50 protein-coding genes, 1 tRNA gene and 2 pseudogenes (2 of these 53 running past the window's edge) are annotated in these 57,671 nt (G+C 41.5%); 20 read left to right on the top strand and 33 right to left on the bottom strand.

The features are described from left to right. On the top strand, window positions 1-1,171 hold the 3' portion of the coding sequence (mfd, locus tag ACYZ0U_RS01010) for a transcription-repair coupling factor (RefSeq protein WP_461448890.1). The gene continues 2,183 nt to the left of window position 1, outside the view; 1,171 of the gene's 3,354 nt are visible here — the last part of the coding sequence; its start codon lies beyond the left edge, outside the window; the stop codon is at window positions 1,169-1,171. A 49-nt stretch (window positions 1,172-1,220) separates the two neighbouring features. Here mfd and hpt read toward each other — a convergent pair whose 3' ends face one another. Next, on the bottom strand, window positions 1,221-1,751 hold the full coding sequence (gene hpt / locus ACYZ0U_RS01005) for a hypoxanthine phosphoribosyltransferase (protein ID WP_461448888.1): 531 nt from the start codon (window positions 1,749-1,751) through the stop codon (window positions 1,221-1,223). 76 nt (window positions 1,752-1,827) lie between these two features. Here hpt and ACYZ0U_RS01000 point away from each other — a divergent pair, with 76 nt between their 5' ends. Together ACYZ0U_RS01000 and def are read left to right on the top strand one after the other, a co-directional pair. Continuing rightward, window positions 1,828-3,057, top strand: a complete 1,230-nt coding sequence (locus ACYZ0U_RS01000; RefSeq protein ID WP_461449984.1) for a M16 family metallopeptidase — start codon at window positions 1,828-1,830, stop codon at window positions 3,055-3,057. A gap of 18 nt (window positions 3,058-3,075) precedes the next feature. Further along, on the top strand, window positions 3,076-3,648 hold the full coding sequence (gene def, locus ACYZ0U_RS00995; protein WP_461448886.1) for a peptide deformylase: 573 nt from the start codon (window positions 3,076-3,078) through the stop codon (window positions 3,646-3,648). Here the strand turns inward: def and ACYZ0U_RS00990 are convergent. The 3 genes from ACYZ0U_RS00990 to ACYZ0U_RS00980 all read right to left on the bottom strand — a co-directional run bounded on the left by ACYZ0U_RS00990 (window position 3,645) and on the right by ACYZ0U_RS00980 (window position 5,802). Further along, window positions 3,645-4,298, bottom strand: coding sequence for a peptidase associated/transthyretin-like domain-containing protein (locus ACYZ0U_RS00990; protein ID WP_461448884.1), 654 nt, complete (start codon window positions 4,296-4,298; stop codon window positions 3,645-3,647). The genes def and ACYZ0U_RS00990 overlap by 4 nt on opposite strands. A 108-nt stretch (window positions 4,299-4,406) precedes the next feature. After that, entirely contained in the window at window positions 4,407-4,685 is a 279-nt protein-coding gene (locus ACYZ0U_RS00985; protein WP_461448882.1) for a NifU family protein, read from the bottom strand. Between the two features lie 25 nt (window positions 4,686-4,710). Continuing rightward, complete coding sequence (locus tag ACYZ0U_RS00980; protein WP_461448880.1) at window positions 4,711-5,802, bottom strand: Mrp/NBP35 family ATP-binding protein; 1,092 nt, start codon at window positions 5,800-5,802, stop codon at window positions 4,711-4,713. A 125-nt stretch (window positions 5,803-5,927) separates the two neighbouring features. Between ACYZ0U_RS00980 and ACYZ0U_RS00975 the strand changes: the two are divergent. After that, window positions 5,928-6,710: pseudogene (locus tag ACYZ0U_RS00975) on the top strand (class I SAM-dependent methyltransferase). 5 nt (window positions 6,711-6,715) lie between these two features. On the opposite strand, the gene ACYZ0U_RS00970 reads toward ACYZ0U_RS00975, so the two are convergent. After that, window positions 6,716-7,219: a GNAT family N-acetyltransferase gene (locus tag ACYZ0U_RS00970; protein ID WP_461448878.1), complete on the bottom strand. Its 504-nt coding sequence runs from the start codon at window positions 7,217-7,219 to the stop codon at window positions 6,716-6,718. A gap of 129 nt (window positions 7,220-7,348) precedes the next feature. On the opposite strand from ACYZ0U_RS00970, the gene hisS reads away from it, so the two are divergent. Next, entirely contained in the window at window positions 7,349-8,719 is a 1,371-nt protein-coding gene (gene hisS / locus ACYZ0U_RS00965; protein WP_461448876.1) for a histidine--tRNA ligase, read from the top strand. A 141-nt stretch (window positions 8,720-8,860) separates the two neighbouring features. On the opposite strand, the gene bshA is transcribed toward hisS, so the two are convergent. From bshA to ACYZ0U_RS00950, 3 genes are all read right to left on the bottom strand, one after another. Then, the gene (gene bshA, locus ACYZ0U_RS00960; protein WP_461448874.1) at window positions 8,861-10,006 is read right to left on the bottom strand and encodes an N-acetyl-alpha-D-glucosaminyl L-malate synthase BshA; all 1,146 of its coding nucleotides are present in this window, start codon (window positions 10,004-10,006) and stop codon (window positions 8,861-8,863) included. A gap of 86 nt (window positions 10,007-10,092) precedes the next feature. Further along, on the bottom strand, window positions 10,093-11,907 hold the full coding sequence (locus ACYZ0U_RS00955; protein WP_461448872.1) for a serine hydrolase domain-containing protein: 1,815 nt from the start codon (window positions 11,905-11,907) through the stop codon (window positions 10,093-10,095). Next, window positions 11,894-13,528, bottom strand: a complete 1,635-nt coding sequence (locus ACYZ0U_RS00950; RefSeq protein WP_461448870.1) for an amidohydrolase — start codon at window positions 13,526-13,528, stop codon at window positions 11,894-11,896. Before ACYZ0U_RS00950 ends, ACYZ0U_RS00955 begins: the two co-directional genes overlap by 14 nt. Window positions 13,529-13,678: 150 nt before the next feature. Here ACYZ0U_RS00950 and mutL point away from each other — a divergent pair, with 150 nt between their 5' ends. The 6 genes from mutL to ACYZ0U_RS00920 all read left to right on the top strand — a co-directional run bounded on the left by mutL (window position 13,679) and on the right by ACYZ0U_RS00920 (window position 20,797). After that, entirely contained in the window at window positions 13,679-15,538 is a 1,860-nt protein-coding gene (gene mutL, locus ACYZ0U_RS00945) for a DNA mismatch repair endonuclease MutL (protein WP_461448868.1), read from the top strand. Window positions 15,539-15,569: 31 nt separating this feature from the next. Continuing rightward, the gene (locus ACYZ0U_RS00940; RefSeq protein ID WP_461448866.1) at window positions 15,570-16,271 is read left to right on the top strand and encodes a rhomboid family intramembrane serine protease; all 702 of its coding nucleotides are present in this window, start codon (window positions 15,570-15,572) and stop codon (window positions 16,269-16,271) included. A gap of 18 nt (window positions 16,272-16,289) precedes the next feature. Next, on the top strand, window positions 16,290-17,168 hold the full coding sequence (locus ACYZ0U_RS00935; protein WP_461448864.1) for a rhomboid family intramembrane serine protease: 879 nt from the start codon (window positions 16,290-16,292) through the stop codon (window positions 17,166-17,168). Then, a complete protein-coding gene (locus tag ACYZ0U_RS00930; protein WP_461448862.1) occupies window positions 17,158-18,270 on the top strand; it encodes an endonuclease/exonuclease/phosphatase family protein in 1,113 nt (370 codons plus the stop codon). The genes ACYZ0U_RS00935 and ACYZ0U_RS00930 overlap by 11 nt, the downstream gene beginning before the upstream one ends. Window positions 18,271-18,387: 117 nt before the next feature. After that, window positions 18,388-19,848: a cysteine--tRNA ligase gene (cysS, locus tag ACYZ0U_RS00925; protein ID WP_461448860.1), complete on the top strand. Its 1,461-nt coding sequence runs from the start codon at window positions 18,388-18,390 to the stop codon at window positions 19,846-19,848. 76 nt (window positions 19,849-19,924) lie between these two features. Further along, the gene (locus tag ACYZ0U_RS00920) at window positions 19,925-20,797 is read left to right on the top strand and encodes a nuclear transport factor 2 family protein (protein ID WP_461448858.1); all 873 of its coding nucleotides are present in this window, start codon (window positions 19,925-19,927) and stop codon (window positions 20,795-20,797) included. A 61-nt stretch (window positions 20,798-20,858) separates the two neighbouring features. Here ACYZ0U_RS00920 and ACYZ0U_RS00915 read toward each other — a convergent pair whose 3' ends face one another. From ACYZ0U_RS00915 to ACYZ0U_RS00895, 5 genes are all read right to left on the bottom strand, one after another. Then, window positions 20,859-21,092, bottom strand: a complete 234-nt coding sequence (locus ACYZ0U_RS00915; RefSeq protein WP_461448856.1) for a hypothetical protein — start codon at window positions 21,090-21,092, stop codon at window positions 20,859-20,861. Between the two features lie 44 nt (window positions 21,093-21,136). Continuing rightward, window positions 21,137-21,949, bottom strand: a complete 813-nt coding sequence (locus ACYZ0U_RS00910) for a hypothetical protein (protein WP_461448854.1) — start codon at window positions 21,947-21,949, stop codon at window positions 21,137-21,139. Continuing rightward, complete coding sequence (locus tag ACYZ0U_RS00905) at window positions 21,931-22,218, bottom strand: hypothetical protein (RefSeq protein ID WP_461448852.1); 288 nt, start codon at window positions 22,216-22,218, stop codon at window positions 21,931-21,933. Before ACYZ0U_RS00905 ends, ACYZ0U_RS00910 begins: the two co-directional genes overlap by 19 nt. A 70-nt stretch (window positions 22,219-22,288) precedes the next feature. Continuing rightward, the gene (locus tag ACYZ0U_RS00900) at window positions 22,289-23,251 is read right to left on the bottom strand and encodes an AAA family ATPase (protein WP_461448850.1); all 963 of its coding nucleotides are present in this window, start codon (window positions 23,249-23,251) and stop codon (window positions 22,289-22,291) included. A gap of 2 nt (window positions 23,252-23,253) precedes the next feature. After that, window positions 23,254-24,675 (bottom strand): peptidylprolyl isomerase, encoded by a 1,422-nt coding sequence (locus ACYZ0U_RS00895; protein ID WP_461448848.1) that lies wholly within the window; start codon window positions 24,673-24,675, stop codon window positions 23,254-23,256. A gap of 167 nt (window positions 24,676-24,842) precedes the next feature. On the opposite strand from ACYZ0U_RS00895, the gene ACYZ0U_RS00890 reads away from it, so the two are divergent. Together ACYZ0U_RS00890 and ACYZ0U_RS00885 are read left to right on the top strand one after the other, a co-directional pair. After that, window positions 24,843-25,382, top strand: a complete 540-nt coding sequence (locus tag ACYZ0U_RS00890; RefSeq protein WP_461448846.1) for a hypothetical protein — start codon at window positions 24,843-24,845, stop codon at window positions 25,380-25,382. A 29-nt stretch (window positions 25,383-25,411) separates the two neighbouring features. Then, window positions 25,412-25,990: a non-canonical purine NTP diphosphatase gene (locus ACYZ0U_RS00885; RefSeq protein WP_461448844.1), complete on the top strand. Its 579-nt coding sequence runs from the start codon at window positions 25,412-25,414 to the stop codon at window positions 25,988-25,990. Here ACYZ0U_RS00885 and ACYZ0U_RS00880 read toward each other — a convergent pair. The 6 genes from ACYZ0U_RS00880 to tilS form a co-directional block, all read right to left on the bottom strand. Continuing rightward, the gene (locus ACYZ0U_RS00880) at window positions 25,987-27,294 is read right to left on the bottom strand and encodes a carbohydrate porin (RefSeq protein WP_461448842.1); all 1,308 of its coding nucleotides are present in this window, start codon (window positions 27,292-27,294) and stop codon (window positions 25,987-25,989) included. The two genes, ACYZ0U_RS00885 and ACYZ0U_RS00880, sit on opposite strands and share 4 nt — an antisense overlap. A 135-nt stretch (window positions 27,295-27,429) precedes the next feature. Then, on the bottom strand, window positions 27,430-27,840 hold the full coding sequence (locus ACYZ0U_RS00875; RefSeq protein ID WP_461448840.1) for a Fur family transcriptional regulator: 411 nt from the start codon (window positions 27,838-27,840) through the stop codon (window positions 27,430-27,432). Between the two features lie 80 nt (window positions 27,841-27,920). Next, on the bottom strand, window positions 27,921-28,565 hold the full coding sequence (locus tag ACYZ0U_RS00870) for an HD domain-containing protein (RefSeq protein WP_461448838.1): 645 nt from the start codon (window positions 28,563-28,565) through the stop codon (window positions 27,921-27,923). 37 nt (window positions 28,566-28,602) lie between these two features. After that, the gene (locus ACYZ0U_RS00865) at window positions 28,603-28,860 is read right to left on the bottom strand and encodes a helix-turn-helix domain-containing protein (protein ID WP_461448836.1); all 258 of its coding nucleotides are present in this window, start codon (window positions 28,858-28,860) and stop codon (window positions 28,603-28,605) included. Between the two features lie 87 nt (window positions 28,861-28,947). After that, window positions 28,948-29,430 carry a hypothetical protein gene (locus tag ACYZ0U_RS00860; RefSeq protein WP_461448834.1) on the bottom strand — a complete coding sequence of 161 codons (483 nt, stop codon included), beginning with the start codon at window positions 29,428-29,430 and terminating at the stop codon, window positions 28,948-28,950. Beyond that, entirely contained in the window at window positions 29,427-30,758 is a 1,332-nt protein-coding gene (gene tilS / locus ACYZ0U_RS00855) for a tRNA lysidine(34) synthetase TilS (protein ID WP_461448832.1), read from the bottom strand. Before tilS ends, ACYZ0U_RS00860 begins: the two co-directional genes overlap by 4 nt. Window positions 30,759-30,809: 51 nt before the next feature. Between tilS and ACYZ0U_RS00850 the strand changes: the two genes are divergently transcribed. Beyond that, window positions 30,810-33,269, top strand: coding sequence for an OstA-like protein (locus tag ACYZ0U_RS00850; protein WP_461448829.1), 2,460 nt, complete (start codon window positions 30,810-30,812; stop codon window positions 33,267-33,269). Window positions 33,270-33,326: 57 nt separating this feature from the next. On the opposite strand, the gene ACYZ0U_RS00845 is transcribed toward ACYZ0U_RS00850, so the two are convergent. The 3 genes from ACYZ0U_RS00845 to ACYZ0U_RS00835 all read right to left on the bottom strand — a co-directional run bounded on the left by ACYZ0U_RS00845 (window position 33,327) and on the right by ACYZ0U_RS00835 (window position 36,610). Then, entirely contained in the window at window positions 33,327-33,818 is a 492-nt protein-coding gene (locus ACYZ0U_RS00845) for a cytidine deaminase family protein (RefSeq protein WP_461448827.1), read from the bottom strand. A gap of 64 nt (window positions 33,819-33,882) precedes the next feature. Further along, window positions 33,883-35,775 carry a DNA topoisomerase IV subunit B gene (locus ACYZ0U_RS00840; protein ID WP_461448825.1) on the bottom strand — a complete coding sequence of 631 codons (1,893 nt, stop codon included), beginning with the start codon at window positions 35,773-35,775 and terminating at the stop codon, window positions 33,883-33,885. A gap of 202 nt (window positions 35,776-35,977) precedes the next feature. Continuing rightward, window positions 35,978-36,610 carry a hypothetical protein gene (locus tag ACYZ0U_RS00835; RefSeq protein WP_461448823.1) on the bottom strand — a complete coding sequence of 211 codons (633 nt, stop codon included), beginning with the start codon at window positions 36,608-36,610 and terminating at the stop codon, window positions 35,978-35,980. Window positions 36,611-36,796: 186 nt separating this feature from the next. Between ACYZ0U_RS00835 and ACYZ0U_RS00830 the strand changes: the two genes are divergently transcribed. Beyond that, window positions 36,797-38,428, top strand: a complete 1,632-nt coding sequence (locus tag ACYZ0U_RS00830; RefSeq protein ID WP_461448821.1) for an ABC transporter substrate-binding protein — start codon at window positions 36,797-36,799, stop codon at window positions 38,426-38,428. A 107-nt stretch (window positions 38,429-38,535) separates the two neighbouring features. Here ACYZ0U_RS00830 and ACYZ0U_RS00825 read toward each other — a convergent pair whose 3' ends face one another. From ACYZ0U_RS00825 to ACYZ0U_RS00815, 3 genes and pseudogenes are all read right to left on the bottom strand, one after another. Beyond that, window positions 38,536-40,086 carry an Rne/Rng family ribonuclease gene (locus ACYZ0U_RS00825; protein WP_461448819.1) on the bottom strand — a complete coding sequence of 517 codons (1,551 nt, stop codon included), beginning with the start codon at window positions 40,084-40,086 and terminating at the stop codon, window positions 38,536-38,538. 236 nt (window positions 40,087-40,322) lie between these two features. After that, the gene (locus ACYZ0U_RS00820; RefSeq protein ID WP_461448817.1) at window positions 40,323-41,171 is read right to left on the bottom strand and encodes a tetratricopeptide repeat protein; all 849 of its coding nucleotides are present in this window, start codon (window positions 41,169-41,171) and stop codon (window positions 40,323-40,325) included. Window positions 41,172-41,183: 12 nt separating this feature from the next. Beyond that, window positions 41,184-41,507 (bottom strand): annotated as a pseudogene (locus tag ACYZ0U_RS00815) (HU family DNA-binding protein); the annotation flags it as partial. Window positions 41,508-41,653: 146 nt separating this feature from the next. On the opposite strand from ACYZ0U_RS00815, the gene mutY reads away from it, so the two are divergent. The 3 genes from mutY to ACYZ0U_RS00800 all read left to right on the top strand — a co-directional run bounded on the left by mutY (window position 41,654) and on the right by ACYZ0U_RS00800 (window position 44,845). Continuing rightward, on the top strand, window positions 41,654-42,700 hold the full coding sequence (mutY, locus tag ACYZ0U_RS00810; protein WP_461448815.1) for an A/G-specific adenine glycosylase: 1,047 nt from the start codon (window positions 41,654-41,656) through the stop codon (window positions 42,698-42,700). A 25-nt stretch (window positions 42,701-42,725) separates the two neighbouring features. Further along, complete coding sequence (locus ACYZ0U_RS00805; RefSeq protein ID WP_461448813.1) at window positions 42,726-43,139, top strand: single-stranded DNA-binding protein; 414 nt, start codon at window positions 42,726-42,728, stop codon at window positions 43,137-43,139. A gap of 173 nt (window positions 43,140-43,312) precedes the next feature. Continuing rightward, window positions 43,313-44,845, top strand: a complete 1,533-nt coding sequence (locus ACYZ0U_RS00800; RefSeq protein ID WP_461448811.1) for a serine hydrolase — start codon at window positions 43,313-43,315, stop codon at window positions 44,843-44,845. On the opposite strand, the gene hemH is transcribed toward ACYZ0U_RS00800, so the two are convergent. Next, window positions 44,846-45,862 carry a ferrochelatase gene (gene hemH, locus ACYZ0U_RS00795; RefSeq protein WP_461448809.1) on the bottom strand — a complete coding sequence of 339 codons (1,017 nt, stop codon included), beginning with the start codon at window positions 45,860-45,862 and terminating at the stop codon, window positions 44,846-44,848. Between the two features lie 179 nt (window positions 45,863-46,041). Here hemH and ACYZ0U_RS00790 point away from each other — a divergent pair. After that, window positions 46,042-46,119: transfer RNA gene (locus ACYZ0U_RS00790), tRNA-Val, on the top strand. Window positions 46,120-46,657: 538 nt separating this feature from the next. Continuing rightward, the gene (locus ACYZ0U_RS00785) at window positions 46,658-47,638 is read left to right on the top strand and encodes a glycoside hydrolase family 5 protein (RefSeq protein WP_461448807.1); all 981 of its coding nucleotides are present in this window, start codon (window positions 46,658-46,660) and stop codon (window positions 47,636-47,638) included. A gap of 5 nt (window positions 47,639-47,643) precedes the next feature. Here ACYZ0U_RS00785 and ACYZ0U_RS00780 read toward each other — a convergent pair whose 3' ends face one another. From ACYZ0U_RS00780 to ACYZ0U_RS00750, 7 genes are all read right to left on the bottom strand, one after another. Then, window positions 47,644-49,197, bottom strand: a complete 1,554-nt coding sequence (locus ACYZ0U_RS00780) for a glycoside hydrolase family 28 protein (RefSeq protein ID WP_461448805.1) — start codon at window positions 49,195-49,197, stop codon at window positions 47,644-47,646. A 13-nt stretch (window positions 49,198-49,210) separates the two neighbouring features. Continuing rightward, a complete protein-coding gene (locus ACYZ0U_RS00775; protein WP_461448803.1) occupies window positions 49,211-51,490 on the bottom strand; it encodes a glycoside hydrolase family 3 N-terminal domain-containing protein in 2,280 nt (759 codons plus the stop codon). Between the two features lie 83 nt (window positions 51,491-51,573). Next, window positions 51,574-52,701, bottom strand: a complete 1,128-nt coding sequence (locus tag ACYZ0U_RS00770; protein ID WP_461448801.1) for a glycoside hydrolase family 26 protein — start codon at window positions 52,699-52,701, stop codon at window positions 51,574-51,576. Then, complete coding sequence (locus ACYZ0U_RS00765; protein ID WP_461448799.1) at window positions 52,702-53,925, bottom strand: glycoside hydrolase family 27 protein; 1,224 nt, start codon at window positions 53,923-53,925, stop codon at window positions 52,702-52,704. 5 nt (window positions 53,926-53,930) lie between these two features. Next, a complete protein-coding gene (locus ACYZ0U_RS00760; RefSeq protein ID WP_461448797.1) occupies window positions 53,931-55,694 on the bottom strand; it encodes an alpha-L-arabinofuranosidase in 1,764 nt (587 codons plus the stop codon). Next, window positions 55,681-56,904: an AGE family epimerase/isomerase gene (locus ACYZ0U_RS00755; RefSeq protein ID WP_461448795.1), complete on the bottom strand. Its 1,224-nt coding sequence runs from the start codon at window positions 56,902-56,904 to the stop codon at window positions 55,681-55,683. Before ACYZ0U_RS00755 ends, ACYZ0U_RS00760 begins: the two co-directional genes overlap by 14 nt. Before the next feature lie 2 nt (window positions 56,905-56,906). Then, window positions 56,907-57,671 carry the 3' portion of a glycoside hydrolase family 130 protein gene (locus tag ACYZ0U_RS00750; protein WP_461448793.1) on the bottom strand. 429 nt of this gene lie beyond the right edge of the window, so the window shows 765 of its 1,194 coding nt (coding positions 430-1,194); the start codon falls outside the window, past its right edge — the gene reads right to left on this strand; the stop codon is at window positions 56,907-56,909.

Raw genomic sequence — 57,671 nt, 5'->3', positions numbered from 1 at the left:
GGGTGCAAGGGATTTATCAATCATATCTACCCCGCCGCCAAACCGCCAGCCGGTTGTTACCGAATTGCATGTATTTAATGATAAACTCATCAAAGAAGCTGTTGAATTTGAAGTTGACCGGGATGGACAGGTATTCTTTATCCATAACCGGGTGAGTGATCTGCCACAGTTAGGCGCGATGATCCATAAGCTGGTACCAAAGGCGAGGATTGGTATAGCACACGGCCAATTAGAAGGTGATGCCCTGGAAGATGTGATGCTGAAATTTGTAAATCATGAGTATGATGTATTAGTGGCTACAACCATTATTGAGGCCGGTTTGGATATCCCGAATGCCAATACCATTATCATTAACCATGCCCACATGTTTGGCTTAAGCGACCTGCACCAAATGCGCGGCCGTGTTGGGCGAAGCAATAAAAAGGCATATTGTTATTTGCTGAGTCCGCCTTTATCTACCCTTACCAACGAAGCCCGTAAACGCCTGAGCGCGATTGAAGAATTCAGCGATTTGGGTAGTGGTTTTAATGTTGCCATGCGTGATTTGGATATCCGCGGTAGTGGTAACTTATTAGGTGCCGAGCAAAGCGGTTTTATTGCGGAGATTGGTTTTGAAATGTATCATAAGATACTTGACGAAGCTATACAGGAGTTAAAAGAAGAAGAATTTAAAGGCGTTTTTCCGGATGATAAACCGCGGCCATTTATTGCCTTTACACAGATAGATACCGACCTGGAGATACTCATTCCAAACGAATATGTAACCAGTTTATCGGAACGCTATAACCTGTATGCCGAAATGTCGAAACTGGAGAACGAGGTTGAGCTGGATGCTTTCCAGCAACAACTGCACGACAGGTTTGGCCCTATCCCGCCACAGGTAGAAGCACTGCTGAATACCATGCGCCTGCAATGGCTCGGCAAAAGAATTGGGTTTGAAAAGATTTCCCTTAAAAAGTACATATTACGCGGTTACTTTATCACCAACCAGCAATCACCTTATTTTGAAACGCCGGTATTCCGCCAAGTGCTCAACTTTGTGCAAGCCAACCCTCGCCGAACTAATTTAAAAGAGGTGAAGAACACGCTTCGTTTAAGTATTGAAGGTGTTAAAAGTATTGATGAAGCGATTGAGCTGTTGAGCGGGATCGTTGAAGAGGTTACTGTCTAATTCCATTGCCTGTATCCTCCACAGGCAATTATTGTTGTTTGTATAATCCTTATACTTTCTTATAAATATCCTTCAAATGCCTGCCCATTTCCTGGTAATCTAAACCGTAGCCTACCACAAAATCATTGGCTATTTCAAAGCCTACATATTTAAGTTCTTCAATCTTGATTTTCAGGGATGCCGGTTTAAGCAGCAGCGAGCAAAGTTTAATGGATTTTGGTTCCTTTAGTTTTAGCTTTTCTATCAGGTAGTGAGCAGTGTTGCCAGTGTCAACAATATCCTCAATAATTAAAATATCGCGGCCTTTAATATCTACGCTCAAATCAATATCATCGCGTATTTTTAAAGTGCTTTTAGTGCCGCCGTAATAGCTGGCTAACTTGGTAAAGGTAATTTCGCAGGGAATTTCAATTTGCTTAATTAAGTCGGCAATGAAAAGGAAACTGCCGTTTAGCACACCTACAAACAGAGGCTTAGTATCCTTATAATCCTCGTTCAGCTGGGCGCCAATCGCTTTTACACGTTTTTCTATGGCTTCCGCATTAATCAATGGCTCAAAATCAAGATCGGCAACTTTCATGTGTTAAATTTAGAACAAATCGGTCGAATCAACTAAAAAATAATTGCAATATATATACCTATCTTTGCGCCTCATGATCGATTACCATGTTTACACTTTAACTAACGGCATCCGTATACTTTTTAAGCATTCACCGTCAACCATTACACATTGCTGCTTTGTGGTTAATGCCGGTTCGCGCGATGAACCGGAGCAAAAGGAAGGACTTGCACATTTTATTGAGCACTTGCTTTTTAAGGAAACTGAAAAACGCAGCACCAGCCAAATCCTTAACCGTTTGGAATTAGTCGGCGCCGATTTGAATGCCTATACTACTAAAGAATATACCTGCGTACACGCCTCGTTGCTAAAACAGCATTTGGAGCGTACAATAGACCTGTTTGAAGATATCCTGTTTCACTCTGTTTTCCCGGAAGACGAGATGGAAAAGGAGCGCGGTGTGATTTTGGATGAGATCGCCTCGTATCTTGATCAGCCTGAAGAAGCTATCCAGGATGATTATGAGGAGTTGCTGTTTAAAGATCATCCCATAGGGAAAAACATATTAGGAACTACCGAAACGGTGAGTGCCTTTAATAAGGCTGATATTCAAAATTTCATGTCGGCTACCTACAACACCTCCGAAATGGTTTTTGCTGTTTTTGGCGATTATGATTTTACAAAGCTCATTAAGTTATTCGAGAAATATGTTGGCTGGGTTCCTGCTAATAACTTGAAGAAAATGAGGATAGCCCCGGTAGCAAATTCCGGAGAGAAACTCATTCTGCATAAACCCATTTCGCAAACCCATTGCATGATGGGCAGCAGCGCCTATGCATCAAAACATGAAAAACGATACGGCTTATTGCTGTTGAATAATTTGTTAGGAGGGATGGGTATGAGCAGCCGCCTAAATCTCGAGATCCGCGAGAAGCATGGCATCGCTTATACTATCGAATCTAACTATATCTCATTTTCGGATACCGGTATTTTCTCTATTTATTTCGGCACTGATACTGAAAAAGCTGATAAGGCCATGCGCTTGGTAAATAAGGAGTTGAAGAAGCTGCGGGATAATAAATTGGGTTCGTTACAGCTACGGCAAGCCAAGCAAAAATTTATTGGCCAGATAGCTTTGGCTGAGGAAAACCGGATGAGTTTGATCATCGGGATGGCGAAAAGTTTACTTGACTTTGGAGAGATTGACAGCCTTGAGCAGGTGTTTAGCAAAATAAATACAGTAACTGCCGATGAATTGCTCGATATCAGCAATGAAATTTTTGATGTTAATGGCATGACAACCTTGCTATTTGAGCCTAAAGAATAAACCTGTATTTTTGCAGTTATGAAGTACCCGATTATAGCTTACGGCGACCCTGTTTTACGCAGAAAAGCAACTGCAATTGAACCCGATGAATATCCTAACATACAAGAGGTTATTGATAACATGTACGAAACAATGTATGGCGCACACGGTGTTGGCCTTGCTGCACCACAGGTGGGTTTATCAATGCGTTTATTTGTGATTGATGCTTCGGTATTCGCTGATGATGAGCCGGATTTGAAAGACTTTAAAAAAACATTCATCAATGCCAATATATTAGAGGAAACCGGTGAAGAATGGGCATTTAACGAAGGATGCTTAAGTATACCCGATATCAGGGAAGATGTTTACCGTAAGCCTGTAGTTAAAATTTCTTATTATGATGAGGACTGGAAACACCATGAAGCTACCTACACAGGTATGGCTGCACGGGTTATACAGCACGAGTATGATCATATTGAAGGTAAACTATTTACCGATAAATTAAGCCCGATACGCAAGCGCCTGATAGAAAAAAGACTTAGTAACATATCAAAAGGTGAAGTGGACGTTGAATATAAAATGAAATTCCCGGCAGCTAAAAAAGGCCGTTAATTAGCATCTTCGGCATTAACATTTTGGCGGGCCTTGTCTCCCGCACTTATCTGGTTAATAAAGCTACCCCATGCCAGCGGGTTTAACAGCGGGTTGGGTGTTATAGAGTGTGAGTTTTCAATACTGGTATTTAGTCCCTGGTATAGCCCATCTTGTATTTCTTGTCCATCGCGCGGTAAGGTGCTCATTAAAGCAGTCAAAGCGCTGCGGCTTACATTCTTCTTTGCAATCTCCAGGTCGTCATCAGCAACCTTCATGGCTAAAAAATCTTTTTTAAACTCATCAGTAGTTGCCCATGGGAACACATGGAATGTTGGCAGGTTGATAATGATCGGTTTAATCATCACAGGGATGGTATAACTTTTATTTTTAATATCGGCAGGTATAACTACACGGGTAGTTGCATAACCAACGCAGGTAAATATCAAGGTGTCCTGTTCATGTGCTACAAAAGAAAAATATCCTTCATAATTTGATGCGGTGATGGTTTTATGTGTTGCCGAATTGGTGATGTTAACGTAAGGCACAATAATTTTGGCGCTATCGGCATTATGTACAATACCTGAAAACTGCACCAGGGGTTTTTCCTGATGCTGCGCTGAGGCAGATACTGTTACCAATAAAAAAAATATGCCAATTAAATATTTCATGCTGCTCTAAGCCCTTTTCTATTGGGTGTATATCAAAATCTATTCCGAAAAGTGTACAAAAGTAGGTTATTCACACTTACACAGATGTAACTTTAACAATACTTAACATTAACGTAAATTTTCCGGGAGTACGGCATTCGGATCGTCGATATCCGTTAGGTTTACTGCTTCAATACTGGTGATTTCAGGTACAGCCTTTTTAATTGCTTGTTCAATACCTGCTTTTAATGTCATGATACTCATAGGACACGAGCCGCATGAGCCTAATAGTTTTAAACGTACCACGTTATCAGGAGTGATCTCCTCAATAGAAACATTCCCGCCATCAGCCTCCAAATACGGACGAATGGTATCCAACGCTGCCTCTACCTGATCTAATAAACTCATTTTTACTAATTTATAAGTAAAGTTATTAATTATTTACTACAATTCCATTACCTAATACTTTCGCGTTGGAGATGGACACCTGCTGGGCCACCCTTTTAGCCATATCAATAAACGCTTTTGATTGTACTGAAGTTTCATCCAGCACGATCGGCATACCCGCATCACCCGAATCGCTGATCCCTTTTACTAACGGTATTTCGCCTAAAAATGGTACATCCAGCAGGTTCGCTAACTTTTCACCACCTCCTTGTCCGAAGATGTAGTATTTATTCTCGGGCAATTCAGCCGGGGTAAAATATGACATATTTTCTACGATTCCCAGTATCGGCACATTAATGGCATCCATCATAAACATGCCAATGCCTTTTTTTGCATCGGCTAATGCTACATTTTGCGGCGTAGTAACAATAACAGCACCCGTAACAGGGAATGTTTGGGTAATAGTGATATGAATATCTCCCGTGCCCGGTGGCAGGTCTATCACTAAATAATCAAGTTCGCCCCAATCGGCATCATTAAACAATTGTTTTACCGCAGTTGATACCATTGGTCCGCGCCATGGCACTGGCTGGTTAGGGTCTGTAAAGAAACCTATGGATAATAGCTTTACGCCAAATTTTTCAATCGGTTCAATACGGGTTTTACCATTCTCTAATTTACTGGCTTGCGGACGCGCATTCTCCAGCCCAAACATGATTGGGATGGATGGGCCATAGATATCCGCGTCAATCAAACCAACTTTAGCGCCGGTTTTAACCAAACCCAAAGCCAGATTTACTGCAACAGTTGATTTACCCACCCCGCCCTTGCCCGAAGCAACGGCAATAATATTTTTAACGCCCGGTACCCCGGTATTTTTTTGCGTGGTAACGTGCGAGGTCATGTTGATATGGATGTCGGCATCCTTGCTGATAAAATGCAGGATGGCATTGCGGCAGGCGTTCTCAATCATGGCCTTCAGCGGGCATGCAGGGGTAGTCAGGATAACCGAAAAACTTACCCGGTTACCATCGATATGGATATCCTGTACCATGTTAAGCGTCACCAGGTCTTTTTTTAGATCCGGCTCCTCAACATTACTCAGAGCTTGCAGTACTTGTTCTTTAGTGATAGTCATAATCAATACAAATTTACACAAACCACAGGGAATAGTGTCATTTGAATGATAAAATAGCCCTGATAACAATTTGCATATATTTCACACAAATACTTACCTTGTAAGCAACTATAAATCTGCAACATATGGGTTCAAAAGCTATACAAGGCCATCTTTGGGGACAAAGGCCCGATGACTGGGCAAACATCCAGGAGCAAACCAGCATCAATACATACCATGATGTGTTGGATAAAATTAAAATAGATGGTTCCGTTAAGCTTTTGGATATTGGATGCGGTTCAGGTTTGTTTAGCAGTTTGGCTGTACAGAAAGGTGCTACAGTTACCGGTATTGATGCCAGCTTGCCTTTTATTGAACGAGCCAGGACGCGTGTTCCATAGGCAAAATTCAGCATAGGCGAAATGGAAGAACTCCCATTTGAAGATGCTGCGTTTGATGTGGTTTGCGGTTTCAATTCATTCCAGTATGTCGCCAATACCAAAAATGCTTTGAGCGAGGCCAAACGCGTATTAAAAACCGGCGGTAAATTGGTAGCCATGATATGGGGAAATAAAGAGGACTGTGAGGCGGCAACCTATTTAAAAGCTGTCGGCAGCCTGTTACCAACACCTCCGCCGGGTACGCCAGGGCCATTCGCGCTTACAGAAAACAGCGCTTTAGAAAATATATTAATGGAGATAGGCTTTAAAGATATTGAAAGCACAGACCTCACTACGGTATGGGATTATGAAAATGCCAATATTGCATTTAGGGGGCTACTATCGGCCGGGCCGGCGGTAAAAGCTATTGAGCACAGCGGTATTGAAAAAGTATCAGCAACTATTTCGGCAGCTATTGAACCATACATCCAAACCAATGGACATGTGATCTATAAAAATAAGTTCAGGATAGTGGTTGCAGCGAAATAGTAGAACTAACTTTTTTGCACCCGGAAATAAGCCAATTCGAGTCCATCCCTCAACAAATTATCAGCATGAACTAATCCGGCTTTTTGGAGCACCTTTTGCGATCCTATATTTTCAAGCGTAGTAACCGCTTCAACGGCTGTTATATCATCGTAGGAAAACGAATAAGCGATCATAGCCTTCGCCATTTCGGTTGCAATGCCTTGTCCCCAATATTTCCGTTCCATGCTGTAGCCTATTTCCATTACAGTATAGTCGCCATTAAAAGGCCGCAACAAGCAACTGCCGATAAACTCGCCGGTCTTACTATTGAACATTCCCCAAATACCGGTTTGCTTGCTGGTGCTATAGTTGTTCAAAGCGGTTTGAAAGATGTTGATTCGCTCCTCGGTGGTACGAACGGGTATGTAGCGGCAAACCTCTTCATCAGTAAAATGCTGTAGGTATACAGCTTGTTCCTCCGGTAAAAACTCGCGGATAATAAGGCGGGGTGTTTGTGCGATGATGTGCATGGGCGTAAAAATAAACAATTTACTTGTACCCTTTAATCTCCTCCGCCAATCGGCGGAAAGACTTGTAAAATTTTTAGCCCTCCCTTACGGGAGGGTTTGGGTGGGGCTACTTTTTTGTACATTTGCCGCATGGCATCCATCAAACCATCTACTCCCAAAGGCACACGCGATTTTTCACCAACCGAAATGGTGAGGCGTAATTTTATTTTTGATACGATAAAAAGTGTTTTCCGTAAATACGGCTATCAGCAGATAGAAACTCCGGCAATGGAAAACCTGAGCACTTTGATGGGTAAGTATGGTGATGAAGGGGATAAGTTGATATTTAAGATATTGAATTCGGGTGATTTTTTAGCAAAGGCTGATGCTCAAAAGTTAGCAGATAAAAACTCACAAAGTTTAACCGCTGAGATCTCCGAAAAAGCTCTTCGCTACGATTTAACCGTGCCATTCGCGCGTTACGTTGTAATGCATCAAAACGAGATCACCTTCCCGTTTAAGCGGTTCCAGGTGCAGCCGGTTTGGCGTGCCGACAGGCCGCAGCGAGGCCGCTACCGCGAGTTTTACCAGTGCGATGCGGATGTGGTAGGTTCGCCGTCGTTGTTGAACGAAGCAGAGTTTATCATGATCTATGATGAGGCTTTAAGTAAGCTGGGGTTAAAGGATTTCAACATTAAACTCAATAACCGCAAAATACTTTCGGGTATTGCCGAGGTGATTGGTAAGGCTGATAATATTATCGACCTGACGGTAGCAATCGACAAGCTGGATAAGATCGGGCTGGATGGCGTGATCAAAGAGTTACTTGAAAAAGACTTTAGTTCGGAGGATATTGAAAAGCTAAAACCGGTTATTTTATTAGAGGGATCAAACAGTATTAAGCTGGAAAGCCTCCGCGAAGCGCTTAAAGATTCAGCAACCGGTTTAAAGGGTTGCGACGAGATTGAAACGGTATTTACTTATATTGATAGCTGTAACCTGCAAAACGCAACACTGGAACTGGATATTACGCTTGCCCGAGGTTTAAACTATTATACAGGAGCTATTTTTGAAGTAAAAACTAACGAAGTTGCCATGGGCAGTATTGGCGGTGGTGGCAGGTATGATGACCTGACCGGCATGTTCGGTTTAAAAGACCTTACCGGCGTTGGTATCTCGTTCGGTGCCGACCGGATCTATGATGTAATGGATGAGCTAAACCTCTTTCCTGCTGATACCAATCAAACTACCAAAGTGCTTATCGTCTGCTTCGACAGCGAGGGGGAGAAATATGCCTTACCATTATTGCATGAGTTGCGTGCCAATAATATCAATTCAGAGCTTTACCCTGCAGGTGCGAAAATTAAAAAACAGATGGATTACGCCAACAATAAGAATATTCCTTACACTGTGCTCATCGGCAGCGATGAAATGAAAAGCGGATTGTTAGCTTTTAAGGATATGCATAGCGGATTGCAGGAAAATTTAAACGTAAAGGAAATTGTGGAGAGATTAAAGTAATATTTTCTCTCTGTCGTTCCGACCATCCTGAGAAATCTTCTGCTTCATACAAAACGGGTATATAGGGCGAAGAAGATTTTCTCTATTGCCTAAGAGATAGTTTCTCTTTGAGGTCGAAATGGTAAGAATAGTAAAGGGAATCTACAACAAATTATTCACTTTGCTCTGTTCAATCACCTCAACATAATAGCTTTCATATTGCGGTAATATATTTGCCAGGTCAAATTCTTTGGCGCGGGCAAGGGCATTGTCTTTAAACTGCGCAAGGCGGGCTTCGTCCTCTAAAATGTAAATCGCTTTTTCGGCCATGCCTTTTACATCGCCAACATCTTTTAAATAGCCGGTTACACCGTCAATATTCAGTTCTGGCAAACCACCTGCATTGCTGCTGATCACCGGTACCTTGCAAGCCATGGCTTCCAATGCTGCCAAACCGAAGCTTTCGGATTGTGAAGGCATCAGGAACAGATCCCCAACGGATAATATTTCTTCGATAGCATCCTGCTTACCTAAAAAGCGAACATTGGCGCTTACACCCAAATCGCGGCATAATTGCTCGCAATCAGAGCGTTCGCCGCCATCGCCAACCATTAATAGTTTTGACGGGATCTTTTTGATCACTTCAGCAAATATCCGCACCACATCTTCGGTACGTTTTACCCTGCGGAAGTTGGAAGTATGGATCAGGATCTTTTCTCCTTCCGGCGCAATCGCCTTTTTGAAGTGATCTTTTGCTTTCAGGCTGAAGCGTGTAAGATCGATAAAATTGGGGATTACCTTGATATCCTTCTCGATCTCGAAAAATTCATAGGTATTATCCCTCAAATTTTGTGAAACCGCGGTTACGCCGTCGGATTTATTAATAGAGAATGTAACCACGGGTTTAAATGTGCGGTCCTTACCTACCAAAGTAATATCAGTACCGTGCAACGTAGTCACTACAGGTATATAAATGCCGTAGGTTTGTAAGATCTGCTTGGCCATAAACGCTGCCGAAGCATGCGGGATGGCATAATGGACGTGCAATATATCCAATTTCTCAAATCGAACCACATCAACCATGCGGCTTGCAAGTGCAAGCTCATAAGGCTGATAATCGAATAGTGGGTATTTGGATACTGAAACCTCGTGATAAAATAGGTTGGCCGAAAAGAAATCGAGCCGGGCAGGCTGGTTGTAAGTGATAAAATGAACCTGGTGCCCGCGATCTGCAAGTGCTTTGCCAAGCTCAGTAGCCACTACACCGCTACCGCCAAAAGTTGGATAACAAACGATACCTATTTTCATTGCTACAAGGTTAACAGCAATTTATTGGAATAGTGTTAAGCGGATGTAATTATTTTGGTATGATCGTTCTGTTCTATTGAATTAAATCACATGCCCTTTTGTATAGCCTGATATATCGCATCCTGTATCCTTGGCCTGATGTTGAGGCTGGATAGTTTGCTGCCAACGGTTGGGTTTACCCGGTTGGATAGAAATACATACACCAAATTATACTTAGGGTCCACCCAAACGCAGGTGCCGGTATAGCCGGTATGCCCGTAAGTTTGCGGTGATGCCAGCTTTGATGGGTAGTGATGGTCTTCCAAAGGGTCCCAACGGTCAAATCCTAAACCTCTGCGACTAACAGCAGATTGCTTGGCGGTAAACAGGTCAATGGTTTCCGGTTTGATGTATTGTGCGCCGCCATAGGTGCCGCGGTTCAGGATCATCTGGTAAAGGATAGCCACATCATTAGCGCTGGCAAATAAACCCGCATTGCCGGATACATTCCCCATTAAGGCGGCAGTTTGATCTTCAGTATAACCTACTAATAAGGTGTGGCGGAAAACCGCATCTTGCTCGGTAGGTATGATTTGCGATGCCGGGAAACGGTAAAGCGGCAAAAAGCCTGCGGTTTTCATGCCCAGTGGCTTGTAAAAGTTATGCAGTACAAACTCGTTTAGCGGGATGGAAGTGATCGTTTCGCAGATCTCTTTCATCAAAACCATGCTCACATCGCTGTAAACATATTGCCCGCGGGTGCGTAGCGGCGACTTCAAAATATCCTGCCACATTACATCCTTAAAATAATCCTTCCGTAAAAAATAGTTGCCGGTAACCTTTGTTGGATAGGCCGCGGATGAATCTGTACTGTGGTCGCTTGGATGCAGCTTTTCATAAGTAGGGATATCCGCTACCAAACCTGCCTGGTGTTCCAGTAGTTCACGTACAGTTATATCGCTTTTATTGCTGCCGCGAACACCGGGGATGTAGTCGCCGATGGTTGCATCCAGGCTGATCTTTCCTTCATCATATAGCTTCATCACTTCGATGGTCATGGCGGTAACTTTGGTAAGCGATGCCAGGTCGAAAATATCGGTCAGCTTATCCGGCACATTCGGATCATATGTATGATCGCCATAGGCTTTATTAAAAATCACCTTGCCATCTTTGGCAACCAATACCACGCAACCCGGCGTAGCGTGTGCCGAGATCGCTTCACGCGCAATATCATCAATCTGGATTAAATTAATGGAATTCACACCCGCATCCTCCGGCACGGTATATTGCAAACGGGTTTTAGCGGTGATGAAACCCATGTTGGCAGCATAGCGGGGCGAGAAAGTATTGGTGAGTTTTTGAGTGATGGCAACACCACCGAAAATGGCCTGCGCGCTAAAATATTCAGCAACCGGGGTTGTGCGTTGCGACCAGATGATTGGCGCGGTTACATCGTTTAGTTTACTGAATGAATTACCGCTGCCAAACAAGGCGATAATTACTATTTTTATTTTTTGATTTTGGGTGATGAAGTTGATGATCTGGGGGTTGCTGACATCGGCAGCTGTTAGCTGAAGGATAATGGTGTTATACCATTTCAGGTCGGCCGAAAGATCATTGATATTTTTTACGCCATTGTACAGGTTGCCATTGATAGGATCGACCTTGGCGTATTTGTTCAGCAAACTATCAAAACCGGCAGCATTGGGGTTTGTAAAATGTACGCTGGCAATTTTGGCAGCACTCAGATCCTGGAGCGGAATGGTGAATTCACCATTATTGAGCAATACTGTGGAGTTTTGTACCAAAGTTTCTTCCTTTACATAATCCAAACCCGTGGGAGGGTTTTGCGCGCATGCGGAATTGAACAACACTAACGAGAACAAAGAGAAGATAGCAATATTCAGCCTATTTTTTCTCATATACCTTTTCACCATTAACATAAGTTTTAAGCACTTTAACCTTTGGCAACTGAGCGCCATCAATTTTCATTATATCCTTGTCCAGTATCACAAAATCGGCATACTTGTCTACCTCTATGCTACCCTTTTCTTTTTCCTCGAAATTGGCCTTTGCTGCCCAGATGGTCATCCCCCGCAAAGCCTGCATCCGACTTAACGCATTTTCGGGCTGAAAACCATTTGGCGGGAAGCCTTTCAAATCCTTACGTTCAACCGCGGCATAAAAAGTATACATCGGGTTGATATCTTCTACCGGGAAATCGGTACCTAATGGCAGCCATCCGTTTTGATCCAGCAATTGTTTATAGGCATAAGCGCCTTTCAATCGTTTTTTGCCTATCCTGGTGCCGGCCCAGTACATATCTGAAGTAGCATGTGTAGGTTGTACCGATGGAATAATGCTGTATTGCCCAAATAGGCCCATATCGCCCGGCGCAATGATCTGTGCATGCTCAATCCGCCAGCGGCGATCATTTTTGCCCTTCAATACGCTTGCGTAAGCCTTTAGCATCACCCTGTTAGCGGAGTCACCAATGGCGTGGGTGGCAAGCTGGAAATTGCTTTTGATCAATTTCTCGGCTATCTGCTGAAAATGCTTAGGATCGCTTAATAAAAACCCCTTCCATCCTTTTTTGTCCGAGTAAGGCTGCAGCATGCACGCACCGCGAGACCCTAAAGAACCATCAGCAAACATTTTAAAGCCACGAACATCCAATCTTGTTGTTTTGATGATGCCATGCTTAAACAGGTAATCGTAATTCTCCTGTTTATCAAGTAAAAGCACATACATCCGCATTTTCAGGTCGCCTTTATTTTGCAATTCCCTGATCACATTTACCATGGTATAAGGCAGCCCGCAATCATCAATAGTGGTTAAACCAACCGCGAAGCAATTACGCTGCGCATCTAATAATGAATTTTGCACCACGGTGTCATCGGTCGGTGGAATTTTACGGGTAACAATGCCAACTGCGTTATCAACCAATAAGCCGGTAAGCTTGCCATTAACGGTTTCAATGGTACCTCCAATAATAGTTTGGCCTGGTTTTATACCAGCTATATTTAAAGCCGCCTGGTTAGCTATTACCGCGTGCTCATCCACCCGGTGCAGAATCACCGGCCTAACCGGGAAAAGGGAATCCAGCTTAGCTTTATTGGGGAACTCTTTTACTTTCCACTTATTTTGGTCCCAGCCGCTGCCAATTATCCAGCCATCAGTATTGCGGCGGGCGTAGGAGCTAAGGGTATCTAAAACATCCTGCCAGCTGTTGGTATTATCCAGGTTGGCTTGTTGCAGCGTTTGCCCGTAGTTGTAAAAGTGGGTATGTGCATCTATAAATCCGGGGTAAACCGGGTACCCGCCGGCATCAATAACTTCCTTAGCGGTATATTTTTTATCAAGATCGGCACTATCGCCAACGGCAATAATTTTTCCGTTGCTAACTACAAAAGCCTGTGCGGTGGTAAAATTGCTATCTACTGTATATATGAGCGCGTTTTTAACTAAAAGATCGGCATTGTACGCCTTTTTTTGTTTGCAGGCTATGGCAAAAAGTAAAAGCAGGGGCCACAATTTTTTCATAGAGTACGGGATCTTGCAATTTTAATTAAATCCATGAATTATATATAACTAACAAATCATAAAAAAGTTATGACATCAAATATTTAATTTAGCAGCCTAATAGCTTCCGCGGTATTTTTGATATAGGCGGGGAGCGGAAATAAAATTTAGATGTCAGATATAATTCAACTTTTACCCGATGCCGTTGCAAACCAGATTGCTGCGGGCGAAGTAGTGCAGCGACCAGCGTCGGCGGTAAAGGAATTGGTAGAGAACGCGATAGATGCAGGTGCAGATAAGATACAGCTGATACTAAAGGATGCGGGGAAAGCATTGATCCAGGTGATAGATAACGGCTGCGGTATGAGCGTGACCGATGCACGCATGTGCTTTGAGCGCCACGCCACATCTAAAATAAAAAAAGCCGAAGACCTGTTTGCTATCCGAACCATGGGTTTTCGCGGCGAGGCGATGGCGTCCATAGCGGCAATTGCCCAGGTGGAACTGAAAACCCGCAGGCATGAGGATGAATTAGGAACCTGTATTTTGATCGAGGGGTCGGAAGTGATCAGCCAGGAAGCATGTTCGGCAAACACAGGGACATCCATCTCCATCAAAAACCTGTTTTACAATACCCCCGCCCGGCGCAACTTTTTAAAGAGCAACCCGGTGGAAATGCGCCATATCATCGATGAGTTTCAGCGGGTGGCACTGGCCAATCCGCAGATATTTTTCACCCTGCACCACGACGGGCAGGAGGTATACCATTTGCCGGCATCACAATTAAAGCAACGCATTGTACACATCTTTGGTAATAACTACAACCAGCGTTTGGTACCGGTTGAGGAAGATACCAGCATTATTAAGCTGCATGGTTTTGTGGGTAAGCCCGAGTTTGCCCGTAAAACCCGCGGCGAGCAGTTTTTTTTTGTGAATAATCGTTTTATCAAGGATGCTTACCTGAATCATGCCGTATTTACCGCTTACCAGGAGTTGCTGCCCGATGAATGCTACCCGATGTATGTTTTGTTTATCGATATCGACCCATCCAAAATCGATATCAATGTGCATCCAACCAAAACAGAGATCAAATACCAGGACGAGAAATCGATCTACGCCATCATCCGCTCGGCGGTAAAGCGCTCATTGGGCAGATATAATATTACGCCAAGTTTGGATTTCGACCAGGAGAACAGCATCGAACATTTGATCACCCCGAAGCCTTTTGAGGAGATCATTGCGCCAACCATCGCCTTCAACCCGGATTTTAATCCTTTCGCGGCTGAGAAAAGACCGGCGCGTGAAATGCCGCCCGCTTTTCGCACAAGTGGAGAATACCGCAGCTCGCTCATCCCGGGCAATTGGGATACACTGTATGAGATCAGCAAGCGAGAAAATTCTACGCAACAGCAAATGCACCAGGAAGAGCAAATAGAGGTGGATGAACAGGCGATCAGCAAGTCAAGCGAGCGTCAACTTTTCCAGATCCATAACCGCTTTATACTATCGCAGATAAAATCAGGTTTTATGCTGATAAGCCAGCAGGCAGCGCATGAACGGGTTTTGTATGAGCGTTTTTTACAGCAATTGCAAACGCATTCAGGGGTAAGCCAGCAAAGTTTGTTCCCGCAATCGGTAACATTAAACAGCGCTGATTTTGAGTTATTACGGGAGCTTTTGCCCGATGTAAGAGCCTTAGGCTTTGATATCCGCGAGTTTGGCCGCAATACCGTGGTGGTTGAAGGCATACCGGCCGACCTGAACAATGTTGGCGAAGAGCAACTGTTAGAACAATTGCTGGAGGGCTTTAAAAACAACCTGGCGATATTGAAACTGGACAAGCGCGATAACCTCGCCCGTTCATTAGCACGGAACGCGGCGATAAAAGCAGGCACCAAAATGAGCTTAGAGGAAATGAATTTATTGATTGACCAGCTTTTTGCCTGCCAAATGCCTAATCTTGCATTAAATGGAAAGCCTGTAATTAGTACCTTTACATTAACTGAAATAATTGAACGATTTGAAAAGTAGCCTTATGGCTATACATAATATTTAGACTGACATGCAATCCCCCTTTAGTAACCTGTCACCGGTTGTAAAAAACCTGCTGATCATTAATGTCCTGTGTTTCCTGCCATCCATATTGTTTAATGAAAACATGAATAATTGGATCATTATACACTTCGCGGCGTTTTATTTCGATTCGCCATTTTTTAAACCCTGGCAAATTATCACCTACATGTTTCTGCATGCAGGCTGGGAGCATATTTTCTTTAACATGTTTGCCTTGTTCTCTTTCGGGCCAATCGTGGAATACAGCATAGGGTCGAAAAAATTCTTTAATCTTTACTTTATCTGTGGTATTGGCGCCATCTTAATTCAGCTTCTAGTTCAAGGGATACAAGTTTATCATTTGGTTGGTCATTTTACTCTTCCCTCAACTTTTCAGACGGATGATGCAGGCTTAATTAGTAAAATAAAAGAAATTTATTCATCACCAACACTTGGAGCATCCGGCGCAATATTTGGTGTGCTGATCGCTTTTGGTATGTTGTATCCAAACATGGAACTGATGATCATGTTTATACCGGTTCCAATAAAAGCTAAATACATTATTCCCGTATATATATTAATTGAGTTAACTTTAGGTGTTGGCCGTTTCGGTGGCGATAATGTTGCCCACTTTGCCCACTTGGGTGGCGCTTTAATTGCCTTTATCCTGATAAAAATATGGGGGCTGGGCAAAACAAACAGTTTTAGATAAAACAGCGTTTAAAAATATATGAGTAACAACTGGCAAAGCATAACATCAAGGGTGTTAAAATCCGATAGCAAACTAAACTTGCTTATCGCCATTAATGTTGCTGTTTTTTTGCTGATCAATGTCCCGGCAGTTTTTGCATGGCTTTTTACCGGCTCTATGCAAACCGTTTTAGGATTAGCTAATGAGTATTTAGCAATCCCCGCTTATTTACCGAAGTTGGCAATCCGTTTTTGGACACCACTGACTTATATGTTTATGCATGACGGGATCTTCCATATTCTGTTTAACATGCTTTGGTTATATTGGTTTGGGCAGATATTTGAAGAGTATTTAGGTAATAAACGAATTGTAGGCGTTTATTTATTAGGCGGATTAATGGGCGCTTTGTTTTATGTGCTTAGCTATAACCTGTTCCCGGTATTTGTAATGATTTTGCCGATCAGTACTGCCGTTGGCGCCTCTGCAAGTGTAATGGCTATAGTGGTAGCAACCGCAACCTTATTGCCTGACTACTCTATCCCGATCATTTTCCTTGGTCCGGTTAAATTAAAATGGATAGCCATTGCTTATGTGTTATTCGATTTTTTAAGTATCGCGGGTCCAAATTCCGGTGGAGAAATTGCGCATTTAGGCGGAATGCTATTTGGGTTTATTTATATCAAACGTGTACAGAAAGGCAGTGATTGGGTTGCCAACATTGCAAACGTGTTTAAATCAGGTCCACGGCTTTCTAAGTTAAAGGTGGTTGCCCGCAATAATAACGGTAAACGCACATCGTTAAAACCCCGCCAGGAAGATGTTGATCTTATCCTCGATAAAATATCCAAAGTAGGCTACGAAAACTTAAGTAAGGAAGAAAAGGAAGTGCTCTTCCGCGCCAGCAAAAATGATAACTAAACAAAGAGGGCTTGGATTTTTTGGTACGCTCTTTCTTGGGTTAAACATTTTAGTATGCGCAAGTATGCTACTCAGCTATCTTGCCCCAGTTATTAACCCTGCAAACCATTGGTCTTTTGCGTTTTTTGGCCTTGCTTATCCAATTTTATTGGTGATTAACCTGGTATTTGCTTTTATATGGATTTTAAATAAAAGCTTATGGTTTTTGCTACCCATTAGTGTAATACTCATTGGATGGGGCATGCTTAACAAAAACATAGGGTTGAGAAGGGCAAACAAGCCAGGCGTTATAAAAAGCCCAAATGCTATCCGCATCATGACCTACAACGTGCATAGCTTTAAACTTTACGGTTCAGCAAATGATACCGATACACGTAATAGTATGCTGGATATTGTAAAACAGCAAAACCCCGACGTGGTCGGTTTCCAGGAGTTTTATTCCAGCCGAAGGTATTCATACCGGATGGTTAGTGCAATCAGGAAAGTCTTAAAAACAGAAAACTATTACTTTATTGGTTTTCAAAATAATACGATTGATTCAATTGGTATAGCTATTTTTTCTAAATATCCTATTATAGGCAGGGGATTGATCATGCTTTCTGATGACTATACCAGTGAGAACCAATGCTTATACATCGATGTGAAAAAAGATGACCGGGTTTTTCGTATGTATAGTGTCCATTTGGAATCAACACATTTTGAATCTGAAGATTATACTTATCTGAAGGGTATTTCGCGGGGGAAAACCGATATGCATGGCACAAAAAGATTGGCTGCTAAATTGAAAATAGCATTTGTAAAACGCGCAGCCCAGGTACTTAAGGTAAAGCAAAGCGCCGATGCGTGCCCTTATCCGTATATTATTTCAGGAGATTTTAATGATACCCCAAGCTCGTTCGCGGTAAATGAAATGAGTAAGGGGCTAAAAAACGCGTTCTGTGAAAAAGGTTCCGGATTTGGCAGAACATATAATGGCGATTTTCCGAATTTTCAGATAGATTACATTTTGGCAAGCCCCGGCTTGGATGTACTCACCTATGATATTATTGAAAAGCGCTTATCGGATCATTATCCTGTTGTAAGTGATGTCGTTTTGAAATAGATTCAAGAATTAAGCGTCCGGAATTAACATAAAAAGTGACATTTTTAAGAATATTCATTGTCTTAAATCTTGACTCCTGGTTCTTGATTCTATACTCAAAATTGTAAGTTTGCCGATATGAAACAAAATTTGTTTGTTTACAACACTTTAACACGCAAAAAAGAAGAATTTAAAGCGCTTGATGCGCCGCATGTCGGCATGTACGTGTGTGGTCCTACTGTTTATAGTGACGCGCATTTGGGTAATTGTCGTACCTATATATCATTTGATCTTATTTTCAGGTACCTTACCCACCTGGGTTATAAGGTACGTTATGTACGCAATATTACTGATGCGGGCCATTTGGAGGGCGATGCGGATGAGGGCGAGGACAAGATCTCAAAAAAAGCAAAACTGGCCAAGCTGGAACCAATGGAAATTGTACAGAAATACACCGTTGGTTTTCATGATGTGATGCGCGCCCTGAATATTTTGCCACCAAGCATTGAGCCTACTGCAACCGGGCATATTATTGAGCAGATAGAGCTGGTGAAAACCATCCTGGAAAAAGGTTATGCTTACGAGGTTGATGGGTCGGTGTATTTTGACGTAGAAAAATACAATGCCAGCCACGATTATGGCATGCTGAACGGCCGTAATTTAGATGACCTGCTAAATAACACACGCAGCTTAGGCGGGCAGGAGGATAAAAAAGGGAAGCTTGATTTCGCGCTTTGGATTAAAGCCAAGCCGGAGCATTTAATGAAATGGCCTTCCCCCTGGAGCATCGGTTTCCCGGGTTGGCATTTGGAGTGCTCTGCGATGAGTGATAAATACCTGGGCGAGCAATTTGATATACATGGCGGCGGGATAGATCTTGCCCCTACGCATCATACCAACGAGATAGCGCAAAATATTGCAGCTTGCGGTAAAATTCCGGCTAATTACTGGATCCATACCAATATGCTTACAGTTAACGGGCAAAAAATGTCGAAATCGTTAGGAAACAGCTTTTTGCCATATGAACTATTCACCGGTAAAAATTCGATATTGAATAAGGCTTATAGCCCGATGACGGTACGTTTTTTTATGCTGCAGGCCAATTACCGCAGCACGCTCGATTTTAGCAACGATGCTATGGAAGCATCAGAGAAGGGCTTTAAGCGTTTAATGAATTCGTTTGGATTGCTAAACGAGTTAAAAACATCTTTAACAACCGAGGTTGAAATAAAATCGCTTTCTAACCGTTGTTATGAAGCTATGAACGATGACTTTAACAGCCCGGTATTAATTGCCGAACTGTTTGAAGCTTCAAGAATTATCAATTCGGTTTATGATGGTAAACTTAAAATTGATACAGAAAATCTTGATCGGTTAAAACAATTGATGCAAAATTTTGTCGTTGATGTTTTGGGGTTGAAAGATGAACAAGCCGCAAATGATGATTTACCACAGGTTTTAAGCTTTATAGTTGATTTGCGTAATGAAGCTAAGGAAAGCAAAGATTATGCAACATCTGACAAAATTAGGAATGGTTTACAGAAGATAGGCTTTCAATTAAAAGATACCAAAGAAGGAACTAACTGGACTAAAATTTAAAACATTATAAGAATTATTCGGTCTGTCAGGCCTTATAAATTAATCAACACACCCTCCCTCACACAATTATTATTCTATGAAAAAAATATTTTCAGCAGTTATTATTTTAAGTTGTTTTGTTAGTTTAGCCCATGCACAAAAGCCAGATCTGGCGCATGTAGATAAAGTTATTAAGGCCGAAGACGATTTTAATAAACTTGTTGCCCGCAAGGGGATTAAATCCGCATTCTTAGAAGTTGCTGATATTGAGGGGATTGTATTTAAACCACAACCGGTTAAAATAGTTGATTTTTATAGCAATATAGATAAGCAGCCCGGGACATTATCATGGAACCCTAAATTTGCACGTATTTCAGCAAACGGCGATCTTGCCTTTACTGCGGGCCCATATGTTTATCAAAATGGTAAAACAGATGATGATAAAGTGTATGGCGACTATGTATCCATTTGGCGTACAGATGAAAACAATAAACTTAAATTACTGATGGATTTGGGCATACAACACCCGGAGCCAGAGCAAGAAGCAATTGTTGATTTTAAAGAGCCGGACTCATCTAAGCTAATTGCCCCAAGTAAAGACCCATTCAACGGTAAAAGTGTAATATTAGCTACTGATAAAATTTTTAATCACTCGTTATCAATATCAACTTTAGCCAGCTATAAGGAGTTTTTGAGCCCTGAAGGGCGTTATTATTTTCCTGGTTTTGAGCCTATCATAGGTAAGGATAAGATAATGAAATTTGTTGATAACGAAGCTATTGGTATTACGGCTGAAACAGTAGATGCGGGCCGCTCAACAAGTAATGATTTAGCATATAGCTACGGCACTGCACGTATAACCAAAGGCCAGGTAGTTAGCAATTATAACTATGTACGTATTTGGGAAATTGATAATGACCACAAATGGAATATCCTGCTGGAGATTTTCTCGGCAGTGGAGAATGATTAATTTTATGATCAAAGATTAGCAAGAGCTTTGTTATAGATCGAAGCTCCTGCTGATATCCGGTTCATAAAGCATTATAAATAAATATATTAGCATAAGGTGTGTTCTGTAACACAGCTCCATTTGTATCAAATACGATGCAAACATGCCTTAGCGTACCTCCGGGATAAACATTTAGACCTAAAATATCACTTGGTATATTCATAAATTTAGGTTTGTTAGTTGCACTGTCTATGATCTTGTTGAATTGCATCAATATCAACTTATTATCAGGTAATAATATCCAGCTTGATTCCATGTCCTTGGCGCCGATTATTTTTATGAATTGAGCTTTCTCAAACTTTAACTATCTGCCTGAGCATAGTATTTTTTAATACTATGATAGTATCTCTTCATAAAAACTTGACTAACAGGCGATAGTATCATTTGTGCATCAGCTCTTGTATCCATATACCTTAATAAAAAGTTACTATGAGCAAAGATCTTGGTTAAGGTATCTTCATATATTTTTAACCTCTTAAATTCAAGCGTGTCGGTATTGTAAAAGGAGGTGCTTATTTGTACGTAGTGCGGAAGTTTTTTCGATCTGAAATAAACATAAGAGGCACCTTTATACATACGGAACTTAACGGGGTAAAAGGTGTCTTTTATAATAGTGTATGATCTTGGGTTATCGTTTTTAAGGTCTTCCCAATTGAAACGGGTCATAAAATGATCCTGGAAGATATTTTTATCTACCCTGTAAAGCAACCATTTTCTTTCTTGCGCGGGATACAACTTATTGTCGCATATATAACTATAAATTAGGCTAATATTAGGGTTATAGCATTTTACATTATTTATAACACACGGAAGATCATACAAAGCGGCAAAACTATTGGCTTCAGCTTTTATTTTTATGCCTTTTTTGGTTGTTATTAAAATCCCATAATAATTTGCGTCATCCATCATAAATGGGTGCATTGCCTTATAAAGCGCATTATATACAATAGCTTTATCCTGTAAAGAATCTATGACCTGTTTTCGTTGATCGAGTTTTAATCCAAGTGTTATAGTATCAATAGTATGAGCTAATTCTTGGGTTGTAATATTAAACGGGGCGATTAAAATACCGGTATCGGGTTTTGATATAAGATTTAAAAGTTCTTGGAGCATTGTCGCCGGGATGATCTTTTGAGTTTTTGCGAAGAATCAACGTGGTCATTTACTATACAACCCGACTGCCATAGCTGATAGCACTTCCATTCGCCTTGTACATAGCTTACCTCAAGCTTCTTGTAATTGCCGTCTAAGCCACCACCCTTTGTAACCAGCGTAAAACTTTTAACATCTTTAAGCTTAATTGTTTTTTGGGCCGATGACCGGTTTAACAGCGCAAACTGAAAAAATAAGATAGTAATACCAATAAGGGCTTTTTTGCTCATCTTATGATGATTTAGATTTGACCTAAATTACTAAATAATCGGAAATGCAAGATGCTATTTTAATTTTTAATTAAAATAAGCTTTGGATAATATCATCGGTAGATAAACCATCGGCTTCGGCATTGTAGCTACGCACAATGCGGTGGCGAAGGATTGGTTTGGCAATAGCTTGTACATCCTCAATATCCGGCGAGTATTTGCCATTGAGTACAGCGTGGCATTTAGCGCCCAGGATCAAAAATTGTGATGCCCGCGGACCAGCGCCCCAATTTAATAAACGTTTGATCTGTGCGGTAGCAAATTCGCCGGTAGGGCGGGTTTTAGCAACCAGTTTAACAGCATATTCCATCACGTTATCAGCAACCGGGATGTTGCGCACTAATTGTTGGAAATAAATGATCTGTTCGGCATTTAAAATATGATTTACCTCGGTTTTATTGCCGCCTGTCGTGTTTTTAACTACCTGCATTTCCTCTGCAAACGAGGGATAATCTAATGATACGTTAAACATAAACCTATCCAGTTGGGCTTCCGGTAAAGGATAAGTTCCTTCCTGTTCAATTGGGTTTTGGGTAGCCAGTACAAAAAAAGGTTTTGCCAATTGATGTGTTACACCTGCGGCGGTAACCGCTTTCTCCTGCATAGCTTCTAACAAAGCCGCCTGTGTTTTTGGTGGTGTGCGGTTTATTTCATCGGCCAGTATGATATTGGAGAATACCGGGCCGGGTATAAATTTAAAGTTCCTGTCTTCACCTAAAATTTCAGAACCAATGATATCTGAAGGCATCAGGTCGGGCGTAAACTGTATGCGTTTAAAGTCCAGGTCTAGCACCCGAGATACAGTTTGAACCAATAAGGTTTTTGCTAATCCCGGGACACCTACCAACAGGCAATGCCCGTTGCTGAAGATGGATATCATTACAAATTTAACAACCTCATCCTGGCCAACAATAACTTTACTTATTTCGGCACGTAATTGTTTGTAAGCTTTGTTTAACGCATCGGCGGCCTCAACATCAGATTGGTACTGCATAGTTATTTTGTAACGTTTGCTTGTACAGGCGTAGCTGCCGGTGGTGTAGCCCAACCTTGTAAATTTGAACAAATATTAAATTCAGGGTCGATCCTGATATAAGTTTCTTTTCTTCTTTTCTCAAACCAGGCACTTACCGTACGATTGGTTTTATCAGCAAAAGCAGCATCTTTTAATTTAGGAAAATCCTGTGCCATGTTTGCCTTGTGCGCATCAGTTACCGATTTAAGATACAATATTTTGTATGTTTTTTGGCCCCTATTATCTGTAAATAATTTTGGTTGTGAGATTTCACCAACCTTCATGGTATCAATTGTAAGGGCAATTTGCGGGTCGAGCTTATCGCTTGGGATAATGGTGCTTCTGTTTTGCACATCTTCGGCATTCAGCATCATACCGCCATTATATTTGGTGTCCTTATCGTCTGAATAATAAGCAGCAGCACTCGAGAAATCAATTTTTGAGTTAGTCTTTAATAACGTATAAATACTATCTGCTTTTGCTTTAGTACGATCAAGGCTAGCCTGGGTAATTGCAGGGGTTACCAATATGTGACGAACATGGACCTGTTCTCCACGACGTTCAATAACTTGTAAAAAGTGAAAACCATAGTCGGTTTCAAACACCGGCGAAATTTCACCGGCTTTTAGTTTAAATGCCCAAGCTGCAAATTCTTTTACATAGCTATTTCTATCAGCAAAACCTAAGTCACCACCATCAGGAGCTGAGCCCGGATCCTGAGAATATAAGCGGGCAAGTGTGCCAAAATCTTCTCCGTTTTTTACACGGGCGCGTAATCCTTCAGCTTTTTGGCGGTAAAACTCTTTTTCGTCCTTATTTAATTTAGGCTGAAATACAATTTCACCAACTTCAACTTCTTTATTGTAAGTTGGCAAGCTGTCTTTAGGTATTTTATTGTAATACTCCTGAACTTCTTCGGGTGTAACATTTAACTTTTCGGTTATTTTAGCACGCATTTTATCAGCCACTAACGCCTCTTTTATATCCGGCCGAATCTCATCCTTATATTGTATAACTGAGCGGCCTAAAAACTGCTCTAATCTATCCTGTCCGCCGGCTCTTTGGGTCATGGTACGCATACGGCGGTCAACTTCGTTATCTACCTCGTCATCCTTAACCTCAATACTATCAATTATCGCTTGTTGTGCTAATATTTTTTGTGCAAGTAAACCATGCAAAATCTGGCATTTAATATCCTGGTTTGGCGCGCCGCCCTGTGCCAGGTAATTGGCATATGATAATTCGATATCTGATTGCAAAATTATATTGCTCCCTACAACAGCAGCTATTTTATCAAGCGTTTTTCTTGGCGCATTTGCCATAGCCAGGCTGTCTTTATTTTGTGCTGTAGCTAATGATATTGATAAACATATCCCTAATACGGCTAACCCAATTTTTCTCATGTATATTTCTGATGCTAAATAATATGCGGAAAGTATCCGCGTATAAAATTCAAATTTCGGTAAAATTTATTAATTATGGCGGGTTTAAATTTGAGCCGGCTATAATTATGCGAATATGCCCATAAACCTTGAAAGTGTTTAACTACTTTTGGTTAAAATTTGTTAAAGTGAAAACCGAAAATCCAACAGCCCTGCATTTTATCATGCAGGACGATATATTTTTATTAAACCAGGACCGCGCTGCATATACTTTTGAGGCAGAACCAGCAGAACAGGCTATTGAACAAGAAGAAGCTCAACCGGTTACACCTGTACAAACGAAACAACCGGAATTTAATTATTTAGGGGGCAACAAAAAGAACTTTTTAATAACAGTACACTATCCGGGTATAGATTTTATGGAGGAATCGCACCTGACCGCCCTTCAAAATACACTAAAACGGCTTGGCTTTGAAAAGGAAGATATAGCGATCCTTAATTTAGCCGCTCATGAGGGTGCAGACCATGAAATGATCATAAGTTATTTCAAACCGCAAAAATTATTGCTGATGGGCAAAAATGCTTTACCGCCCTATATTCCTGCATTAAAGCTAAACGAACAGCAAATAAATGGCAACTACAAAGCGTTATTTACTTTTAGCTTTGATGAGATGATGGACAGCAACGATTATAAAAAGATCTTCTGGGAGCAGATGAAGATTTTATAATTTTGATTCCTGACTCTTAAATCTTTCCCATGAAGCAATTAGTTTTCGCCACCAACAATGCCCATAAGCTGGAGGAAGTATCCGACAAAATAAAGGGTAAAATAAAACTGCTAAGCCTGAATGATATTGGCTGCCTGGAGGATATTGCCGAAACCGGCACCACCTTTAAAGAGAACGCTTCGTTAAAAAGCTGGTTTATTTATGATAAATACCACGTAAACTGTTTTGGCGATGATAGCGGACTGGAGATTGAAGCCTTAAACGGTGCGCCGGGCGTTTATTCCGCGCGATATGCGGGCGGACATGGCAACCATGAAGCTAATATTGACAAAGTGTTGGCTCAATTAAAGGAATTGACTAACCGCAAAGCCAATTTCCGCACGGTAATATCGCTGCTGTGGGATGGTGAGGAACATTTTTTTGAGGGCGTAGTAAATGGCACCATTCGCAATGAGCAGAGCGGTAGTGCCGGTTTTGGTTACGATCCGATCTTTCAGCCGGATGGCTATACCGTAACTTTTGCTGAAATGAGCATGGCTGATAAAAACAAAATAAGCCACCGCGCAATCGCGATGGCTAAGCTTTTAGATTTTTTGGCTACCGTTTAAAACTCTACGTGCATCCTGAATCCCAACACACTTACCGGCCCGCGACTTGCATTATAAGCCGGGTTCATAATAAATTGGTAATCAGGGGATAGCCACAATTTCTTTTGATAAGCGTTGATCTTGTAATAAAGTTCAGCAACCATTTCAGGGGCGTAGTTTAACCTTCCATCACCAATAATGAAACCGTAACCACCGTCAGCTAAATATTGGCGATGTTCTGACGATAAACCATCACCAATAAACGCCAGGGCTATCTCATCATCCGGGCGTTTCCATGATGTGCCTTTTAAAACAGCGCCAAAACTTACAGAGCGGTCTATCTCGGTAAAGAACCAGGTTTCTGTATGGCCGTCGTTATAGCTTGCTTTGGCAAATACACCTAAATCACTGGTAATACTTTGATCGGCACTGATGCCAAACCCTACCTTATGTCTGCCATAAGCCTGCGTCGAATCTACATTTGGCGCTTTGGGGTTTTGAGCGATGGCGGCCTCATAATTGCCAAACTTGCCATTGTTTAAATACCCTAACACACGCACGGTACCCTTTTGGCCGCCTATGGTATAGCGCCTTTCATACTCAATATTTTGTGTGTTAGCTTTAAGTACTTTGGTATCCCAAACTGCTCCATTTGCCGTAGTGGTAACCATGGTGAGTGAAAATCGCAAGGTCCAGTCGGGCTGGCCCAGTTCGGTGAATAAGCCCAGTACATAACCGCGGGTGTTGGCAGCGTAGTCATAAGCGCCATTATCCATCAGCGCCCAGTTCATAAACTGCATGCGCGGGTCATGACTAAAATTATTGCCATCAAAAAAATCAGCCAATCCATATTTACCGCCGGCTATGGTAAAATAGCGCTTGCTTTTAAGGCCTGCTATCTGGTTTTGGTCGTCGGTAACTGTGTCCTTCTCTTTTCCCCACTCAAATGTTTGGCGCAAGTAAAGACGTGCAATATATATGGCGGGTGCTGTGCTGCCTACTCTAAAAGTTTCTCCATTCGGGAAGGCCGCGACACCCTCGGTATGGCTTAGGCCGCTGCCGCCGGATAATTCCGGGTCAAATACAACGTCTGCTCCTTTCCATAACCGCGCATCACTAAATAAGGTGCTTGTGATAGATGTTTGTGTTTCGCCTAAAGTTGATAAACTGTTTTTGCCTGAATAAGACGCGTTAAAAGGCGGTTTATCCTGCGTAATGGTTGTTTCCTGAAAATGCAGGCTATACCATTGCTGTTTAACAGTATCCTGTGCAAAAGCACCTGTAAAAAATATTATACAAAATAGTGCAGTAAAAATTATCTTCATAAAGCGTGGTTAAGCTAATCCTTTAATTCAATAACGGCTAAACAGTTTGCCATTAAAGGATTGTTACAGTCTCTTTTTAGAGAGACTCAATTTAAATTACAAAGGAACGCCATTAACCAATGCAATGCAATTGCATTAATTTTTGCATTTGCTGCATATGCCTTTTACTACCAAATTCATTTCGGTTTGGATAAAGTTATCGGGCAATGCAACTTCAGGTATTTTTGTGTTGGGCAGGCAAAATGTCTCTTTGCATACAATACAGTTAAAATGCACATGCAAATCGTGGTGCTGGTTGGCATCGCAATCCTCCAAACACAAAGCGTATTTATGTAAACCCGAGCCATCATCAACCAAGTGCACTAATCCTTTGCCTTCAAATGTTTTCAGGGTACGGTAGATGGTAACCCGATCTGCGGGGTCAAGACATTTTTCGATATCACTCAGGCTCACCGCCGAATTTTGCTTCAATAGCGAACTCAGCACCAGAATGCGCATGGCAGTTGGTTGTACTTTTTTTTCGGTAAGCCTTTGTTCAACAGTCATATAAAAAAACTAATTGACGGGTTAACAATATACTGCAAAAGTAAGGCTTGCATATTAACACATTATTACCGCTTTACAATTTATTTACATTCCATATAAAACTGCTCCAAATAAATCAACATAAACGCATGGCGTTGTTCGGCGATTTTTTTGCCGGTGGCGGTATTCATTTTATCTTTTAGCAGCAGCAGCTTCTCATAAAAATGGTTGAGCGTTGGCGCCGTGGTGTTTTTATACTCTTCCTTGGTCATGTTCAGGTTTGGGGCGATCTCCGGGTTGTAAATCTCCCGGCCCTTAAAGCCACCATAGCTAAATGCACGGGCAATGCCAATTGCGCCGATGGCATCCAGTCGGTCGGCATCCTGCACAATAAAAAGTTCAGGCGATTGGAAACTTACTTTATCAAAACCAGATTTAAAGGAAATATGCCTGATGATCTGCTGAACATGTGTAATGATATCCTCATCAATATTCAGCATACGCAAAAAGTCGCCTGCGATGCGAGGCCCCATCTCTTCATCACCATTATGGAATTTGCTGTCGGCAATATCATGCAGCAATGCTGCAAGTTCAACGGTAAGAATGTCGCAATCCTCGGTTGCGGCTATATGCTTTGCGTTTGTATGTACGCGGTTAATGTGCCACCAATCGTGCCCGCCCTCGGCGTTGGCAAGGGTGGTACGTATAAAAGAAATGGTTTCGTCAATAATTTGCTGGTCAGTCATAAATTCAACAATATCTGCAAAGATATTATTGTTTATGCTAACTTACTTTAGCAAGATGGCTTACCCCTGAGGGTTTAACATCAATCAACTCGCTAACTTCAAAAGCTAATACTTCGGCTATTTGAAAAAGGCGTTCAACAGTTATTTTAGTATAACCAAGCTCGATTTTGCTGTAGGCATTTTGCGAAATGTCCAGCTTTGCCGCCAGGTATTCCTGCGTGTAGTTACGGTATTCGCGTTTGTTCCTGATATTGGCCGCGATAGCTCTTATCTTAAAATTTAGTCCCTCTGTCATAAATACTACAATTGTTATTAGAATTTACGATATGGATGTTTAAACGGTTTTGGAGTAATATTAAAAAAATGATACGTAATTAATTTATTACACGCGGGCTTTCATTTCGGCCTGTATGGCGCGTAAAAACTCATTGGTGTGCTGTGAGCCAATGATATACAATAAGCCATCGCGATCGGTAAGGTGAACCGCTTCCTTACCACCCGTATAAAAACGGATGGTGCCTTTGGTATGCAGGTTATAAACCGGGTTGTTAAATAAATAGCGACTGTATTCGCCCTTTTCGGCTTTTACGATGCTGTTCAAGTCGATCTTTACCAGGCGAGTGGTCCATAAACCATCCAGCAAAATACTTTTATTGATTACCCGGGTACGGAAATGCAGCAGGAAACCCATGATGATGGAGATCACCAATATGGCAAAGCCAACCACAACTAACAGGTCATTAGAGCGCTGATCGGTAAAAAAATAGGCCGCGAAGCAAAACATCGCCATTACCAAACGAATGGTGATAGGGATAAACTCCCTGCCGAGGTATTGCTTTTCAATAAAAACGGGTTTATCGCTCATGTTTTAATTAATTCGAATATAGTAACTTTTTTAGTGTTTTTACTCACTTTGTAACGTTCGCTGCTGCGGTAACCTGCCACCCATATGATCTCGCCATTGCCATTTACCAATAAAGGTACCTGGCTCTTTTGATGAACCGGGATTTTTTGATCAACAAAAAGATCGCTCAGCTTTTTGCGGGTCTTCATCCCCAGCGGGTAAAAAAAATCGCTTTGCTGCCAACGGCGGATGATCAAAGGATAAATTAATAGTTCAGCATCAATGCTAACCGCCAAGGGATTGTCCTTTACAATAAGCGGGCTATCATCATGCAATAAAGTCACCTTGTAATTATGGTAGTTAACCTCACGGTCATTCGGATTGATGCGCACCGCAACCGGATTATTTTTTTTTTTAATGAGGATGATTCTGTCCCTGTCAAGGATTAATTTATGATCCAAGCTTTCAAAAACCCGCCCTGAATGTTTATCGAGCGCAGCGATCAAATTATCAATAGTAGTTTCGTTAAACCCGTATGGTTGCAGCAACCCGAAAAGCAGTAATCTTTTTGGGTGGAGAGTTTTTATGGCAGATAATGCGATGTATATTTCGCCATTCTTTTCAATAAATGCATCCTTTTTTAATTCAGCCACGCGCATTTCCAATAAGATCTCCAATTCCCGGAAATGCTGCAGGTTGTTCTCGAAAGTTTTTTCGAGCGATGGGTTCAATTCCTTTAAGCGCGGAATAACCTCATGCCTGATCTTATTACGTGCGTATTTGGTAGAAGTGTTGGAGCTGTCTTCAACAAAGCCGATATCATTTTTGGCGATAATGCGCTGGATGTCATCCCGTTTCAGGAACAATAACGGACGAACCAGGTCGCCATTTTTGGGCAGGATGCCATGCAAGCCCGCAATTCCAGTGCCGCGGGTAAGGTTTAACAATATTGTCTCGATCGTATCGTTTTGATGATGCGCGAGTGCAATTACATCATAACCATGCTGTTGCTTAATTTGTTGAAACCACTGGTAACGCAATTCACGCGCCGCCATCTGGATGGAGATCTTGTTTTCGGCAGCGTAGGTATGTGTGTCAAACTCGATGGTGTGGTATTCCACATCGAGTTGTTGAGCCAGGTTTTTACAAAATTCCTGGTCAGCAATGGCTTCATCGCCGCGCAACTGGAAATTACAATGAGCAATGCTAAAATTATACCCTGAACCTTTTAATAAATGAGCCATTAATACTGAATCCATGCCGCCACTAACCGCGGCAACCACTTTACCGCCGGGGGTGAACAGCTTGTTTTGTTCAATAAAATCTGTAAATTGTTTAAGGGGCAGCATTCATCAAAATTATTAATTTAATAACCCCAACAAAAAACTAATTTTGCCATTGTGAGTAAATACGTTATAATTTTTTTATTACTGCTGGTTACGGGCACTGCTATTGCCCAAAAAACATCCAAGGTAAACCTGATATCATCCACCAAAAGCCAGGGCGTTAAAATAAATGGCATGGATGTGATTAAGGTGTATAACGGTGTTTGGAACCAGGACCGCACGCGCATGAAATCCGACAGCGCCTATTTTTACCAAAGCGCCAACGCTTTTGACGCTTTTGGCCATGTGGAAATTAACCAGGGCGACACGTTAAACATTTACTCCGATAAGCTGAATTATAACGGTAATACCAAGGTGGCTATTCTTACTGATAATGTAAAAATGGTTGACAAGGAAGCAACCTTAACCACCAACTTTTTCAATTACAATACCGCAACGCGGATTGGGACTTATACAAACGGAGGTAAACTGGTTAGTAAAACCAATACCCTGGTAAGCCAGAATGGTTATTACTTTGCAGGTACGCACGATGCTTACTTTAGATACAATGTGGTTGGTACAACTAACGATGCGCTCATTTACACCGATACGATGCGTTATAATTCCAAAACGCGTATCAATTATTTTTACGGCCCTACCAGGATTTACGGCACAAAGGATAAAGATACCCTGCTAACGGACAATGGAACCTACAATACTGTTACGGAACAGGCCTTGTTCAATAAAAATAATTTATATAAGCAGGGTACAAAATCATTAATAGGCGATACGCTTTTTTATGACCGTTTAAAAGGTTATGGCCGCTCTGTAAAACATGTTACGTTTAATGATAACGAGCAAAAAATAACTATTAAAGGTGGCTTGGGTACTTATTTTAAAGCCAACGACCTGGCAATTGTTACTCGCGACCCATATGTTATTTTAGTGACCGAAAACTCCGATTCAACCAAACAGAAACAAGATACAGCGAAAGTTACACCGCCTGTTATCATCAAAAAAAGTAAAAAACAATTAGTTGATAACAAAACCAAGGCAGACGTTACTAAACTGGCAATACAAAATAAACCTTTGATTGATTCTGTAAGCAAGAAACTCACAATGCCGGTGATTGATTCTTTCAGCAAAAAGATGCCAGCGAAGATGAGTGTTGATTCGGCTAGTAAGATATTGTCTGCACAAAGCAAAAAAATAAATAAAAACGAGCAAGATAAAATAAAGCAAAGTATAAAAGGGCTGCAAAAAGGCAAGCTGGATACGAATGAAATTGTAAGCACTAAGCCACCGGTAATGCCTAAAGATGCAGGTGTAAAAAAAGACTCGGTATATATGTCGGCTGATACCATAGAAACACGGATATTGACTTTTAAGGAACTAAATATATTGCAGGAACAGGAACGTTTATCACACATTAAGGATACCACAAAAAAGCCCTCCATTGTTTATAAAGTTGCCCCCAAGTTTTTAACCATCAATGCACCTAAAATGGCTAAGGATACCAGCTTTTGGCACCGTGATTACTTTGGGCCGCCAAAACCCAAGATGATAGCAAAGGCTAAACCCAAAAAAGATCTGTTGGCGCCGAAAAGTAAAAAAGTAATTAAACCGGATTCAACATTTTTAGACCGAAAGATCGTGCTGAAGGATACTGCCCGTATAAGGATATTGTATGCATTTCATAAGGCTAAAATATTTAAATCGGATTTGCAGGCTGTAGCAGACTCGATGTTTTACAGCAACAGTGATTCTACTATCCGATGTTATACCAAACCTATGATATGGACGCAGGGGTCGCAGTTATCCGGTGATACTATCAACCTCATCATGAAGAATAAAAAGCTGGATAAGATGGACATGTACCCTAATGCGTTTATTGTAAATGTAGAAAAATATGATTCTACGCATTTTAACCAGGTGCGAGGTAAAAGGATGCGTGGTTTTTTTAAGGAGAATAAACTGCACAGGGTTTACTTTGATGGCAATGTGGAGTGTATTTATTTTGTGCGCGATAGTGCTACTCGTTTGGTTACCGATATGCAACGGTCATCAAGCAGCCGTTTACGACTTTATTTGAAAAACAATGAAGTTACCGATCTGGCATTTTTAACCAAACCCGATCACCGGTATATACCAATAGAAAAAGTTAAAGAGGACGAGAAAATATTAGATGGTTTTATCTGGAAACCCAAAAATCGACCGGCAACCAAAGAATCCGTATTGCCGTCGTATGGAAAGTCGCATGATACCAGTACCAATAAGCATGTTATTATGCCGCGGCCTAAGAAAATGTTTTCTGGGAAAGAGAGTAACGTTAAAAACTTACCGGGTGTAAAATCCGGTGCAGACAGTTTATTTAAAAAGTTGACCCCGGGGCAGCCAGCTAAGCAGGATAGTACTTTAAAACAGCAAATATTAAAAGCATTGCCGGCAGGCGCCAAAAAGGATTCTACAAATAGCAAAACAGGCAATTTAATTAATAGCCCTGCTATTAAAACGAAACAAAATACGACGAATTAACTTAACTTGCCATAAGGGCGTATGTTGGCCTCTTTGTCTGCGTCAATAAAGTGGTCCTTACTGCGTTATCAATCTATCTTCAAAAAACAAAAAGGGCAATTGGTTGTGTATGCCTTTCATCTTCCAGATTGGCCCTTGCTGGCAATAAAGAATAATATTGATCTGCTGATTTTGCATTTTCTCATACTCAGCCAATACCTGCAAGCATGAACCACAAGAGGTTATGGGCTTAGTGATTAAAAATTCATCAGTTTGGGCTGTGATGGCCATGGTTTCTATGGGATCATCAGGATGATTTGCACCCCAGTAAAATAAAGCCACACGTTCGGCGCAAAGGCCGGATGGGTAAGCAACATTCTCCTGGTTGCTGGCATGGATTATTTTGCCGCTTTGTAACTGCATGGCCACACCAACCCTGAATTTTGAATATGGCGAATGTGAGTTGACTAATGCTTTAACCGATTCCAGGCATAAATGCTCATCGGCCGGGTTTAGCTCAGTTATGGCATCATATTCTTCGAAAGCTATTTTTAGTTCGTGATTTATCATTTGTATCCCCATGAAAAAGAGGGGGATACAAGATAGAGAATTTTTTAATTAAAATGCAAATGAATTACACTGCTACATCCAAAGTAACACTTTCCAGATCTTCAGCCACCAAAGGATTAATACTTTCGTCATCCTTTTCAACACGCAGGTTATTTACAATGTGATGCTGGCGTACCGGTGTGTTTTTGCCCATAAAGTATTCCAATAGTGCTTTGATGTTGGCATCTTTCAGGATAACCGGATCAAGGCGGATATCCTTACCTATGAACAAACCGAATTCCTCAGGTGAGATTTCACCTAAACCCTTAAAGCGGGTTATTTCCGGCTTATTGCCTAATTTGGCTATGGCATTACGGCGTTCTTCGTCGCTGTAACAGTATATCGTTTCCTTTTTATTACGTACACGGAACAGTGGCGTTTGCAGGATGAATACGTGTCCGGCCTTTACCAAATCAGGGAAAAATTGTAGGAAGAATGTCATCAGCAGCAAGCGGATGTGCATCCCGTCAACGTCGGCATCGGTAGCTATTACAATATTGTTGTAACGCAGGTTATCCAGTCCGTCCTCAATATTTAAGGCGTGCTGTAGTAAGTTAAACTCTTCGTTCTCGTATACTACTTTTTTAGTCAGCCCGAAACAGTTAAGCGGCTTTCCTTTTAAGCTGAATACTGCCTGAGTCATTACATCACGCGATTTGGTGATAGATCCGCTGGCAGAGTCACCTTCGGTGATGAATAAGGTTGTATCCTGTTTGCGCTCGTGGTTATCTTCAAAATGCAGCTTGCAATCACGCAGTTTACGGTTGTGTAACGATGCTTTTTTAGCACGCTCGTTAGCCAGTTTTTTAATTCCCGCAATATCTTTTCGCTCACGCTCTGATTGCAGGATACGTGCCTTTAATGCATCGGCAACTGCCGGATTTTTGTGCAGGTAATTATCAAGCTCCTTTTTTACAAAGTCGCCAATAAAAGTACGCACAGATGGGCCCTCGGGACCAACATTTTGCGAACCCAGCTTTGTTTTAGTCTGCGATTCGAATACCGGCTCCTGAACTTTAATTGCAATAGCAGCAACGATGGATGCGCGGATATCCGATGCGTCATAATCCTTATCATAAAATTCACGGATGGTTTTTACCACCGACTCGCGGAATGCGGCCTGGTGTGTACCGCCCTGCGTAGTATGCTGTCCGTTTACAAACGAATAATACTCCTCGCCATATTGCTGGCCGTGGGTCATGGCAATTTCGATATCCTCGCCTTTTAGGTGAATTATCGGGTAGCGGATATTTTCAACGTTGGTATTTTTATTAAGCAGATCATACAGTCCGCGTTCAGATAGATATTTCTGCCCGTTAAAATTAATTGTCAACCCGGCATTCAAAAACACATAGTTCCAAATCATGTTCTCAACAAACTCCGGGATAAAGCGGTAATGCCTGAAGATGGTATCATCCGGGATGAAATTTATTGCCGTGCCATTGCGTTGAGAAGTTTCTTTTTCCGCCTCATCACGGATCAACTCGCCTTTGGCAAATTCAGCGATTTTGGTTCTTCCATCACGGTAAGATTGTACGATGAAGTTATTAGATAGTGCGTTAACCGCCTTTGTACCCACACCATTTAAGCCTACTGACTTTTGGAAAGCCTTGCTATCGTATTTACCACCGGTATTGATCTTGGATACGCAATCGATCACCTTACCCAATGGGATACCCCGGCCATAATCACGAACAGATACCTTATGATCGCTCATATTTATCTCGATCGAACGGCCCGACCCCATTACAAACTCATCAATTGAGTTATCTACAATTTCCTTAAGCAAAACGTAAACCCCATCATCATAAGCTGATCCATCACCCAGTTTGCCGATGTACATGCCCGGGCGCAGGCGGATATGCTCCTTCCAGTCTAACGACCGGATGCTATCGTCATCATAATTTACTTCTGCCATATCTTTAGTATCAAGTATTTAGTATTTAGATTGCACGCAGAGCCGTAGATTTGACTCACCCCCGACATCGCTGCGCTTGTCGACCCTCTCTTCGCCTGCGGCGGAAAAGGGTAAAACACATTTTGGTAACATGTTCTACAAAAATAAAATATTGACGCTAATTGTAGAATGCAATTGTGCTAACTTATTAACAAAATCCTGATCAGGGAGCAAATTTAAAACTATGGCTCACCTTGTTTACGTCGCTGTAAAAATCAGGGTCTTTATAATTCGTGAAGAAAACGGCAATTAAGGTACCTGCATGATTTTTTTCAAGGGAAACGATCAGCGCATATTTATAATGTTGCGTAACCGGCATATCCTGTAAATTCAGCAAGTATGATTTTCCTGCATCGGCATTGTATTCCGCTAAAACATCCGCCGGCATATCCCGCGCCTGGTAAATATTGTCGCCGGTTAGGGCATTGGCATAGGTTTCACCGAGTTCTATATATAACGAATCCGGGTTATCCAGTTCGCTCCTTTGGTCGGCTTGTGTGTGTTCATACGTCAGCCAGTCTTGTTTCTGCGAACGCGCCATCAACCAAATATCACAATTATGATCAGGATCGTGCAATGCGAAATCGAAAGAAAAATCTTCATCGTTAACCGCTTTTACTTCCTGAAAACCCGGTGGAAAAGTAAATTTCAGGTTTGATTGTTTTAATAGCAGAGTGAAATTCTTACGCTGCATACTAATAACAGGCTTTTTGTTTTGGGCAACACCAACCGGCGCACAACAACACATTATTGCACAAAATATCGCTATAAGTAATGCCAGTTTAGATTGCTTCACAATAGTTTTATTTCTTAGGGAAAACAAAAAACTTAATAGACTAAGGTATATCTAATTTTGACAACTTACATGTATTTCATGTTAATTATTAAACGCTGTATGTTTAACTAATGAATTGTTACAAAAATTATTAACATGGATACTAAACTAATGTTAGAGCCGGCTTTTTATCGATATTAGCAGCATATGAACAAACTGGTTAATTGGTTGGGGTTGATATGCCTGATAATTGCATCTTGTAGCAATTGCGACAACTTAAGCCAAAAAACTGTATTCCATCTTAATTTAGACGATGGCCTTACATCGCTCGACCCGGCATTCGCGCGTAACCAGAACGCCATCTGGATGGATAACCAGATCTATAACGGACTTGTGCAATTGGATGATAGCCTGCATATAAAACCTTGTATAGCCAAAAGTTGGCAGATCAGCACTGATGGCTTGCAATACACTTTTCATTTAAGGAGCAATGTCCATTTTCAGGATGATGGGCAGTTTAAGAATGGCAAGGGGCGTAAAGTTACCGCAGCAGACTTTGTTTACAGCTTTAGCAGATTGATAGACGCTAAAATTGGTTCATCTGGCTCCTGGATATTTAGTGATAAGGTTTCCGGCAGACAAAGTTTTCTGGCTTTGGATGACAGTACATTCCGGATCATTTTAAAACAGCCATTCCCGCCGATGCTGAGTTTGCTGAGTTCGGAATACTGTGTAGTGGTACCGCACGAGGTGGTTGATTTTTATGGCAAGGACTTCAGGAGTCATCCGGTTGGTACCGGGCCGTTTAAATTTAAGTATTGGAAAGAAGGTGAAGTTTTGGTTTTGCTGAAGAATGAAAACTATTGGGAAAAAGACAGCGCCGGGTATTCATTGCCTTATTTAGATGCGGTAAAAGCGAGTTTTATTCCCGATAAACAAACCTCTTTTATGTCCTTTATAAAAAAAGACCTTGATTTCTTTAACGGTATTAACGGCAGCTATCGCGATGATATTTTAACCAAAAGCGGTCACATCACTAAAAAATACCGTGGTAAATTTATCATGGTTACCCATCCGTATTTAAATACGGAGTATTTGGGCATCATCGTTGATTCCAGTCAAACCATCATGAAAAATTCACCATTGCGCTTGTTGAAAATCAGGCAGGCTATCAATTATGCTATCGACAGGCAGAGCATGGTAAAATATCTGCGCAACAGCCTTTGTACACCTGGAACGTCCGGCTTTATTCCTGAAGGAATGCCCGGCTTTGATGCATCGAAAGTAGCTGGCTATAATTATAACCCTGAAAAAGCACGCAAACTGCTTACCGAAGCCGGTTTCCCAAATGGAAATGGCTTACCCGAAATTACATTAACCACCGTAAGCAGTTACCGCGACCTGATAGAATATATCCAGGGAGAATTGGAGCAAGTAGGTATTAAAACTCGCATTGAAGTAATGGAGGGCGCCAGCCTTCGTGAGCAGATCGCCAAAAATGGTGTACCATTCTTCCGTGCATCATGGAATGCCGATTATCCCGATGGTGAAAATTATCTGTCGGTATTCTACTCCAAAAACAAATCACCATACGGGCCGAATTACACCAATTTTAATAACAAAGCTTTTGATGCCCTGTTTACCCAAAGTTATCTTGTAAATAATGACACCGCCCGTTACCGGCTTTACCAACAAATGGATAATTTAGTAATGCAGCAGTCGCCGGTAGTGGTTTTGTATTATGATAAGCTTGTTAATTTGTACCAGAATAACATCAGCGGCTATAGTGTTAACGGGATGAATTTGCTGGGGTTGAAGAGGGTGAAGAAGGTAAATTAATTAAATGCACATTTTGCGATTGCCTCGGTCCTCGCAAGCACTATAAATAAAATGTGCAGATGCTTTTATCAAACATCTGCACATCCGCATATCTTCATATTGGCAAATTATAACTTAATCTCTTCGTCTTTGCTGGAGAAGAAATGAAACTCCGTGATCTGGTAAGCAGGGTTGCTTTTAACCTTTATCCACTGGCCGTATTTTACCAGCCATCTCATCTGGCGGGTTATCAGACCTTGTTTAATGTAGGCCTCAATGTACGGGTGTACACAAAGTGTAATATTTTTTTCATTTTGCTCGTCAAGAATGTAATTGAAGTTATTTTCAATATCATCTATCAGCAAAATAGTTGGGCGTATTGTTCCGGTCCCGCCGCATGCAGGGCAAACTTCGGTGGTAACAATATTCATTTCTGGGCGCACACGCTGGCGGGTAATTTGCACCAATCCAAATTTGCTTGGCGGCAAAATAGTGTGCTTCGCCCTGTCGTGTGCCATTTCATTTCGCAGGTAGTCAAAAAGCTCCTTGCGGTTTTGCGGTTTGTGCATATCGATAAAATCAATCACCACAATACCGCCCATATCGCGAAGGCGCAATTGACGTGCAATTTCTTTAGCCGCTTCCTTGTTAACCTGGAAAGCGTTTTCTTCCTGGTTCTCCTTATTGGCCGTACGATTACCGCTGTTAACGTCAATAACGTGCAGGGCCTCCGTATGCTCAATAACCAAATAAGCACCACCGGCAAGGTTCACTGTTTTACCAAAAGCGCCTTTTATCTGCTTATCAATTCCATGATGCTCAAATAACGGCTCCTTGTGTTTATGCAGGCGAACAATGTTCTCCATATCGGGCGAGATCTCATGAACATAAGATTTCACCTCCTCGTACATCGCGTTGTCATTTACGGTGATGCCCTGAAAATCCGCGTTCAGCAGATCCCGCAATATGGTTGAGGTACGGCCTATCTCGCCTAAAACTTTTTTAGCAGGCTCAACTGATGGTAAACGGGTAATAAAACTTTCCCATTTTGATATCAGGTCGAGCAGGTCCTTTTGCATTTCGGTAACGCCTTTTCCTTCGGATACGGTACGTATAATAACACCAAAATGTGCAGGCTTTATGCTTTCAACAATTTTACGCAAGCGTGTACGCTCGGTATTGCTTTTTATTTTTTTGGAGATGGAAATTACTTCAGAAAATGGCACTAATACCACATAACGCCCGGCTATGGATAAGTCGGCGCTTAAGCGCGGGCCCTTTGTTGAAATAGGCTCCTTTGCTATCTGTACGGGAATCAGCTGATTTTTAGTTAAAACTTCGGAGATCTTGCCTCCTTTGTTAATATCAGCATCAAGCTTAAAGTTATCTAAAAGCTTTGATTGATAACCACCGCTACGCACTTGTTTGGTAAGCTTTAACAGGCTTTGTACCTGTGGCCCCAAATCAAGATAATGCAAAAAGGCATCCTTCTCGTAACCAACGTCAACAAAAGCAGCATTAAGGCTGGGCATAATTTTTTTAATGCGGCCCAAATAGATGTCACCAACCGTATAATTGTTGCTGATCTGCTCTTTGTGAAGTTCTACAAGTTGTTTATCCTGTAATAATGCAATAGTAGCCCCGTTGGGGGTTGAATCGATAATTAATTCCTTTATCAATGCTACTCCATTTCTTAATTACAGCCAAATTAATGGCCATAGGTGTATAAGAGGGTAAAAAACAGTAACTAAAATAACCTGCCATGAGTGCATGGCAGGTTAACAAGTGCTTTAAAAAGCAGCTTATTTCTTTTTATGTCTATTTTTTCTTAAACGCTTTTTGCGTTTGTGGGTAGCCATTTTGTGTCTTTTACGTTTTTTACCGCTGGGCATAATAATAATAATTTAAATGTTATTTAATTTTTTAATTCCTTTATGTATTCGTCGATCTTCTGACCAAATGTGGGGTCAGGCATCATTTTCTTACATTCTTCGTAAGCAGCAATTGCTTCCGTTTTCATACCAAGCTGTTTATAACTTTCAGCCAGGTAAAAGTATGGTTCAACGCCGGGCTTTTGACTGATGATGGTTTTAAACCTATCAACCGCCTTTTCAAACTGGCCCGACTTCATGGCAAACATACCTAAATTTAATTCGGCATTGTAATTTGTAGGATCCTGCTTTACCACATCAAGCAGTAAACCAATGCCTTGCATTGGCGGGCCACCACCATTTACATAAGCAATGCCTAACCCTGTTTTAGCATCAAGGCTCTCCGGTTTCAACTTGGTTGCTACCTGGAAAGCTTCAACAGCATCGGCATCAAATACCGGCTGCGCTGTGGTATCCTGTGCCTGTTTATAAGCGTCATTAAAATGATTACCTGCTACTATCCAGCTTTCGGCGGTATTTTCACTACGGGCAATTGCCTGGTAATAAAATGCTGCAGGGCCGGGCTGATTAATAAGCGACCATTGTTGTGCTAACTTTTTATCCAGAGCAAGTTTATCAGCATCGCTTGTTGCATTTCTCAACTGGTCTTCCAATCCGCTGATCTTTGTAGATAAGCTATCTCCAATAAATTTTTTAGCTGATGCAGATACAGTTTGAACTGTAACGTCGGTTGATGGCTTGTTAGCCGCAGCAACGCTACCTGTACCTTTTTTTACTGATGCTTCGGTATTGCCTTTAACAGGTGGTAATGAATACAAATAGCCGATAACAGCAACTACGGCTACAATAACGACTATTTGCTTTGATTTCATTTCCGGGATTAATTATTTGCTTGATTTGTTACCGCTTCTTACTTTTTCAACAAAAGTTTTTGCTGGTTTAAAGCTTGGTACAAAATGTTCAGGGATAATTATGGCAGTATTTTTTGAAATGTTACGTGCTGTCTTTTTTGCTCTTTTCTTTACTACAAAACTTCCAAAACCTCTAACATAAACATTTTCGCCACCTACCATTGAGCTTTTAACAACCTTGAAAAACGCCTCAACGGTTTCCTGCACATCAACTTTCTCGATTCCTGTTTTAGTTGAGATTTCAGTTATAATTTCTGCCTTAGTCATATCTGATTTTCTTTTGTTTTTTATATAATTACTTAACTGTTTTGGGGTTGCAAAAGTATCGTTTTATAAATAAAGAGTGAAATAATTAACAGGTTTTTTTTGGGCGACCATAAAATGCACTGTAAAACTTACATTAAATAAATAAAACCACAGGCTTTCAGTTACTTTTGTACTACATGAATTTTGCTGATGAGCTGGTACAATGGTACCTTAATAACAAGCGCGACCTGCCCTGGCGCAACACAACCGATGCCTATGTTATATGGCTTTCTGAAATTATATTACAACAAACGCGTGTCGAGCAAGGCAGGCCCTACTTTCATCGCTTTTTAGATAAATATCCAACCGTAAGCGAGTTTGCTGTTGCTGACGAAGACGATATATTAAAGTTATGGCAGGGCTTGGGGTATTATTCCCGTGGCAGAAACATGCTAAAAACTGCCCGCGAAGTTGTTGAGCTTTATAATGGCGCATTTCCGCAGCAATATAATAACCTAATAAAACTAAAAGGGATAGGTGAATACACCGCCTCAGCTATCGCATCCTTCTCGGCAAATGAGGCTAAAGCGGTGGTTGATGGCAATGTATACCGGGTATTAGCCCGATATTTCGGCATTAACGAGCCTATTAACAGCAATAAAGGCAAAAAAGATTTTCAGGCTATTGCAAATGAAATACTCAATCATAATCACCCTGGCCTGCATAACCAGGCGATGATGGAATTTGGTGCTATGCTATGCAAACCGAAGAATCCTGCTTGCGGAATTTGCCCTGTCAACACTGGCTGTTTTGCATTTAAGCATAACGCTACTGCCGCGCTACCTGTAAAACTAAAAACAGTTAAAGTAAGGGAACGCTTTTTTAATTATTTCTTAATTATTAATAACGAGGAAATATTGTTGAAAAAACGCGATGAAAAAGATATATGGGCAAATATGTATGATTTACCTATGATTGAAACAAATCAATTAATTTCTTTAAACAGCATAGTTGTAATGCCGGAAACTATTGCGTACTTTGGTAATGCTATTGACATACAGGATGTTTCACCTGTTTACAAACATATTTTAACACATCAGCGCCTGTATGTGCGCTTTATAACCATACAACCACAGGTTTTAAAAATTCAACAAAACTGGTTTTTTACCGGCGTAAAAAACATTGAAAAATTCGCTTTGCCAAAAATCGTTTTTATATTTATAAAAAATATTTTTAATTTGTAGAATAATTTATGTTGAGCTTAAGCCTATGTCAGGAATAAATAAAGTAATACTTGTTGGTCATTTGGGTAAAGATCCTGAGGTACGGTACCTGGAAGGAGGAGTGTCGGTCACAAGCTTTCCGCTGGCAACTTCTGAAACTTTTAATAAAGATGGCCGTAAGGTTGAACAAACCGAATGGCACAATATTGTAATGTGGCGTGGCCTTGCAGATGTAGCTGCAAAGCACTTGCAGAAAGGTAAGCTGGTTTATATCGAAGGAAAATTACGCACACGATCATTTGAGGATAAAGAGGGCATAAAGAAATACACAACAGAGATAGTTGCCGAAAATTTTACTTTGCTCGGGAGGAAAAGCGATTTTGAGAATGATAATATCAGAAGTGCCGCAAGATCAACCGTAGAAATGCCGGATGATTTTAACACCAACGATGTTTTGTAAATAAAGAGCCAATTATAAACTTAAACTTAAAGCCTGATTTTTAACTAAGTCGGGCTTTTGTTTTTTATAATATTTGAGTAGATAAATATGGTGTGTTTAAATTTAACGTTAATTTTATAGCCTAAGAACGCTCTATTGGTGTAGAGCGTTTTTAAAACAGATATTTGCTTAAAATGAAAAAAATATTCCTGCCACTTATCGCCATCGTTTTATTTACCGGAATTGTAAATGCCCAAAACGCTGATCGCAGCCGTTTTATAAAGGATAGCCTCCAATTATACATTAACCGCGCGCTAACTAACTGGCGCATACCGGGAGCAGCGGTATGTATTGTAAAGGATGGTAAAGTAGTAATGATGCAGGGCTTCGGCGTTAAGGAATTAGGGTTGAACGATAAGGTGGATGAGAATACGTTATTCATGATCGGCAGCAACACCAAAGCTTTTACCGCAACCGCTTTATGTATGCTGCAAGCACAGGGCAAGCTGTCGCTTGATGATAAGATCACTAAATATATCCCCACGTTTAAGCTAAACGACAAAGCAGCCGGCGAAATGACCACGGTGCGGGATCTGTTATGCCATCGTATCGGCTTTCAAACGTTCCAGGGCGATTTTACCTTTTACAACACCAACTTAACCCGCGATCAGATCATCGCTAAAATGGCATTAGTAAAAGCGCCATATCCGTTCCGAACAAAATGGGGGTACACCAACTCGGCATTTTTAACTGCAGGGCAGGTTGTGCTGGCCGTAACCGGGCATACCTGGGAATCATATATTAGGGATTACATCTTTTCTCCTTTAGGTATGGGTAATACATTGGCCTTAACCAAAGATTTCCCTCATGTTTTAAACAGGACTGCTCCGCATACTTTTGTTGATGGAAGACTGACTGCTATCCCTTATAATCAGATTGATGGATTGGCGCCAGCAGGCAGTATTGGCTCCTCAGTTAACGATATGAGCAAATGGGTGATGATGCTTTTAAACGACGGAAAAGTGGGATATCACCAGGTAATACCCGCTGCTGCAATTGAAGCTACGCGACAGCCACAGGATTTTGTGGCTGATGTTAAGCATTTAAATGGAGAAGAGAACTACGAATTGTACGGACTAGGGTGGGAATTACAGGATTATGAAAATCATCGCATTGTGATGCACAATGGCGGTGTAGATGGTTATGTTACCTCGGTTACATTAGTTCCTAAGGAGCATTTAGGCATCATCATCCTAACTAATACAGATCAAAACGAGCTTTATGATGCCTTACGATGGGAAATATTAGATGCTTATTTTAAATTGCCTTACCAGGATTACAGCGATAATTACCTGAAAAAGTTTAAAGAGGAGCAAAATAAAAATGAAGCTACCGACAGAAAACTACGTGATTCAGTAGCTATGCTTAGGATGCCGGCATTGCCATTGAATGCTTACACCGGCAGCTATACTAATGAACTATATGGCAACATGAATATCACCGCGGGTGAAAATAACGAGCTTTCTATGCACTTTGAGCATCACCCAACTATGTACGCCAAAATGCAATCCATAGGCGGCAATCGCTTTTATGTTACTTTCTCCGATCCTGAAAAGGGAAAAACGGTATTTCCATTTTCAGTACAAAATGGCCGCGTGCTAAGTGTTAGGGTGAAAGTTGATAATGATTTAGACCCGTTGCCCTATGATTTTAAGAAAACGCAATAGTTAAGATGTAGCCAAGCCTGCCAATCCTTCTATCCAGGTTGGTGAATCATTCAGGCTTTCTACTAACTGCACATGCTCGCCACCTAAAACCTTAAATTCGTCGCCATATTCACGAGTTACCTCGTAAACGGTTTCCAGGCAATCGGCAACAAATGCCGGGCAAAATACTAATAAGCTTTTCTTGCCTTCAGCGGCTAATTTTGCAACAATTTCGCTGGTATAAGGCTGAACCCAAGGATCGCTACCAAGGCGCGATTGGAAACAAATGGTGTATTTTTCCTTCGGGATGTTTAATTTCTCAGCTATTAACCTTGCGGTATGATGCGATTGTGCAGAATAGCAAAACTTGTTGGTTTCATTCAAAGTCTGACAGCAATCTGCTGATTTTAGACAGTAGCTATGTGTATGATCTGAATTGATCAGCTGCCTTTGCGGCAATCCATGGAAACTGAATAAGATATGATCAAAGCTTTCGGGATTATATTTTAATGCGTTATCAGCAAAAGTTTGGATCATCGATTCATTATCATGAAAAGAATTGATAAACGAAATATTTGGCGATGTTGGCCACATACCAACCAAACCCATCACTTTTTCATAAACTGAACCGGTACTTGCCGAAGCATATTGCGGGAACATCGGTATCACCTTAATCTCCTGCACTAAGGCAGCTTTAAGTCTATCCAGCGCCAACTCTATCGAAGGGCTTTGATAACGCATAGCCAGTTCAACTATATACCCATCGCCAAGGCGCTCTTGTAACAATTGCTGCTGTAATTTGCTGTAATGTAATAATGGCGATCCGGTTTTCTCGTCCCATATCTCCCGGTAAAGCTTGGCAGATTTTGGTCCGCGGGTTGGGGCTATAATTCCTTTAACAAGTAGTGTGCGCGCTATTGGATTAATATCAATAACGCGCGCATCCATCAAAAATTCGCGCAGGTATTTGCGCACATCAGCATTGGACGGGCTATCAGGCGTACCTAAGTTGACAAGTAAAATTCCTTTTTTGCTCATAGTATAACTATGACAAAAGTAAATATTTTTGACGCTACAGTCATATACAGCTATGTTTTATTACTAATATATGATCAGAATCACACATGTTTTTAATCATATATAGCATGAAATAAAAAAAAGTAAAATATTTTTTGAACAATACCATCATACTTCTATATTTGCAGTCCCAAAACAACGGGAGTTTAGCTCAGCTGGTTCAGAGCATCTGCCTTACAAGCAGAGGGTCACTGGTTCGAACCCAGTAACTCCCACCATTTTGAAGCCTCTTAGAGTATCTCTAAGGGGTTTTTTGTTGGAAATAATTCGCAAAAGAGTTAACATAATTACCTTAGAGATGAGAATTAGTATTGTGAGGGTGGTGATGCGAGCTAAAATTCTGAAAATTATTGCCGGTACGGCAAATTATGCGTCAATCGGGACTACTGCATAAATTTTTCCTAAAATGTATTGATTGAAATTCATCTGTCGCAGCCGAATACACCCTTTTAAAGCACGCAAAATAGCCGGCCCATTTATAGTATTTGCAACAACAGAAATTAAAAATAGTGGTCTGTTCCGCCTTGTTCAGGCAGCGTTCAAGGGGATTATATGCAGGTAAGCGTAGTTTTCGCTCCCGTGGAATTGCTGCAAAATATAGGGTTTTGAAATTAATAATGGAAGGCCGATAAGTTAATTTGTAACATGGCCATTACCACGCCATTAATAATCTTATCTTATCAAAAGCTAATTGATTTTTTACATTATGCATCTTTTTTGGCGTGCTTTATTAAATTACATGATCAATTGCCTTTTATGAAGAAATGTCTTATCGCTTATATAATTTTAATTTTTACTTGCGCTATATCGCATGCACAATCCATGTCGACAGCAGTTTCAATAAACGGCGCATTAATGATAAAACATGGTAAAATTGTCAATAAAAATGGTGTTGAGCCTCAGCTGCATGGCGTAAGCTTTTCGTGGAGTATATGGCAGGGTCAAAAATACTATACGGCTGCCGTGGTTGATTGGTTGTTAAGCGATTTCAAGATTTCAATTATGAGGGCTGCAGTGGCTGTACAGCCAGACAGCGGCTATTTACAAAAACCTGAAATGCAGGCAAAATTAATTCAGGATGTTGTTGACGAAGCTATTAAGGACGGGATATATGTGATTATAGACTGGCATGATCATCATAGTAATTTACATATAGCGCAGTCAAAAGCATTCTTTGCAATGATGGCTAAAAGATATGCCGGCGTACCGAATGTAATTTATGAGATATGGAATGAGCCTGAAAAAATTGGCTGGGATACGGTAAAAAGTTATGCCTTGCAAATCATCCCCGAAATAAGAAAATACGATACTCATAATTTAATTATTGTCGGCAGCCCGCATTGGGACCAAGATGTAGATGTGGCTGCTGCAAACCCGATAAAGGGTTATAAAAACATCGCCTATTCTTTTCACTTTTATGCTTCAGACCCTAATCATCAACAACCATTAAGGGATAAGGCGGATATGGCTATAAAAAAGGGCCTGCCGATACTAGTAACCGAATGGGGCGTTGGCGAAGCCAGTGGCGATGGTAAGTTTGATATGCCCGAGGTAAATACATGGATGGATTGGCTTACTAAAAATAAGTTAAGCTGGACCAACTGGAACATCACTGATAAGCACGAAACCACTGCTTTGTTATTACCGGGAGCATCAGTAAACGGGAATTGGATGATTGAACAGCTAACGCCTGCCGGGAATTACATCAGGACTCAAATAAGAAAATTGAGTAAGTAATAATTCTACTTTACACCAATCTTATACACATCCGTTACTTTTAAGTCGCTCATAAAATTTTCACCGTCTTTTAATTTAACCGGATGAGCTTTGTTGTTTTTAGGAGCGCCGGTTTCATTAAATTCTGAGATGGTCAAATTTTTAAAGTGATTTACTTCGATACCATTGGTTAACCAGGGCATGCGTGGATTTATCCACGATAATTGAAAATCTTTTATTCTTAAGCCATCAACATATTCTGCCAAAAATCCGGGAATATCATGTTTAAATATACCTTGCTTTATGTCAAGGCACCCCCTTAAATCAATATTGCCTCCTGCTATGTCGTTTAATTTGCTATCTGCAAATTCAAAACGGATATGATTAAAGGAGATATCCTGCAAAACACTTTCCTTACTGCCATAAAGCAGTATGCCATTTTCACCTTTACAAACAATATCATTAAAAGTAACATGCTTGATCTCGCCCAGTTTCACAACTGCTTTACCGCGCACGGCAGATATATGGATTGGCTCGGCATTTCCCCACCAATCGCCGGTCCGAAAATGTGTTTCGATGTAAATATTATTGAAACTGATATTTTCCAGTGATCCCTGATCGCGTAGAAAAATGCCTATTCCCCTGGTTGAATTGGTAATATTAATATTGCTGACCTGCACATTCCTAACTGTATTTTGATCTAAATAACCTATCCTGATGGCGCTTGATGATGATTGCAAGTTACAATTGCTCACAATAATATTTTCAGATACATGGCGTAAGTGTTCAAATCCCGGAATTTCAAAATGATGATCAAAACCGGTAATGGCAAAGCAATCATCGCCGCTACGGATATCGCAATTATTTACAATAACATTCGTACAACTATTAATGTCGATGCCATCAGCATTGGGTACTAACAGGCTATTCCAAAGGCGGATACCATCAACCTTTACCGCATCACAATCCGCAAAATGCATACACCAAAATGGCGCGCCGGTTATAAAAACATCCTTAATAGTAACCCGCTTACAATTGCTGAACACAAACATTTGGTAGGGCCTATCTTTAGGCACTACCGGCCCATCACCAATACCTGATTCCACATGTCTGTAATTTTTGCCCTGCCTGCTATATTGTGTTGTAACGCTATCTAATTTTTTAGCTTTGTCCAGCTCCATAAAGTTATCGCCATTGCCATCAATTTGTCCCTCCCCTGTAATACTTATGTTCTCCGCATCCTTTGTAAAAAACATACCGATATGTATTGGCACATAAGGTGTATCCGGTTTATAAGGCTCATAGTCATTTAAATTTGGGCTGCCGCGCAATAGGGCGCCACTTTGCAGATATAAATGCACGTTACTTTTTAAGTGCACTGTACCCATCAAAAAAACGCCGGTTGGTACGACAACGTCACCTCCACCATTTGCCGTGCAGGCATCTATTGCCGCTTGTACGGCTTTTGTACTCAGGGTATTAGTAACTGCACCATAATCAACAATATTGTATTGTTTTAACTGCGCAAAACAAGGCGCAGGTATCAGGGCCGCAATTGCAATTATGAGTGTTTTTTTCATTTTTGGTTTCAGTCTATAATTTACCTGTTCTTGATGGTTTTAAACCTGTTACGTACATAAAACTTTGTGTTAAGCCACCTACCATTACTTTAAACTCACCGGCTTCTGTAACCGGCTTACTTACATCATTAACAAATGCCAGGTCCTTTGATGTTATTTTAAACGTGACTGTTTGCATTTCACCCGGTTTTAGATTGATTTTGTCAAAAGCCCTTAATCGTTTGGTATCAGGAGTAATGCTCGCATATTCTTCCCGGCTGTAAAGTAATACACTTTCCTTGCCTTCACGGTTACCGGTATTTTTTACATCAACAGTTACGGTTAATGTTTGTCCGTCTTTAAGCGTTGGCTGACTGATCTTCAGATTACTGTAGGTGAAGTTGGTATAACTTAAGCCATAGCCAAACTCATATAAGGGGTTGTAGCCATGCGCGTCATCACTATTGCCATTTTCAATATTTTTGCGATAGTAGTTTACCAGGGCATTCGCGTATCGCGGATAAGTATAAGGTAACCTGCCAGAGGGGTTAATGTCACCAAACAGAATATCGGCCAAAGCACTGCCACCCTCATTACCGGGCAAATAAGCCATAATTGTAGCGGCGCACTTGCTTTCAATAGCAGTAATGATACGCGGGCGGCCTTCGGTCATCACCAAGATCACCGGTTTTCCGGTTGCAATTAACGCATTTGCCAGGTCTGTTTGTGCCGAAGGAAGATCCAATTCATCAATATTGCCCGGGTTTTCAGCATAAGAGTTTTCGCCCAAACACAACACAATAACGTCTGATTTTTTAGCTGCGTTAACCGTAGCATCAATATCAATTGGATTATTGTAATCCGAGCCGGGTTCAAACTCAACATTGTCTTTTCCAGTTTTTTGTTGTATCGCTTTTAAAATAGTGTTTTTATCGGTAGTGAATTGGTTGGTAACATCCCCCTGCCAGGTATAGCTCCAGCCACCATTTAAGGCGCGCATACTATTTGCACCAGGGCCGGTAACTAAAATTTTTATATCTTTTTTAAGCGGTAAAACATTATTGGTGTTTTTTAATAAAGTGATCGATTCGGCAGCCGACTTTAAGCTTACCGCCGCAAATTCAGCCGAGCCGAATTTAGGATAATCATCGGGGTTACCAACCGGGCGATCGAATATGCCCAGTTTAAATTTCATTTTCAATATCCTCCTGACTGATTCATCAATACGGCTTACCGGTACCTTGCCTTCTTTAACCAGCTCCTGTAAATAGGTATAGAATGAATAATCAAGCGGCACCATGCTCATATCGATACCGGCATTTATAGCTATTAATACAGCATCTTTTTGCGTTGCCGCGATGTGATGACGGGTATTGAGGTATTTAATATCCATCCAATCGGTTACAATTACGCCTTTAAAACCCAATTCGCCTCTTAATACATCGGTTAACAAATAATGACTTGAGTGTACAGGCACGCCGTTTATTTCGGATGAATTCACCATAACCGACATAGCGCCTGCATTAACCGCCGCCCTAAAGGATGGTAAAAAGTATTCGCGCATATAACGGTCAGGTATCCAGGCAGGGGTACGGTCTTTTCCGTCCAAGGGGAAACTGTAGCCTAAGTAGTGTTTCATACACGCGGCAACATTGTATTTACTACTTACATTATTGCCTTGATAGCCGTATATAACCGACGCGCCCATTGTTTTTGCCAGGTATGGGTCTTCACCGAAAGTTTCATAAATGCGGGGCCAGAGCGGGTTTCGGCCCAGGTCAAGCACCGGCGAAAAATCCCACGGGATATAGCTTGCACGTGTTTCATAAGCGGTTATTGCGCCTGCACGCTTAGCTAACTCGGGATTAAATGTTGCCGCCATACCAATTTCCTGCGGGAAAAGTGTGCTGCCCTGTACATAGTTTTGCCCGTGCATGGCATCAATGCCATAAAGCACCGGGATTTTTAGGCGGGTTTGAGCCGCAGCATTTTGTATATCACTAATGATCTTATACCAATGTTCCCGGGTATAGGCGGCACCGCTTATATTCAGTATTGAGCCTACGTGATATTTTTCCAGCGCTTCTTTTATTTTACCTGCATCAATTTGGGTAGGTTCAGTGGCTTTACCGTTAGCAGTTTGTAAAACAACATCAAGAGTAACTTGTGTCATTTGACCAATTTTTTCATCGATATTCATTTTTGCCAGTAAGGCATCAACTTTTTTATCAATATCGCTTTTGGGGACATTGTGTTGGGCTTGCGAGTAAACCGCGCTGCATATTATCGCGGCAAAAAACATTATCCTTTTCATGGTATATAGGCTAAAATGGTTTATTATTATTTAAGCAGATGTTAGCGTATTTTAAGTTATACAATATGCTCAGCTAATTGTAATTACTTTTGCACCGGCGGTATATATCTACCATAAACAGCCAACGGTGTTAAGCGGTTTTGAAATAGCGTGTGCTCATCGGCTGAAAACTTTTTGAAATCGTCTGCGCTTACCTGTCCCGGATAGGGTGCATAAAAATGGGTTGTTTTCCAGTTGCGCCAAACCAATAAAAATGACGTTTGCGGATACTTATGTAATTTAGGCAATAGTATACCTGTCCAAAAATCGGCTTGCGGGATGCCCTGGTAACCGGTTTCGGCTACGCAAGCCAGTTTATGGTGTTCTTTGGCTATTTCCAGTTGCAGGCCCATGCGTCTGTCTAAATTGTAGGCATAATCCTTAACACTGTTATTACAGTAATTGTCAAAACCAACTACATCAACATAATCATCACCCGGGTATCGGGCTAAAAAATCTTCCTTAGTATTAAAGTCCGCTACCGAATACACGATGAGCAGGTTATGCAAACCTTTTGTGTTCCGCAAATAATCAATGGTGAACCTCCATAAGGTTTTAAACTCATCAGGCGTACAGGTATTCCTGCACCACCAAAACCAGGTGCCGGTAAGTTCATGAAAAGGGCGAAACAATAAAGGGATCAGCTCACCTTCTGGGCCTTTTAAGGTTTTGGCATACTCGGCAACATTATCCAAGTATTTCACATAAACATCGTGACGTGAACCACCCGGAATAATCTCTGCAACGCTGTTATGCGTGGTATCCCAGGCCGATTTACCATTTGACGGGTTATCAACATGCCAGCAAAACTCGTTTATCCCGCCACGATCATAGGCCTCCCTAACCAGTTTACGCTGGCGCTTAAACGGGTGGCCGTTAATATCGCTATCGCGTTTGTGCTCCATCTTCGCGAAATCCCACTCATACAATCCGGGATATGAACCGGTGACGCTCTTAACATCCGAACGGCTATCCTCGTCTTTCCAGCCTACGCCGTAAGCAGTATCATCGTGATGGCCAAATAACGTACCCGCCCCAATCAGCCTTTGCATACTGTAATAAAGCTGCACCGTTTCATAGGTCGCCAGCTTATCACTTGGCGCATACAATTGCTGTGCGAAACTTGCGGTGCTGCAAAGCAGGGTACAAAACAGGGTTATTTTTTTCTTCATTTAGTTTACTTTGTTCAGTTTAAGCATTACCACATCATGCGATGCGATGATTTGTTTAAAAACCTTATTAGTTGTACCTACGTTTTTCTTTGACCAAAGATCACGCAATGCATAGGTATTTTTATTAAAGTCGATATTTAGTTTTGATATTGAATCAACAATCATATGCGCTTTCCAGTTGAAATCAATATTTTGCTCCCGCGATGAACGGTTCAAAAAGCAAATAGCCAGGCTGTTATCTTTTAAAGGTTTTACAAAGATCTCCAATCCATCAAACGAATAATATTTGAAGCATTCCACACCTAATGAATCCTGGTCGATAGCGATAATATCTTTATTGGTAAGCACAGAGATGGTTTGCGGCGACATCTTACGCAGATCGTTCCCTGATATCAGCGGAGCGGCAAGCATGCACCATAGCGAAAAATGCGCCTTATCTTCAGCATAGGTCATGCCGTTGCCAACTTCCAGCATATCAGGGTCATTCCAATGCCCCGGACCGGCATATTGCCTGATATGATCCTGTAGATCCAAAATATGCAATACCCCAAATGACGACCAGCTCCCGTTATTCTGATCTTTCGCAAACCCGGCATGAATATCTGTAGTAGTGCGCCAAAGCTGACCAACATTTTTAGCCCATAACCATGGCCCGTGGTTACCCCATTCGCAAAGGCTGAATACCATTGGCCTTCCCGCTGCACTGATAGCCCTGCTCATGGTTAGGTAAGCATCACGGGCGTTAATGCTGTCGGTATTACACCAGTCGTACTTTAAATAATCAACTCCCCACGAAGCATATAAACGGGCATCCTGGTACTCATAACCATGTGTTCCCGGGTAGCCGCCACAGGTTTTAGTACCTGCACAATTGTAAATACCAAACTTCAAGCCTCTGGAGTGTACATAATCAGCGAAAGCTTTCATTCCGCTTGGGAATTTTTTGGGATCAGCAACCAGTCTCCCGTTATTATCGCGCTCCATAGCCATCCAGCCATCGTCCAAAACAAAATAAATATACCCGGCATCACGCATCCCCGATGAAACATAGGCATCCACCATATCCCGTAGCATTTGTTCGTTAATATTGGTTTGGAAGGTATTCCAGCTATTCCAGCCCATTGGCGGGGTTTGTGCCAATTCTTCAAACTTTTGCGCGAATAAATTGCTGCTGGTAAAACAGCAAAGCAACACGATCAATAACTTATAAATATTTGCTTTCATTTGGTCTATTTTTTATCGGCAACTAAATATACAGCTCCATTCGCGGGTATTGAAACGATAATTCCACCGTTTTGGCTGGCCATCATTGGTAAAATCGCCGCATAATTCGCCGGGCCTCCGCTCGAAGTAGCAGGGCCAACACCATTTACAAATACCTGATGAGAGAACGGCGGGTTATCTGTTCCGCCATTTAATACGTAATAATAGTAATTACTGCCTGCCGCAAAGTTCAAAAAGTTTACTTTAACAGAATGTGTAGCGGTACTGGTGTTTACTAAAATAACACCCGCCTGGCCTGATGAATAAGACGAACCATAAGCTGTAACATCCGCATCATTTGATGCCGTAGTGAGCAGGTGATCGCCAATATATTGCTGAAAGTAGTACATGTAATAAAATGCAGGGCGCGGGTTCCATGCCGGAGCGCCCGGTTCAGCATCTTCATTTGGGGCGGAGTTGTTAAACATGCCCTGGTCGTCGCCATTAGCATAGCCATTCGCGAGGTCCCAGCGGCTTGCCATACTGATCTGATCTTTAAGCGCCTCGCCCAATACCATTACCGCATGGGCACCTGCTACATCCGATACCATCTGGCTTGATCCTGTAGCGAAAATATTCCATTCATCCATAGCCACCGGTTGCTGTGTAACCCCCGCATTTGATGCCGATGTTTTTATCCAGCTCATCATTTGGCTGGTACCTGGCGCAGGCGTGCCCAAAATTACCGCAGGGGTTGAATTTTGCTCATATGGCGTGTAATAGTTATGCACTACAAAAAAGTCGGCGGTATTGCCTTCGGCTTTTAAGACATTGCTGTTCCAATTGCTTACCTGGCCCTCGCTTGCCCCGTTGGAGTCATCGGCACCATCAACTACAATACCTATTTTAATGCCGGTGTTGCCAACCTGCGCAGCAGCCGCACGCATGGAATCTGCAAATATTTTAAAATGATTACCATAAGTTGTGCCATCCTGTATTTGTACCTGCCCATCATGATTTTTTGTTTGATCAATACGATAACCTGCTTCCCAGTTACCATAAACCTCGTTACCTACCTCCCAGTATTTGGTGCGGCCTTTATCATATCTAACCCAGTTAGCTGCATAATGCGCGGCTGTTTGTACAGGTGTAGGCCCTGTACCATAGCGGGCATAACCATAGTTTACAGTAATTAAGCCGGTACTTTTAGTTTGTTGCAGTGTTGAATAATAATTATCAACGGTCATAGTACCAACGTAAGAACTGTTGTTGCCAAACCAATAACCGGCTGCGGATGCATTACCATTATCATCCAACAATTGGGCCGGAGCATCAGCCGGGGCCTTTGAGGATTGATCCCAGAAATAAACATCGGAAAGGCTGCCACCCGGAAAGCGGATGATGTTTGGCGATAGCGCGCTGATGTTATTAACAAGCGTTGGCACCGTGGAGATCTGCCCCATAAACGGATTGGCATTATTGCCATAAACCAGGCTGGATACTTTGGTGATCTCCTTACTCAGATCAACCGTAACGATTACCGAACCAAAGGCAGCCGGCTTTGTTGCCACTGTAGTTGCTGATGGTGCTACCCATGTTTTCGCCTGCCAGTTATCCAGAAAAAAACCCTGGGTGTTAGTAATTGCGGGCTCTGTTGGCGGAGTTATACTGGTTGGGGTTGTGTCGGCAGTATTATTACTATTGCCGCCATTTACTGCATCTTTTTTACAAGCCTGTACGAGCAGGGCCAGGCTGGTAATTATTAATACCGATCTTTTAATTTTTTTCATAGGTTGAGGCATTTATCCGTTTAATAATTTCAATACATGCCCGGCTGTTATGGTAGGGGCATTTCCAAAGGCCTGTTTTGTCCTCACCTTTCATCGGGTTTCCATTTTCATCTATTCCCCACAGCCATTCGCCATATTGCTTGTCTAAAATTTTCGCGTTGATATATTGCCAGTTTTTTTCGGCTACGGCGAGGTATTTATCATCGCCGCTTATTTGCCAGCTATTGTAAAACCCAACCATTGCTTCAGCTTGCACCCACCAGTGTTTTTGTTTGATGAGCTGATGATTTTCATACTCATACCATAACCCGCCATCGGTATCCAAGCCCTCTATAGTTGCTTCAGTAATGGAAATATTGATAGCTTTTATCTTTCCCAATAAAACATTATTGCTTATTACCTCTGCTGCCTGTTGTAACAACCAGGTTGCTTCAATATCATGCCCGTAAGATACCAGTGCAGATTTGCTGTTCCATTCCTCGTCAAAAAACAATAAAAGGTGACCAGTTTCAGGATCTATAAAGTGATCCAGGAAATTATGGATCAGTTGTTCTATCTGTAATTTAAGATCCTTAACCGGACAAATGCGATACAGGTTAGTGTAAGCTTCTAAAACGTGTAAATGCGTATTGGTCGTTTTCTTCTCGTTAGCATCCTTATCGCTCAGGCGCAAATCGTTTACTGGTTGCCAGTCGCGGGTAAATGCTTCCAGGTAACCGGTATTTACCTGATCATAACTTTTTTCAACCAGTAAATGATAGAGGTCTACAGCCAATGACTTAGCTCCATTGTTACTTGAAGCTAAATAATATTCACTCAACCCGTAAATAGTAAAAGCTATGGCATAAACCTGCTTTTTTGTATCGAGCTGATCGCCTTTGTAATCCACGGTCCAGTAAACCCCGCCAAATTCTTTATCTATAATGTATTGCGTAATGTATTGATAAGCCCGATCAGCGTATTTTATATATTCAGGATTCTTATCCAAATTATAAGCTGCAGAAAAACTCCATAACAACCTCGCATTTAACACTGAGCCTTTGGGTGAATAAGCCACTACCTTATTTTCTTCATCAATCCTGCCAACAAAACCGCTAAATTTTTCATCAGGCGTATTTTTCATCCAGTAATTTAAAATGTTGCCCAACTCAATGCTAAGCTCATTTTTAAATACTGCAAGCTGCTCTGTTATCGGCTGACCGTTCACCATCACTATCCTTCTTTCTCCTGGCTTAATATCTTGCTGTTAGCGCTTATGATTTTGTTGATGGTATCAACCGATGTAGCCGAGCGTAAACCATCTGCGGGTGTATTCATCACGTAATCTAATAGTTTGGGTAGGGTAGATGTAGCCACATGCATCCGCGTATCCGATGATGCATAATAAATATAAACTTTGCCATCATCATCCAATATCCACCCATTGCAAAATACCACGTTTGGCACATCGCCGGTACATTCATTATCACCTGGAGCAATAAAATAGCCGCCGGGTTTATGCGTCACCCTGGTCAGTTTATGCAGATCAGTCATGAACATGTATAATACATACCTTAAACCGGCAGCAGTATTACGTACGCCATGTGCTAAATGCAACCAGCCATGTTCCGTTTTTATAGGTGTGGGTCCCTGGCCATTTTTAGCCTCATAAACAGTGTGGTATATTTTATTGTCGATGATATCTTCATGATCGATAACCGCATTTTCAATATCATCACAAACGCCAAAGCCTATGCCTCCGCCTTTGCCTGCATTAATAAAACTATCCTGCGGACGGGTATAAAAAGCGTATTTTCCGTTTACAAATTCCGGGTGTAAAACAACGTTTCTTTGTTGTGCCGAAGGCGTTTTCAGATCAGGGAGCCGTTCCCAGTTTACAAAATCCTTTGTACGGGCAATACCACAAGCTGCTACTGCCATCGATTGATCGTATATTGGCGCCTGCGGATCGCGTCTTTCTGTACAAAATAAAGCATA

The sequence above is a fragment of the Mucilaginibacter sp. genome (assembly GCF_965225845.1).
In the GTDB taxonomy this organism is placed as follows: Bacteria; Bacteroidota; Bacteroidia; order Sphingobacteriales; family Sphingobacteriaceae; genus Mucilaginibacter.
This window is presented reverse-complemented; position numbering and strand designations above follow the sequence as displayed.

Coding starts and splice junctions, on each gene's coding strand:
- hpt (WP_461448888.1), bottom strand. CDS start 1,751: ATGAAAGTTGCCGATCTTGATTTTGAGCCATTGATTAATGCGGAAGCC.
- def (WP_461448886.1), top strand. CDS start 3,076: ATGAAGTACCCGATTATAGCTTACGGCGACCCTGTTTTACGCAGAAAA.
- ACYZ0U_RS00990 (WP_461448884.1), bottom strand. CDS start 4,298: ATGAAATATTTAATTGGCATATTTTTTTTATTGGTAACAGTATCTGCC.
- ACYZ0U_RS00985 (WP_461448882.1), bottom strand. CDS start 4,685: ATGAGTTTATTAGATCAGGTAGAGGCAGCGTTGGATACCATTCGTCCG.
- ACYZ0U_RS00980 (WP_461448880.1), bottom strand. CDS start 5,802: ATGACTATCACTAAAGAACAAGTACTGCAAGCTCTGAGTAATGTTGAG.
- ACYZ0U_RS00970 (WP_461448878.1), bottom strand. CDS start 7,219: ATGCACATCATCGCACAAACACCCCGCCTTATTATCCGCGAGTTTTTA.
- hisS (WP_461448876.1), top strand. CDS start 7,349: ATGGCATCCATCAAACCATCTACTCCCAAAGGCACACGCGATTTTTCA.
- bshA (WP_461448874.1), bottom strand. CDS start 10,006: ATGAAAATAGGTATCGTTTGTTATCCAACTTTTGGCGGTAGCGGTGTA.
- ACYZ0U_RS00955 (WP_461448872.1), bottom strand. CDS start 11,907: ATGAGAAAAAATAGGCTGAATATTGCTATCTTCTCTTTGTTCTCGTTA.
- ACYZ0U_RS00950 (WP_461448870.1), bottom strand. CDS start 13,528: ATGAAAAAATTGTGGCCCCTGCTTTTACTTTTTGCCATAGCCTGCAAA.
- mutL (WP_461448868.1), top strand. CDS start 13,679: ATGTCAGATATAATTCAACTTTTACCCGATGCCGTTGCAAACCAGATT.
- ACYZ0U_RS00940 (WP_461448866.1), top strand. CDS start 15,570: ATGCAATCCCCCTTTAGTAACCTGTCACCGGTTGTAAAAAACCTGCTG.
- ACYZ0U_RS00935 (WP_461448864.1), top strand. CDS start 16,290: ATGAGTAACAACTGGCAAAGCATAACATCAAGGGTGTTAAAATCCGAT.
- ACYZ0U_RS00930 (WP_461448862.1), top strand. CDS start 17,158: ATGATAACTAAACAAAGAGGGCTTGGATTTTTTGGTACGCTCTTTCTT.
- cysS (WP_461448860.1), top strand. CDS start 18,388: ATGAAACAAAATTTGTTTGTTTACAACACTTTAACACGCAAAAAAGAA.
- ACYZ0U_RS00920 (WP_461448858.1), top strand. CDS start 19,925: ATGAAAAAAATATTTTCAGCAGTTATTATTTTAAGTTGTTTTGTTAGT.
- ACYZ0U_RS00915 (WP_461448856.1), bottom strand. CDS start 21,092: ATGGAATCAAGCTGGATATTATTACCTGATAATAAGTTGATATTGATG.
- ACYZ0U_RS00910 (WP_461448854.1), bottom strand. CDS start 21,949: ATGCTCCAAGAACTTTTAAATCTTATATCAAAACCCGATACCGGTATT.
- ACYZ0U_RS00905 (WP_461448852.1), bottom strand. CDS start 22,218: ATGAGCAAAAAAGCCCTTATTGGTATTACTATCTTATTTTTTCAGTTT.
- ACYZ0U_RS00900 (WP_461448850.1), bottom strand. CDS start 23,251: ATGCAGTACCAATCTGATGTTGAGGCCGCCGATGCGTTAAACAAAGCT.
- ACYZ0U_RS00895 (WP_461448848.1), bottom strand. CDS start 24,675: ATGAGAAAAATTGGGTTAGCCGTATTAGGGATATGTTTATCAATATCA.
- ACYZ0U_RS00885 (WP_461448844.1), top strand. CDS start 25,412: ATGAAGCAATTAGTTTTCGCCACCAACAATGCCCATAAGCTGGAGGAA.
- ACYZ0U_RS00880 (WP_461448842.1), bottom strand. CDS start 27,294: ATGAAGATAATTTTTACTGCACTATTTTGTATAATATTTTTTACAGGT.
- ACYZ0U_RS00875 (WP_461448840.1), bottom strand. CDS start 27,840: ATGACTGTTGAACAAAGGCTTACCGAAAAAAAAGTACAACCAACTGCC.
- ACYZ0U_RS00870 (WP_461448838.1), bottom strand. CDS start 28,565: ATGACTGACCAGCAAATTATTGACGAAACCATTTCTTTTATACGTACC.
- ACYZ0U_RS00865 (WP_461448836.1), bottom strand. CDS start 28,860: ATGACAGAGGGACTAAATTTTAAGATAAGAGCTATCGCGGCCAATATC.
- ACYZ0U_RS00860 (WP_461448834.1), bottom strand. CDS start 29,430: ATGAGCGATAAACCCGTTTTTATTGAAAAGCAATACCTCGGCAGGGAG.
- tilS (WP_461448832.1), bottom strand. CDS start 30,758: ATGCTGCCCCTTAAACAATTTACAGATTTTATTGAACAAAACAAGCTG.
- ACYZ0U_RS00845 (WP_461448827.1), bottom strand. CDS start 33,818: ATGATAAATCACGAACTAAAAATAGCTTTCGAAGAATATGATGCCATA.
- ACYZ0U_RS00840 (WP_461448825.1), bottom strand. CDS start 35,775: ATGGCAGAAGTAAATTATGATGACGATAGCATCCGGTCGTTAGACTGG.
- ACYZ0U_RS00830 (WP_461448821.1), top strand. CDS start 36,797: ATGAACAAACTGGTTAATTGGTTGGGGTTGATATGCCTGATAATTGCA.
- ACYZ0U_RS00820 (WP_461448817.1), bottom strand. CDS start 41,171: ATGAAATCAAAGCAAATAGTCGTTATTGTAGCCGTAGTTGCTGTTATC.
- mutY (WP_461448815.1), top strand. CDS start 41,654: ATGAATTTTGCTGATGAGCTGGTACAATGGTACCTTAATAACAAGCGC.
- ACYZ0U_RS00805 (WP_461448813.1), top strand. CDS start 42,726: ATGTCAGGAATAAATAAAGTAATACTTGTTGGTCATTTGGGTAAAGAT.
- ACYZ0U_RS00800 (WP_461448811.1), top strand. CDS start 43,313: ATGAAAAAAATATTCCTGCCACTTATCGCCATCGTTTTATTTACCGGA.
- hemH (WP_461448809.1), bottom strand. CDS start 45,862: ATGAGCAAAAAAGGAATTTTACTTGTCAACTTAGGTACGCCTGATAGC.
- ACYZ0U_RS00785 (WP_461448807.1), top strand. CDS start 46,658: ATGAAGAAATGTCTTATCGCTTATATAATTTTAATTTTTACTTGCGCT.
- ACYZ0U_RS00780 (WP_461448805.1), bottom strand. CDS start 49,197: ATGAAAAAAACACTCATAATTGCAATTGCGGCCCTGATACCTGCGCCT.
- ACYZ0U_RS00775 (WP_461448803.1), bottom strand. CDS start 51,490: ATGAAAAGGATAATGTTTTTTGCCGCGATAATATGCAGCGCGGTTTAC.
- ACYZ0U_RS00770 (WP_461448801.1), bottom strand. CDS start 52,701: ATGAAGAAAAAAATAACCCTGTTTTGTACCCTGCTTTGCAGCACCGCA.
- ACYZ0U_RS00765 (WP_461448799.1), bottom strand. CDS start 53,925: ATGAAAGCAAATATTTATAAGTTATTGATCGTGTTGCTTTGCTGTTTT.
- ACYZ0U_RS00760 (WP_461448797.1), bottom strand. CDS start 55,694: ATGAAAAAAATTAAAAGATCGGTATTAATAATTACCAGCCTGGCCCTG.
- ACYZ0U_RS00755 (WP_461448795.1), bottom strand. CDS start 56,904: ATGGTGAACGGTCAGCCGATAACAGAGCAGCTTGCAGTATTTAAAAAT.